Origin of the sequence: Micromonospora sp. C81 (genome assembly GCF_018070425.1) — a bacterium.
Classification (GTDB): Bacteria; Actinomycetota; Actinomycetes; order Mycobacteriales; family Micromonosporaceae; genus Micromonospora; species Micromonospora zamorensis.
Map to the genome: position 1 here is coordinate 1 of NZ_JAGPXS010000012.1, position 57,179 is coordinate 57,179.

A 57,179-nucleotide genomic window follows, 5' to 3' on the forward strand; every position below is an offset into this window, starting at 1 on the left:
CCGCGCCGCGCCCGACGCTGTGGTGTACCGCGTCCGACCTGACAGAGGACAGTGACCATGGACGACACCATCCTGGAGATGCGCCGCATCACCAAGACCTTCCCCGGCGTGACCGCGCTGGAGGACGTCACCCTCGCGGTGCGTCGCGGGGAGATCCACGCCATCTGCGGGGAGAACGGCGCCGGCAAGTCCACCCTGATGAAGGTGCTGTCCGGCGTCCACCCGTCCGGCTCGTACGACGGTGAGATCCTCTTCGACGGCAAACCGATGCAGTTCCGGGGCATTCGCGACAGCGAGGCCAACGGCATCGTCATCATCCACCAGGAGCTCGCCCTGGTGCCGTACCTGTCGATCGCGGAGAACATCTTCCTCGGCAACGAGCGGCGTGGCCGCAGCGGGCTCATCGACTGGAACTTCGCCAACGCCGAAGCGGCGAAGCTGCTGGCGTCCGTCGGGCTGCACGAGAACCCGGTCACCCCGGTCATCCAGCTCGGCGTCGGGAAGCAGCAGCTGGTGGAGATCGCCAAGGCGCTGTCGAAGAAGGTGCGCCTGCTCATCCTCGACGAGCCGACGGCCGCACTCAACGACATCGACTCGGCGCACCTGCTCGACCTGTTGCGGGCCCTCAAGGAGCAGGGCATCACCTGCATCATGATCTCGCACAAGCTCAACGAGATCACCGCCATCGCCGACTCGACCACCGTCATCCGGGACGGGCGCGCCGTGGAGACCCTGGACATGAAGTCCGACGAGGTGACCCAGCAGCGCATCATCCGGGGGATGGTCGGGCGCGACCTGGACAGCTTCTACCCCGACCGAGAGTCGTCCCCCGGCGAGGAGGTCCTCCGGATCGAGGACTGGACGGTGCGGCACCCGGTCCAGGACCGGAAGGTCGTCGAGGGCGTCGGCCTGTCCGTCCGCGCCGGCGAGGTCGTCGGCATCGCAGGTCTGATGGGCGCCGGGCGGACCGAGCTGGCGATGAGCGTGTTCGGTCGCTCGTACGGCCGTGACATCAGTGGCCGGCTGTTCGTGCGCGGGCGCGAGGTGCACGCGCGTACCGTCGCCGAGGCGATCGACAACGGCATCGCGTACGTCACCGAGGACCGCAAGCGGTACGGCCTCAACCTCATCGACGACGTCCGCCGTAATGTCTCCGCCGCCGCGTTGGACCGGTTGTCCAGGCTGGGCTGGGTGAACGGCAACGAGGAGATCAAGGTTGCCGAGGCGAGCCGCAAGGAGATGAACATCCGGACGCCGAGCGTCATGGCGGTGGTGGGCAAGCTCTCCGGCGGCAACCAGCAGAAGGTCGTGCTGTCGAAGTGGCTGTTCACCGACCCGGACGTGCTGATCCTCGACGAACCCACCCGAGGGATCGACGTCGGCGCCAAGTTCGAGATCTACACGATCATCAACCGGCTGGTGGCCGCCGGTAAGGCGGTGATCGTCATCTCCTCCGAGCTGCCGGAGCTGCTCGGGATGTGCGACCGCATCTACACCCTCGCCGCCGGCCGGATCACCGGTGAGATGCCGGTGGCCGAGGCGACTCAGGAGAGCCTCATGGAGCTGATGACCAAGGACAAGGAGCTCGTCGGATGACCAGCATCAAGACCCCTTCGACGGAGCGCCCGACGCCCCCGGACAGCACGCCCGCCGCCGCCCTGCACAGCGGGACGAGCGACCTGCGGGCGCTGGTGTTGAACAACCTGCGGCAGAGCGGGATCTACGTCGCGCTGGTCGTCATCGTCGGGCTCTTCGCGATCCTGACCGACGGGGTGCTGCTGAGCCCGGGCAACATCACCAACATCGTTCTCCAGTACTCGTACATCCTGGTGCTGGCGATCGGGATGGTCATCCTGATCATCGGCGGGCACATCGACCTGTCGGTCGGGTCGGTCGTCGCGCTGACCGGAGCGGTGTCCGCCGTCCTGGTGATCCAACAGGGCTACCCCTGGTGGGTGGGCGTCCTCGCCGCGCTCGCCGTCGGTGTCGCGGTCGGTGCCTGGCACGGCTTCTGGGTGGCGTACGCCGGCATCCCGGCGTTCATCGTGACCCTGGCCGGCATGCTGCTGTTCCGGGGCCTCACCCTGCGGGTGCTCGACAACATCTCGCTGTCGCCGTTCCCGTCGGAATACCAGCAGGTCGCGGCGGGCTTCCTCAACGGCCTGCTCGGCGGCAACGGTTTTGACGCCTTCACGCTGCTGATCGGTGCCGTCGCGGTGGCCGGTTACGCGGTGAGCGGCTTCCGCACCCGCGTGGCGCGGATCCGCTACCAGCAACCCGTCGAGTCGTTCCCGCTGTTCGTCGCCCGGGTCGTCGTGGTCGGCGCGGTCATCATGTACTTCGCCTGGCAGCTGGCGCACGCCCGTGGCCTGCCGATCGTGCTGATCATCCTCGCGGTCCTCGTGCTGGTCTACGGCCTGCTCACCCGGCGTACCGTCTTCGGCCGCCAGGTGTACGCGATCGGCGGCAACCTGTCGGCGGCGGCGCTGTCCGGCGTGAAGGTCCGGACCGTCAACTTCTGGATGTTCGTCAACATGGGCTTCCTGGCCGCGGTGGCCGGCGTCATCTACTCGTCGCGGTCGAACGGCGCCCAGCCCGCCGCCGGCAACATGTTCGAGCTGGACGCGATCGCCGCGGCCTTCATCGGCGGTGCGGCGGTCACTGGTGGTGTCGGCACCGTCGTGGGCGCGATGGTCGGTGGTCTGATCATGGCGGTGATGAGCAACGGCATGCAGCTGATGGGTATCGACCAGTCGACCCAGTCGGTGGTGAAGGGTCTCGTCCTGCTCGTCGCCGTCGCCTTCGACGTTTACAACAAGCGTCGGGCCGGCACGGCCCGCTGACGTCGCAACAGCACGACCGTGGCCCCTGCCCGCCTCCGCGGGCAGGGGCCACGCGTCAATGGGTGGTCCGTAGTCACCGTGCCCGCCTCGGCCCCGCGCCGGCGCCCGGCACGCTGGTTGAGGGCTTCCCGCGCCGATGCCTGAGCCGCCCCGCGGGGTGCACCCCATCTGTCGGTGGTCCTGTAGAGCTGCCCCATACCCGGGGCAGCTCGACAGGAGCCGGACACACCCAGGGCCTGCCAGGGAAGCGACACCGAAGCGCCGCAGGGTCGGGCGCGTGACGATCCCGCTGCGCCGCGGACGACGCAGCGGGATCACGCGGTCAGTGGCAGTTGCCGGTGCCGCTGTCGTTGTAGGTCTGCCCGGCCACCGGCACGAACTGCCAGTCGTAGCTGCCGGAGTGCAGGGTGAACTTCAGGACACCCCACGCCGAGCTGTTGCGCGCCTCGCTGTTGGGCTGGATGGTGCCGAAGCCGTAGTGGCTCGCACCGCCCATTCCGGCGACGAAGCTGCGCATGCCCCGGCTGGCGTCCGCGCCGCCGGAGGGGTTCATCGGCGCGAACCGTTCGTACACGTGGTTGTGCCCCCACACCACGACGTCGGCGTTGTGGTCGTAGAGCGCCTGGTACAGCGGACGCGTCGACGTCGACGGCGCGTGGTTGGAGCTGGACGTGAACAGCGGGTGGTGCCAGTACGCGAGCGTGCACGGCTTGCTGCTGGCGGCCAGGTCCGCGCGCAGCCACTGCTCCTGGGTCGAGCCGGCCGACATGCTGATGTTCGAGTTGAGCGACACGATGTGCCAGTTGCCGAGGTCGAACGAGTAGTAGCCGCGGCCGCTCGGGCCGGCGGACGTACCGAAGTAGTTGTAGTAGCCGGTCGCTCCCGACGTGTTGTAGTCGTGGTTGCCCGGCGACGGGCGGGTGCGCGTCTTGTGTCGACCCCAGGTGGGCTCGTAGTAGCTGCTGAACTGAGACGCGGTGCCGCTGTCGTAGACGTTGTCGCCGGTGGTGAAGACCGTCCCCGGGATGTTGTCGAGCAGCGTCGCGGTGGCGCTGTCGCCGGAACCCGAGTCGGCGATGTCGCCGGCGCCGACGAACACCGGGTCCCCGGACGGGGGTGGCGTGGTCCCGGTGGTGACCACCAGCTGCGGGGCGTCGGCCCCGCTCTCGCGGGTGTCGTAGTAGGCGCCGTCGCCGCTGGAGGAGGTCGCACCGAAGCTGTACGTGCCGTTGCCGGTGACCGCCGCCGTGACGTCGACCTCGTACCAGGTGTTGCCGCTGACCGCGCCGACCGTGCCGAGCGTGGCCCCGTCGATGGTCGGCTGGTTGTTCCAGGTGGTGCCGGTCTCGGACCACGTCGTGTTGGACATACGGCGGAACGTGCCACCGGCGTCGCTGCCGCTGTTGCCACTGATCGTGCGCAGTCGCAGCTTGGCGCCGGTCACCGTGCCGCTGACGCCGCTCACCGTGAAGCGCAGGAACGAGCGCCGCACCGGCGAGTTGTCGACCACGATCTGCGTTGACGTGCCGTAGTTGGTGGAGGCCGTGTCGCTCTGGACGTAGGTGTCGGCGACCGGCGTGAACGTCACGCTGGCCGCCGACGCCGCGACCGAGCCGGTGAGGACGACGGCGGCGCTGGCGACGACGAGCACCGCGGCCGTTGCCAGCGTCAGCGGTGGGCGGGCGAATCGAATGTCCATCCAGGACCCCTTCTCTGCGGGTGGAGAGCGCAAGGAATGTAGGAAGGCCGATGAACCGACGCACTGCCGCCAGATGAACAGTACGCTCAAACAGCGAAACTTCTCGATGTTTGTCACCTGTTCATCCGTCGCATGTCTGCGTGACGCCCACCGTCCCTTGCGGCCCCTCCGACCCGGTCGCCACGATGGCTGACCGTCAGTCGTCGACCCGAGGAGATGCTCGTGTACCTGTCGACCGTCTCCCGGCCGGCCGCCGAGGAACCCGGACCCGGACCCGGACCCGGACCACGGCGCCGGCGGTTCGCGTTGGTCAGCGGCAACGTCGTCGCACTGGGCACGGTCAGCCTGATCACCGACATCTCGGCCGAGATGGTGGCCGCCGTCCTGCCCCTCTATCTGGTGCTGGGCCTGCAACTCAGCCCGGTGGCCTTCGGCGTGCTCGACGGCGTCCACACCGGCGCCACCGCCCTGCTGCGGGTCGTCGGTGGCTTCGCCGCCGACCGGTTCCGGCGGCGCAAGCTGATCGCCGGCATCGGCTACACGCTCTCGGCGGTCGCGAAGCTCGGTCTGCTGCTCGCCGGCCGGTCGATACCGGCGATCGGCGCCGTCATCGCCGTCGACCGGCTCGGTAAGGGTTTACGCAGCGCGCCGCGCGACGCGCTGATCACGCTCTCCAGCCCACCCGAGGCGCTGGGTCGGGCGTTCGGGGTGCACCGGGCGATGGACAGCTTCGGGGCGTTCCTCGGACCGCTCGCCGCGTTCGCGGTCCTGCTGGTCGTCGGGCAGTCCTACGACGCGGTCTTCGTCACCAGCTTCTGCATCGCCGCCCTGGCCGTGGTCGTGCTCGTGCTCTTCGTCCGCGAGCGTCCGGCCGGTGAGCCGACGGAGCAGCCGAGCGACCGGACCGAGCAGCCGAGCGACCCGACGGTCTCCGTGCGCGAGGCGTTCGGTCTGCTGCGCGGCGGGCCCGCCCGCCGACTGGTGCTGGCCGCGGCGATGCTCGGGTTGGCCACCATCGGCGACGGCTTCGTCTATCTGTTGCTGCAACGCCGGGAAGACCTCGGTCTGCGCTGGTTTCCACTGCTCGCGGTGGGGACCAGCCTGGCCTACCTGCTGCTCGCCGCCCCGCTCGGCGTACTCGCCGACCGGATCGGCCGCCTGCCCGTGGTGATCGGCGGCTACGCCGCCCTCGGCGCGACGTACCTGCTGCTGGCCGGTCCAGTCGACGGTTGGCCCCTGATCGCGCTGACGCTGGCCCTGTACGGCGCGTTCTACGCGGCCACCGACGGCGTGCTCATCGCGCTCGCCGGCCCGGTGCTGCCGGCGCGGCTGCGGACCACAGGTATCGCGCTCGTGCAGACCGGGCAGGCACTGGCGTACCTCGTCTCCTCCGTCCTGTTCGGTCTCGCCTGGCAGGCGTGGGGACCGGAGAACGCGATCCGCGCGGCGGCCGTCGCCGTCGCCGGGGTCCTGGTCGGCACGCTCCTCCTGCTGGCCTCCCCGTCCCGCCTGATCACCCGGAAGGTGCCCCGATGACCGTGATGTCGACCCGAGCCAAGATCGGTGTGGTGGTCGCCTCGGCCGTGCTGCTGGGCAGTGTGGCGGCCGGCTATGTGGCCATGGCGGCGGAACCTGCCCCACCGCCGCCTCCCGCCGCCGGCGACCAGGCGGTCACCCTGACACCCGGCCCGCGCCTGTTGGCGATCACCGACCGGTACGTGTCCACCGTCGCGACGGCCGACCCCGCCGGATCGCGTACGGTCTCCGGCCTGGAATGCCTCCGGGTGTACGCCGCCGCCGGCACCGGTGTCTGCCTGAAGCCGGAGACCGCGTGGTCGTACCGGATGGTCGTGCTCGACGCGGCGCTGCGCGAGACGCGGGCGATCAGCGTGCCGGGCCTGCCGAACCGGGCCCGGGTCTCGGCTTCCGGCCGGATGGTCTCCTGGACGACGTTCGTCGGTGGCGACTCCTACACCTCCAGTGGCTTCTCCACCCGCACCGGCATCCTCGACACCACCACCGGCGCCACGGTGGCCTCGCTCGAGGAGTTCGCGATCACCCGGGACGGCCGGAGCTACCGCCACCCGGACGTCAACTACTGGGGTGTCACCTTCACCGCCGACGACAACCGCTTCTACGCGACCATGTCGACCGGGGGCAGGAGGTATCTCGTGCGGGGTGACCTCGCGGCCCGTACGGTCGAGACGCTGAAGGAGAACGTTGAGTGCCCGTCGCTGTCACCGGACGGCACCCGGCTCGCGTTCAAGGAGGCGATCGACGCCGACCCGGCGAAGGGTTGGCGTCTCTCGGTCCTCGACCTGGCGACCATGCGGGTCACCGCGACGGCCGAGACGACAAGCGTCGACGACCAGGCGGCCTGGCTCGACGACACCACGCTGGCCTACACGTTGCGGCAGAGCGACGGCCGCCCGGACGTGTGGAGCGTCCCGGCCGACGGGTCAGGGGCACCGAAGCTAGTGATCCCCGGGGCCGAGTCGCCGTCCCCACTCACCTGACGGAACGTGCTGCACCGACGACAACGACGGCAACGCGTTCAACCAGGTTCAGACGGCGTGGTCAGGCTCGCCGCTGGCGCTGGCCACTCCGTCGTCTCCGCCGAGGGACGACGGGGCGGCCACGGCACGCAGAGTGATCGACTCATCGTTGTGGTCGACCTCGAACAACGTCCCGGCCGGGAAGGCCGCCGACGTCTCGGGCGGCAACTGGATCGTCCCGTCACCGGCCACCACGGCGAAGTCCCGGCCGTTACGCCCCTCGGCGCCGACCCGGCCGTCGCGGATGGTGACCGCTCGGCCGAGTTGGGCGCCCACCTCGCCGTCGTGGGTCACCACGACCACTGTGGTGCCCCGCTCCGCGTTGACCGTGGCCAGCGCCGCGAGCACCTCGTCGCGACCGGCCACGTCGAGCTGACTGGTCGGCTCGTCGACCAGGAGCAGGCCGGGCCCGGCGGCGAGCCCCTGCGCCAGAGCGGCCCGCTGGCGCTGCCCCGGGGTCAGGTCGCTCACCCGCCGTGTGGCGGCACCGGCGAGACCGACCAGGTCCAGGATCGCCTCCGGTGGGTCGAGCCGGCGTCCGGCGAGGCGCGCTGCGGGTCGCTGTGCCAGCCAGATGTTGCGGGACAGCGACAGGTACGGCAGCAGGTTGCGTTCGGCGCCCTGGAGCACAGTGCCGACGGTGGCCCCGCGCAGGGCGGCCAGGCCCTTGGACGAGAGTCGGGACAACTCGTGGTCGCCGACGTAGACCCGCCCGGCGGAGGGTTGCATGAGCCCACCGAGGATGGCCACCAACGTGGACTTGCCGGAGCCGGACGGACCCACCAGCGCCAGCATCTCGCCGGCTGCGATGTTGAGGTCCACGCCGGAGAGCGCGACGACGTCACCGGTGGCGGTGGGGTAGATGTGGATCAGCCGGTGGCAGGTGACGGCGACACCCCCGGCCGGCTGTGCGGCGGTCATCGGCTCGTCCTGCCGCGCGGCGGTCATCGACCGCTCCGGCGGCGCACCGAGGCGGCGACGATCCGACCGAGCACGACAGCCGTGAGGGCGAACAGGATGACGGCCGGCACCGCGAACAACAGCAGCCGGCCGACGTCCGGCCAGTCGGGTAACGGGACCGGTGAGCGGCCGTCACTGAACAGACGCTGCCCGCCCCGGGTGAGGAGCCAGATCACCAGGGTGACGAGAGCACCCGACCCCACCGCGAACACGACCGGCCACCCGTAGCCGCCACGCACGGCGCGTGGTGGCAACCCCTGCCGCCGGAGCGCCACCAGCATGGCCACCCGGGTGCGTTGCTCGGCGGAGGCCGTCGCCACCATGCCGGCCGCCCCGATCAGCACCCCGGCCAGCGCGGCGAACACGTTGAAGCGCAGCGCCAACGCCGCTCCCTGCCGATCGAAATCCTCTCGTACCTGGGTGATCGTCTTCTCACCTCGCACGACCAGGCCCTGTGCGCGAAGCCGGTCGAGGACGTCGGCGGGAGCCGAGGGCGCCAACCAGACCTCCTCGTTGCCGTTCTGACTGGCGACGGCGAGTCGGTCCGCGTACTCCAGGTCGACGATCAGACCGGAGCCACCGAGCCGCGGCAGGCGGTCGGCCAGGCCTCGCACCGACCCGTTGGTCGGCGTCCCGTCGACACCGTCGTACGGATGAGACCCGCCGAGCCCTGTCCCCTTCGACCGGGTCAGGTAGACGGGCAGCGGGAACGGCGCATCGGCGACACCGACGCCGGCCGGCCTTGCCCGTCGGTTTTCCGAGATCTCGAGGACCAGCGCCGCCTTCGTTCCGCTCGCGGCGCCGAGAGACGTCTCAACCGGATCGAGCAGCCGCCACCGTCGCGGATCGGCGAGCTGTGCGCCGGTCAGCACGACAGTCTCGCCTCCGCCGTCGGCTTCGGCGGTGCGCAGCTCCTCGAACTGGACCGTGAGCTGCCGGACCACCACGGGAGCGTCAATCTCGATCTTGACCAGCCGGCATCCCTGCGCGCACTCGGGCACCTGGAGGACGTAATCCTTGCGGCCGGGCCGGATGTCGTCGCGGGAGGGGAGCACCACCCGGGTCCCGTTCCTTCCGGAGATCGTGATCGCCAGGCGGACCCGATTTCCGGCGAAGGCCTCAGCGCCGAAGTCGGCGGAGAGCGCCATGATGAGCTGTCGACCCCGCAGCTGCACGGGTGCCCCCGGTGCGGGCGGGTGGATGTCTCGGGCGATGTCCGCCAGGGACACGCCGTAGGACGGATGCGGCGCGGCCACCGTCGCCAGCCGGTCGGAGTCCACGGCCAACAGCGGCGTGCCGGCCACGTCAGGCGAACCCGACACCACGGCGGCCATCGCGAATGTGCCCTCGGGATCGACCGCCCGCACGGCTGTCAACAGGTGTGAACGGGAGGTCGCGTCGACCTCGACGACGCGGGGCGCACCGACCTCGACCGCCGCCCGGTCGCGGTAGGCAGCCGAGGCGACCTCACTCGTCGCGACGGTGAAGGCGAGCATTGCGACGACAACGGTGAGCAGGGCGATCAGGGGTCGGAACCGCGGTTGCCGGGCCACCTGCACCAGGGCGAGGCCGACCGCCGTCCGGCCGCGCAGGAGCAGCTGCGCACCCACCGCGGCTCCGGCGATCATCGCGACCCGCGCCAGCAGCACACCTGCGGCGAGCGCTCCGGCGACCGGCGCCACCAGCGCGAGGCCGCTGGGCGAGCCGCCGGAGCGTAACTGCACCACGGCGGCTACAGCGATGGACACCGCGACGACGTCACCGATGGTCGCCCGCCATCCTCGTACCCGTGCCGGCACCCGGCGCAGCAGGTCGACGACCGGCGCGGACATCATCCGAGCCTGGGCCAGCAGCACCGCGGCGAGTGCGCCGACGGCGCCGATGGTGGCGAATCCGATCGTGGTCGCGTCCACCGCGACGTCGGCGTGGGCCGGGAGGGTGTGCGCGGCGAGCAGTTTGGCAGCGGCCAGACCGGCCAGGCAGCCGAGGGGAATCGCGACCAGCACGGGCACGGTGTGCTCGCCGATCGCCAGCGCCCACAGTCGTCGGCGCTGCACCCCACGGAGCAGGAGCAGGCCCTGCTCCGGTCGCCGCTGGTCGGCCGCCGACGCAACAGCGACGAAGAGGACCAGCCAGCAGAGCAGGACGAGCAGCCCCGCGCCCAGCGTCACGCCGTCGGCCAGTTGCCCGCGTTGCAGCGTGACGCGGTCCAACAGACTGGGCAGGGTGGTGCCGGCGCCGAAACCCTCACGCTCCCCGTCGCGCTGCAGCACCGCGATCGCCGCCTGCAGGTCCTCTATCGATCGGTTGTCCAGCAACTGCTCGGTGGCGTAGAGATCGGCCGTCGACCGGAAAAGGATCACCTGCTCGTCGACGAGGGGCGAGGACTCGGCGCTGAAGATGGCGTCCTCGGCGCTGCCCGGAATCGACGTGCTGGTCGAGTCCGCCGGGGGTGGCCGGATGAACTCCTCGCCAAGCCAGAAGGGGTCCTTCACGTCCAGCGGCTGGTAGATGCCGGTCACCCGCACCGGCGCCGCGCCGAACGTGAACTGATCCCCGACGGCGACACCGAGCCGCGACGCGGTGTGCGTGCTGACCATGACCTCGGGGAGCTGACCCCTCGATGTGGCCCGGGGGCATGCGCCGGTCATGGTGACGCGTTCGCAGACCCCCGCCCGATAGGTCAGGTTCGAGGTCACCGTGCCGGCACGACCGGTGGCGACACCGCCACTCTGGGCGCCCAGGACGACGTCGAAACCGGCCGGCGTCAACTGCCGGACCTTGCCGGCGAACACCGTCCTGGTGGGATCGCCGGGCATCCCCGGATATTCGACGGGATCGGCGAGTCGCATCCGAAGCTCGTTCGGCTGCGCGGTGGACAGTTCGTAGCGCCACAGGGCCTGCCCGGCCGCGGCGACGTAGGTCGGTGCGGCCGCTGCGGCGGCGCTGGCGAGCACCGCGAGCAGCAGCACGGCCATGGCCTGTGCACGGCGGGCCGCGATCGCGCCCCAGATGACGGTCAGCATCAACGCCGACGGTATTGACTCCGCCGCCGGCCCGCTGCCCCGTGCGGGTGGACTGAGACCTGCCGGTTATTCGGGGCCTCAGTCGCGCAGGATCTCCGCCCGACCCTCGACGAGGTGCAGCTCCGCTTCGCAGGCGGCGGCCACCTCCGGGTCGTGGGTGGCGAACACGACGGCGGCACCCCGGCGTGCCTCGTCGTGCAGCAGATCCAGAACCCGCTGCCGATTGCCCGCGTCCAGTTCGCTGGTCACCTCGTCGGCCAGCAGCACGCCGCCGCGCAGCGCCAGACCGCGAGCGATGGCCGTGCGCTGCTGCTGACCGCCGGACAGCTCCTCGACCAACTGGTCGGCCTGGCCGGCGAGACCCAGCCGATCCAACATCGCTGCGGTCTGCTGGCGGGCCTCCGGCGCTGCCACACCGCTGGCGACCAGTGCCACCTGGAGGTTTTCGGTCGCGGTCAGGATCGGGGCCAGACCGTTGTCCTGCGGGACGAGGACGATCCGCTGCGCAACCGCGTGATCACGGTCGCGGAGCGCCTGCCCGTCGACAGTCACTGTGCCGTCTCGTGGGCGCAGCAGCCCGGCCATCGCGTTGAGCAGGGTGGTCTTGCCGGCACCCGACGAACCGGTCAACGCCAGCACCCGACCCGGACGGACCGTCACCGACACGTCCCGGAGGACGGCCGGCGCGTCGCCGTAGCCGACCAATACCCGTTGAAGAGTCAACATCTGCGCTCGCCCCCTCCGGTATCGGCGTTCCGCACAGTGCCACGCCCGACCGGATCGCGCAATCCTCGTCCACGGGCCGTGCAGTGCGCCAAACCGGCCCGCACGGGCGCGAATCCAGGGATGTAGAAAACCTTCGATGGGTGCGTTGACTTCGACGATTTGCTACATAACAATCAGCGTCAATATCGACGGTTGTCTCTCGGTTGTCATCCGGAAGGAGGGCACCCGTGGCGGAAACCGGCGGCCCGAAAACCCATCCGAGAGTGAGGCCACGATGAGACACGGTCGACGACTGGTCGGCGGCACAGCCGCGGCCCTGTTGATGGTCACGAGCCTGATCGGGGCGGCGCCCAGCGCCTCGGCTGCGGCTGTCACCCCCGCGCTCACCGCCGCGGTGACCGCCAAGCTGCTCGGCTCCTCCCAGCTGTCCACGGCCGACGCGCGACCGGAAACCCGGATCACCGTCAGCCGCACCAGCGGCCGCTGGGCGTTCGGCACCGCTGTCGCTCTCGCGCCCCGACAGGAGGACGCCCACCCGACCGGGTCGATCTTCCTCGCCCGGTCCGAGTCCGCCGGGTGGCGGATCGCCTTCGACGGCGAGGCCGCCTTCGGCGAACTGGCCGCCGAGTCGCCCCTCATGACGGGTCAGGAGAGGAGCGTGCTTACCACCACGCCGGCCCCGATGTACGCGGGCGGCGACTACCGGACCGGGATGGCCCTGCCGTTCGGCGTCGGCCAGACGTGGACGCTCACCAGCGGCCCGCACGGCTGGGGCGGAAGCGAGTCGCCGTACAGCTCGGTCGACCTGGCCGGCGGCGACCAGGTGGTCCGCGCGGCCCGGGCCGGAACGGCGTACACGATGTGCCAGGGGTGGATCCGGGTCATCCACGACCGGGGCTACTCGACCGACTACTACCACCTGTGGAACAGCATCTCCGTCAACGGCGCAGGTGTCGGCCAGGGTGCGGTCCTCGGCAACACCGGCACCGACGTGACGTGCGGCGGCGCGGCCTACGGCCGGCACGTCCACTTCGGACTTCGGCAGAACAGCGCGTACGTCCCGATCGCCGGCCACGACATCGGCAAGTGGGTGCTGGCCAACGGCGCCGCCGCCTACCAAGGCGGGGCGCGGCACGGGTCGGCCTGGGCCGGTGCCGGAGCGGGCCTCTACAACTACGGCGCGCTCGGCTTCAACCAGGGGGTGGTCGACGCGAACGGCGGCGGGGTGCTCACCCGACGGGCCGGGCCGGGAACCGGCTACGGCTCGCTCGGCTCGGTCGCCGACGGCGCCACCGTCACCATCTCCTGCTCCGCCAACGGCACCTCCCACACCGGGCGGTACGGCACCACGGCGCTCTGGAACCGGTTGAGCGACGGCAGTTGGGTTTCCGACGCCTACCTGTCGACCGGTGTGAACGGTCCGATCAACGGCTGGTGCTGACGAGTTCGACCACCGAGGTTGGCGGCTGACCGGCCGCCAACCTCAGTCACCGCAAGGAGAGCTGATGCCCGTTCGAAGCTTCCACCGAGGCCGGTTCCTGCTCGCCCTGACCACCGCCCTGACCGGAGTCGTCGCGGTCGCGTCACCGGCCGTCGCGGATCCCGCTGGCACGCCAGTGACGGCCGCCCCACTGGCCGTCGCGTTCGACACCGCCGCCACCCGGTACGACGTTCCGCGCGACCTCCTGGTGGCGCTGGGCTACGCCGAGTCGCGGCTGGAGATGCACGCCAGCACACCGAGCGCGGCGGGCGGCCACGGGCTGATGCACCTGGCGAGCAACCCCGGGGTGCGCACCCTGGACGAGGCTGCCACGCTCACCCGGCTCAGCCCGGCCGCGCTGCGTACCGAACCCACAGCGAACGTGCTCGGGGCGGCTGCCGTCCTGCGCTCGTACGCCGATCAGGCGGGCCTCACCGCCGCCGCGCGCGACGACGTGAACGGTTGGTTCGGGCCGGTCGCCCGGTACGGCGGCGCCAGCGAGCCGTCGGTCGCGCGGCTCTACGCGGACACCGTCTACGACCTGCTGCGTGCCGGTTTCACCGGGCGCGGCGAGGCGGTGGCCGGGCGGCCGGTAGCGCCCCGGCGAGGTGGCCTGGAGCGGGCCGCCGTGCTCGGCGGGATCGGCACCCTCAGCACCGACTACGGGCCGGCCGCGTGGGCGCCGGCCAGCACGAGCAACTACACAGTGGCCAGTCGACCGGGCAGCCACCCGGTCACCCGCATCGTCATCCACATGACGCAGGGCTCGTACGCCGGCGCTGTCAGCTGGTTCCAGAACCCGGCGGCAAAGGCCAGCGCGCACTACACCTTCCGCTCGTCCGACGGGGCCGTCACCCAGTCGGTGCGGGAGAAGGACATCGCCTGGCACGCCGGCAACTGGACCTACAACACCGAGTCGATCGGCATCGAGCACGAGGGGTTCGTCGACAACCCCGCCTGGTTCACCGACGCGATGTACCGCGCCTCGGCCGCGCTCACCCGGAGCCTCACCACGAAGTACGGCATAACCAGGGACCGGGCGCACATCATCGCCCACCGTGAGGTGCCCGGCGCCACCCACACCGACCCGGGCCCGAACTGGAACTGGACCTACTACATGCAGTTGGTGAACGGGGTCACCGGCATCGGCTCCGGCACGGTGAACACCGAGGCGTCCAGCCTCAACGTGCGCTCCGGCCCCGGTGCCAGCTATCCGGTCGTCGGCTCGGTCGCCGACGGCGCCACCGTCTCCGTCTACTGCCAGGCTGTCGGTAGCACGGTCACCGGCCCGTACGGCACGACCGCCGTCTGGAACCGGATCGGCACCAACCGCTACGTCTCCGACGCCTTCGTGCTGACCGGCTACGACGGGTACATCCCGAACGTGCCGCGCTGCTGAGGGCACACCTACGACCGCGACCGCTCAGGCGGCCGCCGACGAGCCGAAGAGCAGGTCCAGCTGGGCGTCCAGCGCGTCCAGCGCCTGCTCGGCGGTGTACTGCCCGCCCAGCAGATAGAGGCCCAGCCCCTCCATCAGCGCGAGCAGGCCGGCCGCCTCGGCGGCGTCTCCGGTGGGTAGGACGCTGGCGATGAAACCGGTCAGCTGCATGGTGTCGGCGCGCAGACCGGTCGCGGACGCCGGTCGTACCGCTGTGTAGGCGAGGAATGCCAGCGCCACCCGCCCGTCGTCACGGGTCCGGTCGTCGAGCGGCAACAGCGCGGCGATCATCGTGCGCAGCAGCAGCCGGGGGGCGGGGTTCTCGCCCAGGCGCGCCAGGGCCTCGGTGACCCGGATCTGGCCGCGTTCGCGGACCACCGCCATCGCGAACGCCATCATCTCGTCCTTGGTCCGGAAGTAGTGCTGGACCATGCCCGCGGACACGCCGGCCTCGGCAGCAACGTGACGGAGGCTGACGGCCTCCAGGCCCTGATCCGCGGCGACCCGCATCAGCGCGTCCGCGATGAGGGTGCGTCGCTCCTGGTGATCGACCTTCTTGGGCATGGCCTCGATCGTTTCACAATGGGTGACCCGGACACCCCGCCGGCGCGGCGGCGGTCACCGGCTGACGGTGGTGCTCGCGGGGGCGCCGCGCGCGCTCCGCAGGAGGCCGTCCGGGTCGTCGGCGTACAGCCGCAGCTCGTCCACGGGCGTGGACCCGGTCTTCGCCAGGTCGACGGTCAACGGCCGGCGCAGCAGGACGTCGATGCTCGTCTGGCTGCCGACGGAGACGGACACCACCCGACGGTCGCCTTCCTGCTCGACCTGCACCGACCTGCTCGACGGCAGCGAGCGGTGACGCTTGCGCAGGGCCTCGACGTCGGTCCACGGGATGAAGATGTCGATGCCCGAGCTGAGCCGCACCCGCAGACCCCGGTCGCCCACGATGTGCGGGTGGATCGTCATGCTGGCGAACAGCCCGATCATCCAGAGCAGACCCCAGATGCCGAGGCCGAGCACGATCCAACGGGCGGGCCGCCACGGCACCACGTGGGTGACGACGACATCGAAGATGGGGATCTCCACGACCGACAGGCCGATGAAGATGCCCAGGATCGGCTTGACCACGCCGAGGTAGCCGAACGGCTCGTCGCCGCGCTCCAGCGGCAGGGGGCGGCGCCGGGCCCAGACGTACAGGCTGCGCCAGGTCGCGGCCTCGGCCTGGGCCGCCCGGCGCAGCAGCGGGCCCACCCGCGCCCTGGTCGGTGCCGTCGTGTCGGTCATGGTCGTCCTTCTCGGTAGGTGCCGACGGTCAGTGGACCGTGATGGTGCCGGCGCCACCGTCCACGGTGACGAGCTGTCCCGTGGAGATCGTCCGGGTGGCGTCCGGTACGCAGATGACGGCGGGAATGCCGTACTCGCGGGCCACCGTCGGTCCGTGCGCCATGATCGCGCCGGTCTCGGTGACCAGCGCCGCGGCGGTGAGGAAGAGCGGGGTCCAGCCGGGGTCCGTGGTCGCGGCCACCAGGACGTCGCCCGGCTCGATGTGGGCGGTGCCCGGATCGTGGACGACCCGGGCCGGGCCGGTCACCCGGCCCGCCGACGCGCCCACGCCGGCGAGCGTCCCGTCGCCGGCGGGCCGCGCCGGCAGCACGGTCTCCACGTCCGTGCCGTCGGAGAGCAGCGCCACCGGCACCGTCCTGCGACGCAACTCCCGGCGGTGCACCGCCCGTCGGGCGGTCACGGTCCCGCGCGGATCCACACCCTGGTGTACGGCGGCGTGCACCTCGTCGAGGGTCAGGAACATGATGTCGTCGGGCTGGTCCAGCAATCCCGAGCCGTGCAGGTCGGCGCCGATGAGCAGCAGTTGGCGGCGCGTCTCGCGCAGCGGGTACAGCCCGGCGAACTTGCCGGCCTCGCGCAGGCCGGCCAACGACCGCGCCCGGCGCAGCAGGAAGCCGGCGATGCGGCCCCGCACCGGGCGCCGACGGCGGGCTCGCGCGACCAGTGCCGTCAGCGACGCCTCCGCTGTGGCGGCGGCCCGCTGGAAGCGCTGGTCGGGCCCCTGCCGCGGATCGGTAACCCGCAGGTAGTTGGCGACCGCGGCGAACACCGGCGTGGGGTCCTCCGCCCAGCGCGGCACGCCGAGGTCGACTTCGGCGACGCCCCGGTGACCGTAGACGTCGAGGAAGGTGGTCATGCCGATGTCGGGCAGCGTTCCGCGCAGGTGGCGCGTGGCCAGCTCGGCCGGCGGGGTGTCGAGGAGGAGCTGACGGTGGTCGCCCGCGCCCTGGGCGAGCCGCCACAGGGCCAGGTCCATCTCGATGGTGACGTTGTGCGGCATGCCGCCCAGCACGGTGTGGATCTCGTGCGGGCCGGCGACGCCCTTGAGCAGCGCGGTCGGCAGCGCGGCGGCGAGCATCCCCGCCACGATCGGCCACATGATGGCGTCGGCGCTGTCGTCGGAGTCCTGCGCCTGCACGAAGCGCAACCGGTCGGCGGCGGTCCGCAGATCGGCGGGGGCGGCTGACCGTACCCTCATCTGCTCGATCGCCTCGAACATGCGGATCCGTGCTGCCTCCGGGCGGGCCAGAGCCCGCAGGATCCCCACCACCGCGCGGCCGGCCGTCCGCAGCGACGCGGCACCCTGTGCCCCACCGCGCCGGGCCCCGCCGCTGGTCGGGGCGAACCGGGGGTCCGCCAGCACGTGCTGCATCACCGCCTGGGCGCGCGGCCCGAAGTCGACCGCCAGGAGCTTCACCAGTCGCCTGCGGGACGACCTGTCTCGCGCCAGGTCGCTCAGGTCGCCGTAGAGCCGGCCACCGATGTCGACGATGTCGACCCGCACGCCGAGCGCGGCGAGCATCGCGGCGATCTGCGTCCGCAGTGTCGACATGCCCATCGGGGTGACCGGTTGCAGCATGCCCTGGACGTGACCGAACTCCAGGTAGACCCGGGGGAGAGGCTCCCCGGTCCGTGGTGGGAGGGGGAACAGGCTGGTGATCGGCCGGGACTGCAGCAGCCACAGGACGTCGTCGGCGTCGATCGCCCACTCCACGTCCTGGGGGGAGCCGAAGTGGGCCTGCAACCGCTCGCCAGTGGCCCGCAGCTCGGCCAGGTGGGCGGACGTCAGGCATCCCGTGTCGTCGTCTCGTGGGACGCCGTCGAGGACGTAGTGGTCGACGGTCGCTGCGCCGTCCACCACGGTCGTCCCGAGGCCGGCAGCGGCGTCGACCGCCATCTCGTCGCGACGCCCGGTCAGCGGGTTCGCGGTGAACAGCACCCCCGCCACCGTGGGCGTGATCATGCGTTGCACGACGACGGCCATCCGCACCGTCTGATGAACGATCTGGCGGGCGTCGCGGTAGGCGGTCGCCCGGTCGCTGTGCAGCGAATCCCAGCAGGTCTCGATGGCGGCGATCAGCTCGGTGGTGCCCGTGACGTTGAGGACGGTGTCCTGCTGCCCGGCGAAGCTGGCGTCGGGCAGGTCCTCCGCGGTGGCGCTGGAGCGCACCGCCACCGGGCCCGCCCCGAGCCGCTCGTAGGCGGCGACGACCTCGGCCGTCGGGATGACGCCGAGTCGGTGGGCCTCGGTGGTGACGCAGAAGCCCTCGGGGACCCGTTCACCGCGCCGGATCAGCTCACCCAACCCGGCGGCCTTGCCCCCGACCAGGTCGAGCATCTGGGTGGTCGCCTCGGACAACGCGATCACGTGCATGGGGCCCACTCTCGTTGCAATACGACTGCATTGCATCTGACCGTACCCCCTTCACGATGCGACTGCAATGTCTCCTTCGGTCGGGCGGCCGGGAGCGGAAGCGTTGCCGGCGTCTGCCATGCTCGGGCCGGTGACGACCGGCCGCCCCGACACAGCCCGCACCCACCGCCGCCCTCGAAACCGCACTGTCCGGGTTCTCCTTGCGCTCGTCGCGGTGGCGGCCGTTCTCGGCGTCGCGCTGGTCGTGGTGCCGATGCTGCGACCGGCGGGTCCGCGCCCGCTCTTCCAGATGCCGGTCAGCTGCGGCGAGACGTGGCAACTGGGCACCTACCCCGGCCACGACGACTACGACGTCGACCTGTTCCCCACCGAGGGCGAGGCGTGGGGGCGGCCGGTGCTCGCGTCGTACGCCGGCACCGTCACGGTGGCGGGCATCAACGGCTCGCTCGGTGGCCGTACCCCGGACAATCCCGACGGCCCACGGGGGCGGGGTGGCGGTTACTGGGTGAAGATCGACCACGGCGGCAAGTGGGAGACGCAGTACCTGCACATGCTCGAACCACCGCTGGTCGAGGTCGGTCAGAAGGTCGCCCAGGGTGAGCAGATCGGGCGGCTCGGCAGCACCGGCAACTCCGGCGCGCCGCACCTGCACTATGAGCAGCGACGCGGCTGGGACAAGGTGGAGACCCACTTCGACGGGGTGCCGTCGACCGTCACCACCGACGACCGCGAATACACGGTCAAGCGGACGAGCAACAACTGCCCTGCGGCCGTCTCCTGAGGACGGCAGTTTGCCCCGGTGTGCCTGGGGGCACTGATTCGGGAGACATTCAGACGCGGGAAGGGAGCCGGCCATGGCCAAGGGTGACGTCGATACCTACCAAGAGGACGGGCAGTGGAAGAACAAGCCGGAGGGCAACGAGCGGGCCAGCAGCACGCATGACGTGAAGGCCGACGCGCAGGCGCAGGGCCGCGAGATGGCCGCCGACCGTGGCGTCGAACACGTGATCAAGAAGCAGGACGGCACGATCGGGGAGAAGAACACCTACCCCCGCAGTCGTGACCCCCGTGACATCGAGGGCTGACACAGCTCGCTTTTCGTCCACTGACCTCCTCGGCATCGCCGAGGAGGTCAGTTGGCTTTCACGGCCTGTTGGTCGCCGCTGGGTCGTCCGGCCATCTCCGTCGTACGGGAAATATGGGCGTTTTGGGGGGATATAGTCCAGAACGGGACTGGAGTGAAAGCTGGGAGTGGGCATGTCGTTTTGGGGCCGGCGTCGTCCGACCAGCACCGCGGCGCTGGTCGTCGTCGTGATCGCGGGGGTCCTCGCGTTCGCGCCGCAACCGGCGCGGGCGGCCGGGTCCGTCCTGTTCGACCAGCCGTTTCACAACAACACAGCGAACGGCCTCGGCGCTGTGGCGGTGCCAGGTGTGCCCGGCGCCTCCGCGACCAACGCCGCCTGTCTCAGCGCGGCGGGCAACTCGGCCACCGGACCCCTGCTCAGCTGCCTCACCTCCACCGACCCGCAGGGCGCGGGCAAGCTGCGCCTCACCCCCGCCACCGTCACCCGCCAGGGTGGGGTGGTCGGTGCGGTGAGTGTGCCGACCTCGCAGGGGCTGCACGTCACCTTCAACACCTACCAGTACGGCGGCAACAACCCGGGCGCGGACGGCCTCGCGTTCGTGTTGGCCGCTGTCGACCCGGCCAACCCGAGACCCCCGTCCACCCTCGGGCAGCCGGGTGGGTCACTGGGCTACTCGGCAGCGTTCAACGGCGCCTCGGTGGGCCTCTCCAACGGTTACCTCGGCATCGGGCTGGACGTCTTCGGCAACTTCAGCAACAGCACCTACCAGGGGACCGGGTGCACGAACCCGCCGTACATCTCGACCACCAACGGCCGGGTCCCCGGCCAGGTCGTGGTGCGCGGACCGGGCCGCAACAGCGTCGGCTACTGCGCGATCAACAGCACCGCCACCAGCACCTCCTCGGCTGCACTGGCATTGCGGGCCGCCACCCGGGCCGCCTCGGTGGTGCCGGTCGAGGTGGTCGCCAACACCACCTCGTCCTCGTTCACCACGGACACCGGCATCACCGTTCCGGCGGGGGAGTACCGGGTCAGGTTCACCCCGGTCGGCGGGTCGGCGCGGACCCTGGCCGGCAGCCTCCCGGTTGTGTCACCGAGTCTGTACCCGTCGCCGACCTGGCTGAACGCCAGCGGCTACCCCCGGCAACTGGCCTTCGGATGGGTCGCCTCGACCGGCTCGGTCACCGACTTCCACGAGGTCGACAACGCCCGGACGGTCAGCTTCAACCCGGTACCGGACCTGAACGTGTCACAGACCAGCGCGGTCGGGGCCAACCCGCAGCCCGGTGACCCGGTCACCTACTCGATCACCGCAGGCGTCGACGCCGGGGCCACCGAGACGTCGCCGATCACTGTCACCCAGACCATGCCCACCGGTGTCGTACCGCGCGGCGCGTACGGCTCCGGCTGGGTCTGCGGCGCCCCGTCCGGACAGACCATCAGCTGCACCAACAGCAACGGCCCGTTCGCCGGTGACACCTCGCTGCCGCCGATCACGGTCGCGGCAACCGTCACCGGCACAGCGGTGACGCCGTCGCTGATCCAGACCACGACGGTGGCGACCTCGTCCTCGATCGACGCGAACCCGGGTCTCTCCACAGTCACCACACCCGTCGCGCCGGCCACCGCACCCGCTGGCGTCACCGTCACCCCGGACCAGAGCTCGGTCTCCGGGGGAATCGCGGTCACAGTGGGCGGCAGCAACCTCACCGGAGCGACAGCGATCACCATCGGTACGGCCGCCGAACAGCAGGCCGGCACGTCGGTGCTGCTGTTGCCGTGTACCTCCGGCCCGGCCGCCGGCTGCTTCACAGTGAACCCGGGCGGCACCCTCGGCATCTCATCCATGCCCGCCCGGTCCAGCCCGGCGACGGTCACGGTCAGCGTCGTCACCCGAGGCTCGGCGGGATCGGCGAGTTACGTCTACGCGTCCGCGCCGGGCACCCCGGCCACACCGACCGCGGCAGCAGGCGTCACCAGCGCCACAGTGAACTGGACTGCGCCGTCGGACAACGGCAGCCCGATCACCGGCTACCTGATCACCCCGATCCGCGACGGTGTCGTCCAACCGACCCTCTCCTTCGACGCCTCCACCACCAGCCGCACGTTGACGGGACTGACCGCTGGCGCCTCGTACGCCTTCCGGGTGGCGGCGGTGAACGCGTACGGCACCAGCACGGCCAGCCCGCCCTCGGCGGCCGTGGTCCCGTACACCCTGCCGGGAGCACCGACGATCACCTCGGCCACGGCGGGGACCAACGCCGCCACGCTGACCTGGACCGCCCCGGCCAACGGCGGCTCGCCGATCACCGGCTACACAGTGACGCCCTACCTCGGCGACGTGGCGCAGACACCCCAGGCCTTCACCGGGACCGCCACGACCCGGATCGTCACCGGGCTGACCGCTGGCACCACGTACACCTTCCGGGTGGCCGCGACCAACGCCGCCGGGACCGGTCCACAGTCGGCCTCCTCCGGGTCGGTCACGGTCAACGCGGCACCGACGTTGACCTTTGCACCGCCGCCGCCCGGCAGGGCGTACGACCCGTACCAGTACCAGCTGACGGTGACCGGCGGGACGGGTCCCTTCGCCTGGGCGGTGAGCGCCGGGAGCCTGCCCGCCGGGCTGACCCTCGACCCGGTCACCGGTCTGCTCGCCGGTACGCCCACCGTGTCCGGAACATTTCCGTTCACCGTCCGGGTGACCGACTCGTTCGACCAGTCGGCGACCCGAGGAGTCGAATTGGTCATCAGCCCGCTCGGTGGGCTCTCCATCAGCGTCCCGGCGATCTCCCCGCTCGGCACCGCCAGCGCGGGCACGACCGGCGTCTCGGGCCAACTCGGCCCGGTGACCGTGACCGACGATCGCGGGCCGTTCTCCGGAAACTGGGTCAGCGTCGTCTCCAGCACGAGCTTCACCACGGGCTCCGGCTCGGCCGGCGAGACGATCCCGAACAGCAGCATCACGTACGCCTCCGGTGCCGCCCTGACCACCACCGGCGTCGGCACCTTCGTCCCGCAGGCCGGCGCGGTGCTGGACACCACGCGTACGGCCGCCAGGTGGTCCGGCCAGACCGGCGGCCCGAACTCCGTCACCTGGAACCCGACCCTCTGGGTGACGCTCCCGCCGGGGGTGGTGGTCGGCGACTACGCGGCGGCCGTGACGCACTCGGTCATCTAGGGTCCGCGGCGCCGGGGCCGGGTTCTGAGAAACATCACTGCCCGGCCGTTCCTCGGGAAACGGCCGGGCAGTCTGTGTGGACCGGAGGTCAGGCGAGCCGGGTGCGTTGTCGGCGGACGAGATACCAGCCGGCAAGGGTGACGAGCACCAACAGGGCGATCCCGCCGACCGCGTAGACCAACCAGTTCGGCCCGGCGGAGTTCGCGACCACCATCGGCACCGCGACGGGCAGGCTGATCTTCCCGGTCGCCGTGCGTTCGACGATGCCGCTGGCCAGCTTCGCGCGCACGTCCCAGGTCCCCGCGGGCAGTGCCTGGTTGACCTCGATCTGGACCTGGCCGCTCTGGCCGGGCAGGATCGTCACGCCGTTGGTCACCTTGAACGGGCCGGCCTGGACCGCCGCCCTGGTCAGCGACAGGGTGCCGGTCATGTCCAGCGCGCGCTCGCCGGTGTTGGTGACCTTCGCGGTGATCACCGGAAACTCGCCGGGTCCGGGTTCCGCGGCCAGCCCGTCGATGCGGAAGTCCGTCGGCGGCTCGCCACCCGGACCGATGTCGAGGTAGACCCGGATGCCCACCCGGTGGATCTGGGTGATGTTGCCGGTGCGCTCCTTCGCGCTGGTGACTTGGGCCCAGATCGCCCCGTACCGCTCACCCTTCGACGCCTTCCTCGGCACGGCGATCTCGACCTCGACCGGCCGTCGCTCGCCCGGGTCCAGCTCGATCCCGGAGGTCTTCAGCCGGATCCAACCGCTGAGTTCGTTGCCCGCGCGTCCCTCGGGAACGGTGAAGGCGTTGTTCTCGACCGATGCCGCCCCGGAATAGAAATCGATCTTCTGTGACTCGCCGGAGGTGTTCTCCACCTCGACCCGACGGTTGATCGTCGCCCCGGGCTTCAGGTGATCCACGATGTAGACCTGGGCCCGGGGATCCTGCACCCTGCTGGCGGGGATGTCCAGCATGCGGATGCTGATGGCGGCGTCCTCGGCGGGCTCCTGTCGCTGCTCCCGCACGGCAGCGGCTGGTGCCGCCGAAACCCCGAGCGCCACGAGGGCGACCGAGGCCAGCAGCACCAGCCGGCCGAGCGGGTCAGAACACCGAATGTGTCACCGTCCCCGTGTAGACACCTTGGACGGTGCCGACGGGCACGTTCACCACCAGTGTGGGGTTCCAGGTGGCGAAGTTGTTTCCCGTGCCGCCGGTGTGGCTCATCGCCGTCCGGGGGACGTTGACGATCGCCTGCTGGGCGGCGGTGGGCTGACCCGGCGTGAAGGTGCCGCCGCCGGCGGTCGCCGTGGCGGGGCCGGACCAGTACAGGACGTTGATGTTGGGGATCGTCTCCCCGGAGCTGCCGCCGCCGGTGACGAAGTCGGTGGAGGTGACGTTGGCGGTCCAGTTGGGGGTGAGCGCTCCACGCTGGTCCAGCACGGTGACCGGGCCGAGTTGACCGGAGATGGTCGTGCCCTCCACCCCGTTGCCGATGTTCGCGGTCGCCGGCACCGTGATCGAGAGACCACCGGCGGCGTCGACGGTGAGGGTCACGACCGTGTCGCCCGTCGTGTCCGCGGCGGCCGGCCCGGCGAGCGCGACGACGGCGGCAACGCCGGCCAAGCCCGCGAGAAACTTTCTACGCATCAAGTCTCCTTGTGTCCTGAATAACCCATGGGAAGCAGTTCGAGCGTAACTACGCAAATGCCCCATTAGGGGCTGAATGACGCAGGGTCACTCCGGCAGGCGGAGTCGATGCCCGAGCGGGTCATCTGGGGGTGGACGATCCACCGCTCTCAGCGAGAGTCGGGGTATCCGAACGTTCCGGATACCCCGACTTCTCGGTGAGCGACGGCTCGTGTGCGCCTCGCGGATCTCCGTCAGGCCGGGACCACGTAGGGGAAGGAGGCGGCACGGGCCGACTTGGTGACCTCCGGGGTGAGCCCGGAGGTGGTGCCGGTGTTGAGGATCAGGGAGAACATCACCTCGGGCGCGTTGTCCGCCATGGTGCGCCCGTTGCGGATCGCGAAGCCGAAGTTCGCGGCCGTGCCGACCTTGTACGACAGCATGTCGGGGTAGAGCTGTCGGGCGACGCTCCAGCCGTACGCCTGGGGGTCCGGTGCGGTGCCGTTCGCCGCGACGACACCCGCGACGGCGTTGGCGATCTCCTCGCCGTCCTCGGTGAGGTCTTGACTGGGGTGGCGGAAGTTGGCGGGATTCGAGAAGTCGGTGTCGTGCGGCCAGAAGATCGGCCACATCATGGGGTGGCCGGCGCGGTTGATCTGGCGCCAGCCACCGGCATCGGTGGCCAGCAGCGTGCGACACCACACGCCGATCTCGGTGCCGTCGCGCAGCAACGGCTCGTCATGGGAGACCTCAAGGACTATCGACTCCACTGTCGTGCCCGCGAAGCTGTTCTTGGCCTGGTCGACGCGCCACGCTGAGCGGTCCACCATCGACCCGTCCTTCACCGCGCCGTTGATGGTGGAGAGTTCGTCGAGATCGATGAAGAACGGGTCGGTGATCCGCCCGGCCCAGATCCGGACGTTGCCGCCGGTCGTCACCTCGCCGGTGCGCCCCTCCGCGATGGGAGTGCCCATCGCGGCGTCGTCGCGGGCGTCCGCCCCGGTCAGCTCGTACAGCTGGAAGGTCTGCCTGTTGTCACCGTCGAGCTCGCCGAAGGCGAACCGGTAGGTCAGATCCTCCATCTCGGCGCCGTTGACATGGATCTTGATCTCGTAACGGCCCTCGGCGTGGAAGCCGCGCTTGATGTCGGCCTTGGTCACCGAGCTGTTGACGTCCATCACGAACACCGTGGCGCGGTTGCCGTCGAAGACGTACAGGTCGTCGATGTAGAGCTGGCCGCCCTGGGCGGCGAGGGGGGTGTCGAGGTGGTGCGACATGAGTTCACTCCCGGAGCGGCCGAATATCTGGATTAATCCGAACATAGCGGGCAGGAGACAACCTGCCGCGCCATCGGCTGAATCCGGAGTCGCCCGGGTTGGGGGCCCGCACGGCGGTGGGCCGCCCGAAGCTGTGCTCGGACGGCCCACTCGGCGGTGCTGGTGTCGTCAGATGCGAGACCACTTCTGGTTGGCCGCGCCGAGGCAGTCCCAGAGGTGCAGCTTGCCGCCGTTGTTGGGGTTGGCTTCCCGCACGTCCACGCACTTGTTGGCGTTGAGGTTGACCAGGTCGCCGGCAGCGTTGAGGGTGAAGCGCTGCGCGGGATTGCCGTTGCACGTGACCAGGTTGACCTCGGTGCCGTTGGCGGTGCCGGCCCAGGCGGGGTCCATGCACTTGCCCATCGCGCGGATGGTCCCGTCCGAGGCGAAGGTCCAGGCCTGCGCGGCGGTGGTGTTGCAGTCCCAGATCTGGAGCTTCGCGCCGTCGACCGGGTTGGCGCTGGGGATGTCGATGCAGCGGCCGCTCTGCGCCCCGCGGATCCGGCTGGTGCCGGGAGTCGGGTTGCCGCCACCGTCGGAGGTGTAGCTGGACACCCGGACGTAGTCGACGAGCATCTGCTGCGGGAACTGCGTGGAGCCGTCCGGGTAGCCGGGCCAGTTACCGCCGACCGCCACGTTGAGGATCATGAAGAAGGGGTGGTCGAACACCCAGCGGTTGCCGCCGAGTCGGGCGGGGTCGACCCGGTGGTACTGCACCCCGTCCAGGTACCAGGTGATCACGTTCGGCTCCCAGTCGACCCGGTAGGTGTGGAAGTCGTCGGCGAGCGGTGCCCCGACGGTGCGGCTGCCGGTGATGCCGCCGCCGCCCGAGTAGCCGGGTCCGTGCACCGTGCCGTACACGGTGTTGGGCTCCCGGCCGATGTTCTCCATGATGTCGATCTCGCCGGCGTCGGGCCAGCCGCCGCCGGTGCCGAGCATCCAGAACGCGGGCCAGATGCCCTGACCGCGCGGGATCTTGATCCGCGCCTCGAACCGACCGTACGTCTGGGTGAAGGTGGCCGCCGACAGGAGTCGGGCCGACGTGTACTCACAGCGCCCGTAGTGGCACTGGTAGTTGCCGGGGTTGTCCCGGCGGGCCGTGATGACGAGGTTGCCCTGGCCGTCGTGGACGGCGTTGCTGGTGCTGTTCGTGTAGTACTGCCGCTCGTTGTTGCCCCAACCGCTGCCGCCGATGTCGAACCGCCACTTGTTCTGGTCGACAGGCGTGCCGGCGGGGGAGTTGAACTCGTCCTGCCAGCTGATCGGGCCGATGGCGGCCTCGGCCCGGTCGGGATGCGGCGGGACGACGAGCGCCGCGGCGGTCGCGACGAGGGCGGCCGCCATGAGTACGAGAGGGCGGAAACGGAGTCTGGGGCGGGCTGTGAACACGGGAGGCTCCTCAGCGAGGGGGTGGCGGAGGCTGCGTGCCGGAGAGGCGGAGAGCGCTCTCTAGAATGAAGCATGTCGATATCATGACCTTCTGTCAAGACTGTTTCCAATATGCCAACCGTCCGTTACCGCCCGATGCTGCGCAGTGATCGGTGGAGTGCCGGTGGGCGACAGGATCACCAGGTCGATCGATGTCTCCGAGGTGGACGGCAGCCGCCGCATCGAAGCAGGTCGCCACGATCGAGTACTACTCGATAGCGGTCGAATCGACCCTTCCTATTGCCGTGAGGCGTCCACCCGGGACAGGATGGCGAGGCGTGCGGGAAACCTCCCCGTAACCTGCGCGCTGCTGGTCTCTGTCACAAGGAAGTGGGAGTCAGTCATGAGCGACGCGTCGACGGCGCTGGGTGTGCGCCTCTACCCGGATCTGGTCGAGCGGGGTGGCCTGGCCCCCGCGCTCATCGAAACCGCTGCCCGTCATGGCCTCGATCTCGGCCGGGTCACCGCCCCCGAGCAGGGGCGGAGCCGGTTCACCTGCGCCGAGCTGCACTCCGAGCCGGGCGTGGTCTGCGTGAAGCTGGGATCGCAGGCCCGATACTTCATGATCGATCTGCGGGTCTCGGGCGAGGTCCTCGCGCGCGGCGACGTCATGGACCTGTTGCAGGTCGCCAAGGTGGCGGCGGCTTGGCAGGCCGGGATGACGATCGCCGAGCTCACCGCCCAGTTCCCGTTCATGGAGGAGATCAAGCACCGCCCGGCGCCCGTGGCCCAGGTCAGCTAGCGCGCCGTCGGTCAGGTCAACACCGCAGCCGGGGCGGCAGAGCAGCCTCGACGCCGACCTCACGGTTCAGCCAGGTCGACTGGACGAAGGCGACGAAGCGTTCCGCGTCGGTCGCGGTGGAGGCCAGTCCGAACGAGACGCGGACCGCGCCGCCCGTCGGCAGCCGCAACGCGGCGAGATACTGGTCGATCGTGTCGACCCGCGCCAACAACCGCCGCCGCAGCGACTCCCTCCTGATGCCGAACGCGCCCTCACCCGCGCCCGGGTTGCAGAAACAGCCGGTACGCAGGGAAAAGCCGGCCGCTGCGGCATCCCGTGCGACCAACCGCTCGTCGACCAGCGTGCCGTCCGGATGGCGGAGGTTGAAGGTCACCGTCGCGCCGCGCGCCGCACCCGTCGTCGGCCCGTACACCTGGACCAGCGGCCCACCGGTGTCGTGCCGCAGGGTGACCAGCCGCTCCAGCAACCATTCGGTGAGCAGGCCGACGCGGGTGTGCACGAGATCGACGCCGATCGAGTCGAGCCAGCGCAACCCGAACTCCACGTCCGGGATGCTCAGGAAGTTGAGCGTGCCGTCCTCGAACGCAGACTCGTCATCCATCGACCGGTGCCAGTCGCCCTGCACGCTGACCGCGCGGATCGTGCCGCCGGCGAACCACGGCCGGCGCAGCCGGGCCAGCGCGTCGCGCCGGGCCAGCAGCGCGCCGACCCCGGTGGGATAGCCGAAGAGCTTGTACCAGCTCAGACACACGAAATCCGGCCGGACGACGCTGAGGTCCAACCGGTTCGTCGGCGCGAAGGCGGCGGCGTCGAGCAGCACGTCGTACCCGTGCTGGTGGGCCAACTCCACCCAGCTCAGCGGGTGCTGCACGCCGGAGAAGTTGCTCTGCGCCGGATAGGCGAACAACCCCCGGCGGCCCGGACGACCCCACCGTCCGGCCAGCCCGCGCGGACCGGCGTCGAGCACCCTGGTCAGATCCGATTCGGCGACCCGCAGCTCCGGCCCGCTCAGCGGTACGTAACGCACGGCCCCGCCGGCTGCCCGGGCGTACTCCCGGATGCCGTTGACCGAGTTGTGGTTGTCCCAGGTCAGCACCAGCGGCGAGGCCCGGCCGAAGTCGTACGCCTCGCCGACCAGCCGGCAGGCGCCGCTGGCGTTCGGGGTGAAGACGACCGCGTACTCGGCCGGGTCGGCGTGGAAGAAGTCGAGCACCGCGCGTCGGGCCGAGTCCACCAGGGAACCTGCCGCCGCGCTGGTGGGGTTCTCCGAGTGGGGATTGCTGTACAGCCCGGCGAGCAGCCGATCGTGGTGTTGGCGTACCTGGGCCTGTGCCGCCACCCCGGCCCCGGCGTAGTCGAGATACACCTGCCCGTCCGTGTCCAGGTGGCGGTACTCGGTGGCGCGCAGCTCGTCGATCCGCCCGGTGGCGGCATATCCCGGCAAGGCGGTCGGGGAGGTGCGCGGCGGCTCAGGTCGTTCCACGGGAGTCCCGTCGTGCCAGCACCGCCCAGGTGGCGCACAGGAAGAGCAGCACGAAACCGCCGAGCACCAGCCAGTTGACCCACACCGGCCGGGAGAAGCTGTCACCGTACGTGGCGAGCAGCGGCGGGCCGAGCGGGGAACCACCGTTACGCCAGAGCTGCTCCACCCCGGCGGTGTGCCCAAGGGCCTCGAACGCCCACCGGTTCGACATCGCGTGGCTGAGCCACTGACCGCCGGTCGCCATGGCGGGCACCGGCAGGATCGCGCCGACGAACAGCACCTGCGGGAAGCAGAGCATCGGCAGCATGAGCGTCGCCTGGGCCGCGTCGGAGACGGCCGCGGAGCACAGCAGGCCGAGGGCGAGCGCCGCCGCCGAGGAGAGCAGCAGGGTCGCGTACAGGGCGGCGAAGTCCCGGCCGTCGACCGGTGGCAGCCGGTCGATGCCGCGCAACACCCCGAGCAGAGCCAGGTCCACCAGGGCCAGCAGCGGAAGCAGCACCGCGACCTTCCCCATCAGGTACGGCACCAGCCGGACGCCCGCCAGCCGCTCGCGGCGCAGGATCGGCAACTCGGTGCAGATCTGCAGCAGCCCGTAGGTCAGCCCGAAGAAGAAGCCGCCGAACGCGATCCAGAACAGGATCATCACGGTCACCGTCGGGCTCGGCCGGATCGGGTCGAACGCACCTGGCCGGAACAGCAGCGCGAACATGCCGAGCACCATCAGCGGCGAGCCGAGCAGGATCGCCAGGGTCAGCCGGTTGCGGACGACGATCTCCGCGTTGCGCGTGGTGAGGACGGCCCACTGACGCAACCGGCCGACCCGTCGGGGCGCTGGCGCGGAAACGTCGCAGTGGTCGGTCGCGCGGGCCGGCGGGCCGGCGTCGCGCTGAGCGGCGAAACGGTCGGGCCATGCGGCCGGGTCGGTTTCCTCGTCGAGGCGCAGGTGCACCTCCGCGAGGGACCGCAGGCCGAAGAACTCCCGGGCGGCGGAAGGTGTGCCGGTGAACGCCAGGCGGCCCTGGCGGGTCAGCACCACGACCCGGTCGCAGTGGTCCACGTCGGTGATCTGGTGGGTGGTGAGCACGACTGTGGTCCCCACGTCGGCGAGGGTGCGCAGCACCCGGAGCAACTCCACGGCGATCGCCGGGTCCAGCCCGGAGGTGGGCTCGTCCAGGAAGAACACCCCGGGCCGGTCGAGCAGCTCGACGGCGATGCTGGCGCGCTTGCGCTCACCGCCGCTGAGCCTGCCCACCGGCACCGCGGCCCGCTCGGCGAGCCGCAGTTCGGCCAGCACCTCGGCCACCCGGTCGCTGATCTCGGTCGGCCCGGTCCCGGATGGGAGGCGTAGCCGGGCCGCGTACCGCAGGGTCCGGGCCAGTGGCAGCTCGCGGTGGATGATGTCGTCCTGGGGCACGAAGCCGATCGCGTGGACCGCGTCGGCCCCGGCGTGTGCCACGGTGCCCGTCGTCGGCCGCCGAACCCGGGCGAGCGTCTCCAACAGGGTGGTCTTGCCGGCGCCGCTCGCGCCGATGACGGCGACGACCTCGCCGGGCTGGATGGTCAGCGAGATGTCGTCGAGGATGCGGCGGCCGCGTGGGACGGTGCGGCCCAGACCGGTGGCCGTGATGCCGACGCCGGTACGCGGGGGAGACGTGGTCTGCTCGGTCGTCATGTCGGGTGCCCGATCCGGTCGGTGGGTGGTCCGCCTGAATATCGTGCCTCGCCGATGCTACGTCCGGTGTGGACCGTGCCGGCCCCGCCAGCTCAGCCCGCGCTCCTTCGTCCTCGCGCCGGTGGGGCACCGGTCGCCGTCACGTCGGCGTCGGGGTCTCGGCTCGGCTAGGTCGCCGAGATCTCGGCGAAGAACTGCCGCAGGGCGTCGGCGACGAGAGCTGGTGCCGTCATCGTCGCGAAGTGTGACTGGCCCGGCCAGACGACGTGGCGCGCGGCCGGAATCGTGGCCGCGAGGGTGTGCGTCGTCGTGGGCATCGGCTCCCACGTGTCGGCGCCGGACAGCACGAGAGTCGGCACGGTGATCGAGGACCACCGGGCGATGTCCGTGCTGTCCCCGGCGAGGGCCTCGAGATCGTGCAGCCAACCGATCGCCGACCGCCGCGCCTCGACCGGGTCGGGCGTCCGGTCGCCGGCCGCGGCGGCGAAGGCGGCGACGACCTCAGCCGGAACCCGTGTCACGCCGTTCAACGCCGCTGCCATCGCCCCGGCGTCGTCGCGCTCGAAGGCGGCACGGTACGCGTCGAGCAGGGGTGCGACCTCCGCTCCGGCCGCGAAGAGCGGCGGCTCGAAGACGGCCAGCGAGCGTACGTCGCGCGGATCGGCCGAGGCGGTGTGCAACGCCACTGTCGCGCCGTAGGACGCCCCGACGAGATGGACCGGCTTGCCGGACGGCTGGCGGGCCGCCGCAATGACGGCGGTCAGGTCGGCGGTCTCCTCCGCGAAGGACTTGGGGCCGGGCGGGACGTCGCTGGGACCGTAGCCGCGCCGGGCCGGCATCCACACCTCGTGGTCGTGGGCCAGGTCGTCCGCGACAGTGGCCCAGGAGTGCAGCCCGCCGCCCGAGCCGTGCACGAGGACGACGGGGTCGCCGGCACCCAGACGCCGGACCACCAGGCGGGTCCCGTCGGCCGACTCGACATGGTGATCGTGACTGGTCACTGCTGCTCCCGCGTTCCGGTCGGCCAGTTGCTCACTGTGGTGTGCACCGCGTCGAGGATCGAGTGCCAGGACGCGTCGACGGCGCGGGGATGCCCGAAGCCGTCCGCCGTCTCGAGACTCACGAAACCGTGCAGGGTGCTGCGGACGAATCGCAACGCGTCGGTCAGAGCGGGCTCGTCGAGCCCGTAACCGCGCAGCATCGCGTAGCTCAGCTCGATGAGGCGCAGGTGCCCCGTCGAACTCGTGCCGACCTCGGCCGGCAACGGGAGCTGGGTCGCGGCGTACTGCCCCGGGTGCGTGACGGCGAACGCGCGCCAGGCGTCGGCGAACCCGACGAGGGCCTGGTGGCCCGCCCGACCAGCCACGGCGATCGCGAGTGCGTCGGCGAACCCGGCCGCCGCGCGGACCGCGACCTGCTCGATCAACGCGTCCCGGCTGCGGACGTGCACGTACAGGGCGGCGTCCGAGACGCCGAAATGCCGGGCGACGGCCGCGACGGTCAACCGGGACAGGCCAACCGAGTCCGCCAGCTCGGCTGCGGCGGCCGAGACGCGCGCGCTGGTCAGTCCCTGCCGTGGCATAACGGTCCTTTGGCTGGCTAGGAAATAACTTAGGACTCCTAAGATAGCACCGCCGCAATCTGGTTGCCGATTGCAGCGGCATGAACGGCGCAGTCGGGGGAAGACCGGCCTTCCGCTGCCGAACAGGAGTGCCGGGATGAGAGCCGTCGTCTACACGGGCGTCCGGACCGTCGCCGTGCGGGAAGTGCCCGACGCGACGCTGGAGGCGGAGACCGACGCGGTCGTGCGGATCACCTCCGCCGCCCTCTGCGGCACCGACCTGCACATGTACGACGGACGGACCAGCGCCGAGCCCGGCCTCGTGCTGGGTCACGAACCGTTGGGTGTGGTGCAGGAGGTCGGCAGCGCGGTGCAGACCGTCCGGCCGGGCACGCGGGTGGTGATCCCCACGCACCTGTTCTGCGGGACGTGCGTGATGTGCGCGCGAGGGCTCTCGGCAGCCTGTCTGCGGGCCCGTGCCGAGGGGCCGGGCGCGGCGTACGGCTACGCCGGAATGGGTCCGTACCGGGGCGCCCAGGCCGACCTGCTGCGCGTGCCGTGGGCCGACGCCAACTGCGTACCCGTGCCCGGGGAGCCGGGGGACGCGTACGAGGACGACTTCGTGCTGCTCGCCGACGCGTTCGTCACCGGGTGGCACGCCGCGGCCACCCTCGCCGGGGTCGAGCCGGGTGACACGGTGGCCGTGTTCGGCGCCGGCACCATCGGTCTGCTGAGCGCGTACTCGGCGCTGCTGCGGGGTGCCCGGGTCGTGTACTGCGTCGACGGTGTCGACGCCCGGCTCGACAAGGCCGGCGAGATGGGCGCCGTGCCGATCGACTTCCGCCGGGGCGACCCGGTCGAGCAGATCCGCGCCGACCGGGCCCGGACCGGGCTGCCGCTCGGCGAGGAGAAGCTGGGCGGGGTGGACAAGGTCATCGACGCGGTCGGGTTCCAGGCCCGTGACCGGGAGCACCCCGAGCAGGAGCGTCCGAACCAGGTCATCGCCGACGCGGCCCGACTGGTCAATGCCGCTGGCGCGATCGCGGTCGCCGGTGTGTACCCGGACCGGGACCCACACCCCGGCCCTGGCGCGGACGGTCACGAGAACCTGGTCGCGCCGTGGGGAGCGCTGTTCAGCAAGGGAGTGGCGGTCCGGTTCGGTCGCACCCACGACCGCCGCTACACCGTCCTGCTGCGGGACCTGGTCGTTGCGGGCCGAGCGCGGCCCAGCATGATCGTCACCCACCACGGCACCCTTGACGACGCTCCCGATTTCTATCGCAGCTTCGACCGCAGAGAGAACGGCGTGATCAAGGCGGTGCTGCGCCCGAGCTGACCGGTCGGATCGCGGTCGACGGCCGCGAATCGGCCTTAATGGGCGTTAAGGCGCGGATCCCTCTCCTGGTGGTGGGCGTGTCACGGCGACCGTCGTCGATCCGGGTCATCCGCAGAGGCGTGGGTCACACCGTTCGGCGAGGATCGCCGTGGCGGCCCCGAGGAGGTGTCGGCGTCGCGGTCCGATCAAGATCTTTCGATGGTGGCGGGCGCGCGGGTGGGTCGTTGTTTGTCCGGCCGCTGTGGATCACCCCTGGTGGTGGGGCTTGTCAAGGGCGGCTGGAGCCAACGGCGGCGTCGCTGCCATTTGACAACGTTGCCACCGGCGCGCGAGGGTGCCCGGAGTGACTGCGGGGGCGGCTGTGACGGGCGAAGACAGTGTGACGTCTATATTGCCGGATTGTTACATTTTCAACAGGCCCTCGCCTTGCGGATGACCCTCTGGCCGCAATACGTTGCCGTCAACAACAAAACCAAGTGAAGGTTCAACCTTCCGGAGGCAACCGATGACGTTGGCGAGGTGGTACGAGCGATGAGCGACGTGCCCATCCTCCTTGAGATGCGCTCCATCACCAAGGAGTTCCCTGGAGTCAAGGCCCTCTCCGACGTCAACCTGGTGGTTCGCGCCGGCGAGATCCATGCCATCTGCGGCGAGAACGGTGCGGGCAAGTCCACCCTGATGAAGGTGCTCAGCGGGGTCTACCCGCACGGCACCTACGACGGCCAGATCATCTACCAGGGGTCGGAGAGCAAGTTCTCCGACATCCGGGCCAGTGAGAACGCCGGCATCGTGATCATCCACCAGGAGCTCGCGCTCATTCCCGGAATGTCGATCGCCGAGAACATCTTCCTCGGCAACGAACCGCGCAAGCGGGGCGCGATCGACTGGAAGGCCGCGAACCGGATGGCGCTGGACCTGATGGCCCGGGTCGGTCTGCAAGAGGACCCGGACACCCTGATCAAGGACATCGGGGTCGGCAAGCAGCAGCTCGTGGAGATCGCCAAGGCGTTCGCCAAGGACGTGAAGCTGCTCATCCTGGACGAGCCCACCGCGGCGCTGAACGAGGCCGACTCCAAGCACCTGCTGGACCTGCTGCGTGGGTTCCGCTCCCGCGGCATCACCTCGATCATGATCTCGCACAAGCTCAACGAGATCGAGGCGATCGCGGACCAGATCACCATCCTGCGCGACGGCCGGACCGTGGAGACCCTCGACGTCAAGGCGGACGGGGTCGACGAGGACCGGATCGTGCGGGGCATGGTCGGGCGAGAGCTGAGCAGTCGGTTCCCGGACCACACGCCGAAGATCGGCGAGGTCTTCTTCGAGGTTCGCAACTGGAACGTCCGGCACCCGATCTCCGCCGACCGGCAGGTCTGCAAGAACGAGAGCTTCGTGGTGCGCCGCGGCGAGATCGTCGGCTTCGCCGGTCTGATGGGCGCGGGCCGTACCGAACTCGCGATGAGCATCTTCGGCCGCTCGTACGGGGTGTTCGAGTCGGGCACCATCATCAAGGACGGCAAGGAGATCGTCCTGAAGTCGGTCGCGGACGCGATCGACAACGGGCTCGCGTACGTCAGCGAGGACCGCAAGGCGATCGGCCTCAACCTGCTCGACGACATCAAGGCCTCGACGGTCTCGGCCAAGCTGTCCAAGATTTCGCACCGCGGCGTCCTGAGCGAGGTCGAGGAATACCAGGCGGCCGAGTCGTACCGCAAGGAGTTGCGGACCAAGGCCCCAACGGTCGACGAGAGCGTCTCCAAGCTCTCCGGCGGCAACCAACAGAAGGTCGTCCTGGCGAAGTGGATGTTCACCGACCCGGACCTGCTGATCCTCGACGAGCCGACACGCGGCATCGACGTGGGTGCCAAGTACGAGATCTACGGCATCATCCAGCGGCTCGCCGACCAGGGGAAGGGCGTCATCGTCATCTCCTCGGAGCTGCCTGAGCTGATCGGGCTGTGCGACCGCATCTACACCGTGTTCGAAGGTGCCATCACGGGCGAGATCGCCCGGGCGGACGCCACCCCGGAAAACCTCATGAAGCAGATGACCTCGACGAAGAAGATGGCCACACGATGAGCCGATTGAAGGACCTTCAGAAGAACCTGTTCGGAGGCACCACCTCCAACGCTCGACAGTTCGGAATGATCTTCACCCTGGTGGCGATCGTCGTCCTGTTCCAGATCCTGACCGATGGCCTCACCCTGCGGTCGGACAACCTGATCGCGCTGTTCCAGCAGAATTCCTACATTCTGATCCTGGCCATCGGCATGCTCATGGTGATCGTCGCCGGGCACATCGACCTGTCGGTCGGCTCCGTCGCCGCCTTCGCGGGCATCCTGGTCGCCAAGTCGATGACCGAGTGGGACCTGCCCTGGCCCGCCGCCATCCTGTTCGGCCTCGCGATCGGCGCGGTGATCGGCGCCTGGCAGGGCTTCTGGGTGGCCTACATCGGGGTGCCGGCGTTCATCGTCACCCTGGCGGGCATGCTGCTGTTCCGCGGCGGCAACCAGTTCATCGGTAACGCGAGCACCGTCCCGGTGCCGGAGGGCTTCCGGGAGATCGGCTCCGGCTTCCTTCCGGAGTTCGGTCCGAACACCGGCTACAACAACGCCACGCTGCTGCTCGGTCTGATCGCGGCGGTGGCGGTGGTGTGGCGCGAGATCCAGGCCCGCAAGACCCGACGGGCGATGGACGCCGACCCGGCGCCGATGTGGATCTCCATCCTGCGGATGGCCATCATGGTCGGCGTGATCGCCTTCGCGGCGCTGCGCTTCGCCAGCGGTCGCGTCGGCACCAGCTTCCCGATCTCCGGCATCATCCTGCTGGTCCTGGTGATCGCGTACTCCTTCTACACCCGCAACACTGCCGGTGGCCGGCACATCTACGCGGTGGGCGGCAACTCCCGGGCGGCCGAGCTGTCCGGCGTGAAGCTCAAGCGGGTCAACTTCTTCGTCATGATGAACATGTCCGTCCTGGCCGCACTGGCCGGCATGATCTTCGTGGCCCGTTCGGCGGCCTCCGGTCCGCAGGACGGCAACGGCTGGGAGCTGGACGCCATCGCCGCGGTCTTCATCGGTGGCGCGGCAGTCGCCGGCGGTATCGGCACCATCAGCGGCTCCATCGTCGGTGGTCTCGTCATGGCCGTGCTCAACAACGGCCTCCAGCTCATGGGTGTCGGCACCGACCGCGTCCAGATCATCAAGGGCCTGGTCCTGCTGCTGGCAGTCGCGATCGACGTCTACAACAAGAGCCAGGGGCGCTTCTCGATCGTCGGGAGCCTGATGCGGCCCTTCCGCCGCGACGACTCCGCCCCACCCGCCTCACCGCCGGACGCGGAGCGCGAGCCCGCCAAGGCAGCGGTGTCCGGCTGACGGCCACCGACCTCTCCACCCGCCTCACCATCTAGAAAGGCAAGTCCTCACCATGCGTAAATTCTTCGGCACGTCGGTGGTGGCCATCAGCGCCGCCGCCATGCTGGCCCTCGCCGGCTGCGGCTCCGGCCGTGACGGCGACAGCGACTCCGGCGGCGAGGCCGCCAAGGGCTTCGCGGCGAACTCGCTGATCGGCGTGGCCCTCCCGGCCAAGACCTCGGAGAACTGGGTCCTCGCCGGTGACCTGTTCACCAACGGCCTCAAGGAGGCCGGCTTCCAGGGTGACGTGCAGTACGCCGGCGCGTCGACCACTGTCGCCGACCAGCAGGCTCAGATCACCGCCATGGTCACCAAGGGTGCCAAGGTCATCGTCATCGGCGCGACCGACGCCGCGCAGCTGTCGACCCAGGTCGCGGCGGCCCACCAGGCCGGCGTGAAGGTCATCGCCTACGACCGGCTGATCACCAACACCCCGGACCTCGACTACTACGTCGCGTTCGACAACTTCAAGGTCGGCCAGCTCCAGGGCCAGGCCCTGCTGGAAGGCATGAAGGCCAAGAAGCCGAACGGCCCGTACAACATCGAGCTGTTCTCCGGCTCGCCGGACGACAACAACGCCGGTGTCTTCTTCAACGGCGCGATGGACGTGCTCAAGCCGGAGATCGACAAGGGCAACGTGGTCGTCGCCTCGGGTCAGAAGGACGTCAAGCAGACCGCCATCCAGGGCTGGAAGGCCGAGGGTGCGCAGGCCCGCATGGACCAGCTGCTGACCTCGACCTACGGCAACAAGGAGCTGGACGGCGTCCTCTCCCCGAACGACACGCTGGCCCGCGCCATCCTGACCTCGGTCAAGGGTGCTGGCAAGCCGACCCCGGTCGTCACCGGTCAGGACTCCGAGGTTGAGTCGGTCAAGTCGATCGTCGCTGGCGAGCAGTACATGACGATCAACAAGGACACCCGCAACCTGGTGAAGGAGACCATCAACATGGTCAAGGCTCTCCAGGCCGGTAACGCCCCGCAGGTGAACGACACCAAGTCCTACAACAACGGCAGCAAGGTCGTCGACACGTACCTGCTCCCGCCGGTCGCCGTCACCAAGGCGAACGCGGCTGAGGCGTACGCCAGCGACCCGAAGCTCGCGCCGCTCACCAAGTAATCACCGCACGGTAGGCAGCAACGCCGATGGGTCCCGGATCTCCTCTTCCGGGACCCATCGTCGTCCTGACAGCCCCGCACCACCCGGCACCGACCCGGAAGGAGGTCTGACCGTGGCGTCACCCGTCCGGTCCAGGCCAGCCGGCGTCGGCCGCAACACCGACTCCCCGCTGCCGTCCGTCCCCGGCGCCAGCCAGGAGGAGATCCGGCGACAGAACCTCGGCGCCGTGCTGCGCTACGTCCACCTGCACGGGCCGACGTCCCGGGCCGAGCTCACCGGTCGGCTCGGCCTCAATCGCAGCACCATCGGCGCCCTCGCTGCCGATCTGGTGGCCAGCGGACTGGTCACCGAGGAGGCGCCCACCACCGCCCGCCGCGCCGGCAGGCCCTCGCTGGTGGTCAGCCCCCGCTCCGACCGGGTCTACGCACACGCCCTGAGCATCGACGCCGACCGGCTGCGCGCCGCCCGGGTCGGTCTCGGTGGGCAGATCCTCGATCTGCGAGAGATCCCTCGACCCGGTGGCATGTCGGCGATCGGCGCCGTCGGGCCTCTCGCCGACCTGGTCCGTGACATGGAACGCTCCGTGGCCCCCGACGCGTTGCTGGTCGGTGGCGCGGTCGCGGTCACCGACACCACCCGGGAACCGGACGGCAGGATCCGGATCGCCGGCGTGGACGAGACGCTCGGCACCGCGCTGGCGGCGGAGTTCCGCGCCGGCCCGGGGTTCGTGGCCGGTGACCTGGCCGACATCGCAGGTCTGGCCGAGCACGTACGGGGCGTGGCGGTGGGCATCGACGACGTCATCTACCTGCACGGCGACCGGGGCATCAGTGCCGGCATCATCGTCGGCGGTCGACTGATCATCGGCCACCGTGGCCACAGCGGCAAGGTCGGCCACATGGTCGTCAACCCGAACGGTCTGCCCTGCGGCTGCGGCTCACGCGGCTGCTGGGAGACCGAGATCTCCGAAGCCGCGTTGCTGCGGCACGCGGGCCTGGACCCGAGCGACCGTGGGGCGGTGGCCGAGGTGCTGCGCGCGGCCGCGGAAGGGGACCGGACCGCCCGGGAGGCGGTCGAGCAGGTCGCCGACTGGCTCGGCTTCGGTGTGGCCAACCTGGTCAACGTGGTCAACCCGGACGCCGTGGTGTTCGGTGGAACTCTCCGCGACATCTTCACCGCGGGTGCCGAGGTGGTACGCGATCGACTGGACACCATGCCGCTGCCGGCCTCCCGCGAGCACCTGCGGCTGCGCGCGGCGGCCCTCGGCCGCGACGCCGTCCTGATCGGCGCCGCCGAGTTGGCGTTCGACAAGCTCCTGGCCGACCCGCTCAACGTCGGTGTCGTCGGCCAGGCCGCGAGCACCGAGCCCGCGTAGCCGCGACTGCCCCGTCGGCGAACCGTCAGGGAGCCGGGACCTCCTCCACCACGCTGCTGCCGCTGCCCGGCCGGGACTCCCACGACCAGGTCTCGTGCAGCCGGACCCGACCGTCGGGCAGCACCGACACCTCCGAGACGCAGTGCCCCGAGGACGTCTGACCGTCGCTGTTGAGTTGGACGTACCGGAAGTCCAGCCGGTTGCCGGTACGGGTGCCGACCAGGTGGCCGCGTCGGATGGATCCGCCGGCGTACTCGGCCCACACCTCGCCGGCCCGTTCGTGGTACGCGAACACGGTCTGCGTGCCCACCTCGCCGGCCACCACGTCCGCCACGGCCCGGAACCGCCGACCGTCCAAGGAGATCGTCATCTGCCGAACCTAATCGAGGCAACGTTCCCGTATTCCCTACCGTATGTTGTACGGTAACGGCGGTTGGACGCCTGCGGGAGGGGAGCGCTGTGACGACGAGAGACGACGCGATAGTGGCGGAAGGGCTGCGTAAGCGATATCGGGACCGCTCCGCCCTGGACGGCTTCGACCTGCGGGTGCGGCAGGGCACGGTGTGCGGCCTGCTCGGCCCGAACGGAGCCGGCAAGACCACCTCGGTACGGATCCTGTCCACCCTGCTGCGGCTGGACGAGGGCCGCGCCGAGGTCGCCGGGTTCGACGTGACCCGCCAGCCCGACCAGGTCCGCTACCGGATCGGGCTGGTAGGGCAAAACCCCGCGCTCGACGGGGCGCTGAGCGGCCGGCAGAACCTTGTGCTCTTCGGCCGGCTGTTCCACCTCGGTCGCAGCCGGGCCCGGCAGCGGGCGGACGAACTGCTGGAGCGCTTCGGTCTCGCCGACGCGGCCGAGCAGCCGGTCAGCACGTACTCGGGGGGCATGCGCCGTCGCCTCGACCTGGCCGCCGGCATGATCCTGGCTCCCGCGGTCCTCTTCCTCGACGAACCCACCACCGGGCTGGACCCGCGTGGCCGCAACGAGGTGTGGGAGTCGGTCCGGGAGTTGGTGCGCACCGGCACCACAGTGCTGCTCACCACCCAGCACCTGGACGAGGCCGACCAGCTCGCCGACCGGATCTCGGTGGTCGAGGCCGGCCGGGTGATCGCCGAGGGCACTCCGGACGACCTCAAGACCCAGCTCGGCGGCGATCGGATCGAGGTCGTCGTCGCGGACCCGACCGACCTCGCCACCGCCGTCGCCCAGGTGCGCCGGGTGGCCGACCGCGAGCCGACGGTCGACGTGGACCGGCGGATGGTGAGCGTCCGGGTCGGTCACCAGGCCGGCGCGCTCGTCGACGTGTTGCGGGCGCTCGACGCCGGGAACGTCGCGGTGGCGGACGTCGCGCTGCGCCGTCCCACCCTGGACGACGTGTTCCTGCACCTCACCGGGCACCGGACCCGGACCGCCGAGGAGGTGGCGGCATGAGCGCGACGAGCATGCCGGCCCCGACGGTGGACCTGACACCCGGCCGGCCCGCCCTCCTGACCGACAGCGGCACCCTGATCTGGCGCGCCCTGGCCCGGTGGCGACGTGATCCCGGCCCGCTGATCGCCTCGCTCGGCTTCAACATCCTGATCGTGCTGATGTTCGCCTACCTGTTCGGTGGTGCGTTGCAGGTGCCCGGCGGCGGCAGCTACCGGGAGTTCCTGATGCCCGGCATGTACGTGATGACCATGGTGTTCGGCATCAGCCTCACCACGATCGCCGTCGCCGAGGACCTGGAGCGCGGGGTGACCGACCGGCTCCGATCGATGCCCGTCTCACCGCTGGCCCCGCTGGTGGCCCGGGCCGTGGCCGACATGCTGTTCGCCCTGGTCACCCTCGCGGTCCTGCTGTTGACCGGTCTCGCCATCGGGTGGCGGGCGCACGGCGGGGCCGGTGCCACGCTCGCGGCGGTGGGACTGATCCTGCTGCTGCGCTTCGCCCTGATCTGGGTCGGCATCTTCCTCGGCCTGGTCACCCGCGGGCAGACGGCCGTGGTGGCCGTGCAGACCCTGGAGTTTCCGCTCGGCTTCCTCTCCAACGCGTTCGTCGCACCGTCCACCATGCCCGCGTGGCTCGGTGCGGTGGCCGCCTGGAACCCGCTGTCGGCAACCGTCGGCGCGACCCGCGAGCTGTTCGGCAACCCCGGTTGGGGCGGTGACTCGTGGGCGGCGCAGCACTATCCGTGGCTGGCGGTGCTCTGGCCGGTCGTCCTGGTCGCGGTCTTCCTGCCGCTCTCGGTCGCCCGCTACCGGCGACTGGCCGGCTGACCCGCTCGACGAATGTGCCCCCGGTGGTCGACCCACCGGGGGCGCGGTCCGTTGGCGACGGGCCGGAATCCGACTGTGCTGACGGGTGCTCGTCGAGGCCCCCGCCCCCCGACGAGCACCCGTCGCCCGGCTACGCGATCCGGCGGATCCGGCGCACCGCGAGATAGAGCAGCAGCAGGGCGAGAGCGACGAAGACGCCCGTCTCGATGCCCTGGAACAGCCAGAACCGGTCCGCCGGTTGGTACAACTGCCAGTTGTACGCGCCCGGCTCAAGTCCCAGTTCCGCACCGCAGACCCGGCCCTCCGGCCCCTTGCCACCCGGTGGGCACTGGATCCGGCCGCCCTCGGCGATCATCGTGCCGTCGGGGTTCCGGACGCCCTGGGCGAGGATCCAGTCTCCCCGGCTCATCTCCGGTGGCCCTTCTCCCTCGATCGGGAAGGTCTGGGTGCGGGCGGGCTGGTAGTGCCGTCGGGCGAGGAGCTCCACCGCCGCCCGTACGCCGATGAACCCGGCGAGGGTGATGCCCATGGCGGGCAGCATCCGCTTCCAGACGGTGCCGGCGAAGACGCCCAGCGCCACGGCGAACAGCGTGTACCCGATCGGGACGATGCCCTGCAGGTCGAAGACGATCATGCCGAACCGGCCCTCGTACGCGGCCTGGGTGAGCGGGTCGACCCACCACGACATGCCCAACCCGTACACCGCCGCGAGGATCACCACGGCCGCGCTCACCAGCCCGAACTTCACCAGAGCCCAGCGGGTGCGGCCGACGCCCTGGGTCCAGACGAACCGGTGCGTGCCGTGCTCCACCTCGCGGGCGACCAGCGGGGCACCCCAGAACAGGCCGACCAGCGCCGGCAGGGTGATCAACAGCACGGCCACCAGGTTGAGGCTGCCGTACTGGTTGCCGAAACGCCGGAAGCCCGCGTCGCAGGCCTCCCGGGTCGCCGTCGCCACATTGGTGTCCGCGAGCTGGCGTGCGCAGTCCGTCAACCCGAGGTCGGCGAAGGTGTGCCGCATCGCCAGGCCGATCGGCACCAGCAGAGCGGCGAGCGCCGCGAGCCCCAGCAGGGTGTAGAACGCCTGCTTGCGGTGTTGCCGCCAGGTCAGCCAGATCATGCTGCCACTCCCCACTCGCTGTGACTGGTCTGCGTGGTGCCGTCGGCCAGGTAGGCCAGCACGACGTCCTCCAGGCTGACCTCGCGGACCGTCCAGGCCGGGTCGGTGACCGGGCCGTCGGTGCGGACCAGCAGCGTGGACTGCCGGTCGGTGTGGCTGGCCCGGACCACGGCGGCGACGCCCCCGATGACGCCGCCGTCGTGCCGAGGGCCGACCAGGTGCCGGTGCCCGGCGACCAGGTCGTCGACCGTGCCGGTGAGCTGCACCTGGGCCGAGTTGAGCACGATCAGGTAGTCGCAGACCCGTTCCAGGTCGGCCAGCAGGTGCGACGAGAGCAGGACGGTGGTGCCGGAGTCCGCCACGCTGCCCATCAACGACTGGAGGAACTCCCGCCGGGCCAGGGGGTCGAGGCTGGCCACCGGCTCGTCGAGCAGCAGCAGCAGGGGCTGCTTGGCCAGCGCGAGGGCGAGCGCCACCTGGGCCCGTTGGCCGCCGGAGAGTTTGCCGACCGGTCGGTCCGGTGGGATGCCGAGCTGCGCCAGCCGCTGGCGGGCCAACGCGGCGTCCCACCGCTTGTTCAGCTTGCCGCCGGCGATGACCAGTTCGGCGGCGGTGAAGTCCCGGTACAGCGGGGTGTCCTGGGCGACGAACCCGATGTCGGCCAGGCCCTCCGTGTCGCCGTACGGGGATCTGCCGAAGACCCGGACCGCGCCCGCATCGGGCCTGAGCAGGCCGACGGCCAGGTGCAGCAGTGTGCTCTTGCCCGCGCCGTTCGGGCCGACCAGCGCGGCGATCCGACCGGCCGGCAGGTGCAGCGAGCAGTCCCGCAACGCCCAGGTGCTGCCGTACCGCTTGCCCAGCCGGTCGGCCTCCAAGACCATGTCCATTCTCTGTCCTCTCGTTCCGCTCATGCGTGCTCCTTCCGCGGGACGTCGTCGGCGAGGGTGGCGCGCAGGGTGGTCTCCACCAGGGCGATGACGTCCTCGGCCGTGAGGCCGGCGGCCTGCGCCCGGTCCAGCCAGGCGACCAGGTCGTCGCGTAGCTCGGCCTGGTTGGGCAGGGAGGCGCCGGCCAGGGTGCGCTGGACGAACGTGCCCACCCCGGGTCGGCCGCCGACCAGACCCTCGATCTCCAATTCCCGGTACGCCTTCAGCACCGTGTTCGGGTTGATCGCCAGGGATTGTGCGACGTCCCGAACCTTCGGCAGCTGGTCGCCCGGCGTCAGCAGGCCGACCCGCAGAGCCTGTTTCACCTGCTGCACGAGCTGCATGTAGGTGTTCACCTTCGACCGGCTGTCCAGTACGAACTCGATCACTCGCGATGATCCTTCCTGTTGTCCTACGACAGTAGGACTAATAGACAGCTTCATCGGCGGCCGGGGCGCTGTCAAGGCCGGCGCGGCGTGTCCGCTCCGGTACGGCGCGTCACAGGCGATGTCCCCGCATGTCGACGGCGGTGGCACCGGCAGGCCAGAGGTTGGCACCGACGGGTCAGCCCGAGGGGAAAGGACCGGCAGCAATCCGTGTGGACGGGGAGGTGTGCGATGGTCACCAACGAGCTGACGACGTCGAGGGCGACTCCACTACAGGTGGCCCGCGCACGTGGGCGGGTACGCGGCCGGTTGATCCTGCTCGGCCCCGCGTTCGTCGCCGCCGTGGCGTACGTCGACCCGGGCAACTTCGCCACCAACTCCGCCGCCGGCGCACGCTACGGCTACCTGCTGGTCTGGGTCGTGGTCGTAGCCAACCTGATGGCGATGCTGGTGCAGACACTCACCGCGAAGCTGGGTCTGGCCACCGGGCGCAGCCTGCCCGAGCTGTGCCGGGAGCGGCTGCCCCGGCCGGTGAACCGGGTGATGTGGGTGCAGGCCGAGTTGGTCGCCATGGCCACCGACCTGGCCGAGGTGATCGGCGGCGCGGTCGCCCTGTACCTGCTCTTCGGCATCCCACTGCTGCCCGGCGGGCTCATCATCGGCACCCTCGCGTTCGCCGTGCTCGCGCTGCGGTCGCGCGGATTCCGCGCCTTCGAGATCGCCATCGCGGTGGGCCTCGGTGTGATCGTCCTGGCGTTCGCGGCGAACCTGCTCGCGGCCAACTCCGATCCGGGATCGGCAGTGGCCGGCCTGGTGCCTCGGCTCCAGGGCACCGACAGCGTGCTGCTGGCCGCCGGCATCCTCGGTGCCACCGTCATGCCGCACGTCATCTACGTGCACTCCGCGCTGACCCGCGACCGCATCCCCGCCACCGACGACACCGAGCGTCGGATCCTGTTCCGTGGCCAACGCGCCGACGTGCTGCTCGCCCTGAGCGCCGCCGGCGCGGTCAACCTCGCCATGCTGCTGATCGCCGCCGCCAGCTTCCGTGGCGGCGGCCCAGGTGGCGCGGACAGCCTGGAGGGCGTGCACGCCGGGCTCGGCCAGACCATCGGCACCGCCGCGGCGTTCGGCTTCGCCATCGCCCTGCTGGTGTCCGGGCTCGCCTCCACCAGCGTCGGCACCTACGCCGGGGAGGTGATCATGCAGGGCTTCCTGCGGCGGCGGGTCCCACTGCTGCTCCGCCGGCTCGTCACCCTGCTGCCCGCTCTGGCCGTGCTCGCCATCGGTCTCGACCCGACCCAGGCGCTGGTGCTGTCCCAGGTGATCCTGAGTTTCGGCATCCCGTTCGCGCTGATCCCGGTGGTCGCCTTCACCCGCCGACGCGACCTGATGGGCAACCTGGTCAACCACCCGCTCACCACCGCCGCCGCGTCCCTGGTGGCCGTCCTGGTGGTCGCGCTCAACGCCTTCCTGCTCTGGCAGGTCGTCGCCGGTTGACCCTGGCTGGCCGGCTTCGCCGGTTGGTCGGGCGTGGCTGGTTGAGCCGAGCCTCCGGGTGGCGACGTCCGCACGAGCGTGATGCCTGTGAGTCATCTTGATGACTCACAGGCATCACACGCGTTGGCGGCCCTGCCCCCCGGCGTGGACGGCCGGGCCGGCGGCGTGCATGGTCAGGTGCGACGGCCCTCGTCGCGGGTGGGGATTTCCTGGCGCTGTTCGAGGGCGTCGGCCGGGTTGGCGTCGGCCGGCAGCGACGTCGTCTCCTCGAGCGTGCCCGCCGGGAGCGCGCCCTGCTCGGCCAGATCCGCCTCGGACGCTTCCGGGTCGATGTCACCCGACACCCGGTCCGGCGGCCCGTAGTCGACGGCGTTCTGCCGCTGCTCTTGGGCATCCGCCTCCGGGGGCGGAAACGTGTCGCCCTGATCATCCCGGTACGTGCTCATCGGAGCCTCCTGACCGGCGGGTGTCGACATGCCGCCGGGCTGCTGCCTACCCGCCGCTGCCGCTGGCACGCCTGGGTGGAGGCGCCTCGTCAGTCAGCCGGGACTGGTCTGCGGGACCGTTCGGCGCAGCCAGCGCGGCGTTCGGCTCGCGCCCGTGCCGTTCCCTGTCCCGGGCACCCCGACGATCGTCAAGCATCAATGGATGTGTCGGGGCGTTGCTGTTCTCGGCGGACCGCACCCCTCCGAGGTCCCGGACCACCTGCGAGGAGAGGGAACACCCATGCGATGGAACGCACGACGAGCCGCTGCCGGCGGCTTCGGACTGGTCCTCGGCGCCGTGCTGGCGCTGGCACAGGTCGCGCCCGCCCAGGCCGAGTCGAACGGCGGCGTACGCGTGATGCCACTCGGTGACTCGATCACCGACGGGTACAACGTGCCCGGCGGGTACCGGATCAACCTGTGGCAGCGCCTGGCCGGTGGCGGTTACACGGTCGACTTCGTCGGCTCGGGGTTCAACGGGCCGGCCAGCCTCGGTGACCACGACCACGAGGGTCACTCGGGCTGGCGCATCGACCAGCTCGACGCCAACATCGTCACCTGGTTGCGGGCCACCGACCCACGCACCGTGCTGCTGCACATCGGCACGAACGACGTGAACCAGAACTACGACGTGGCCAACGCGCCGGCCCGCCTCTCCGGTCTCATCGACAAGATCAGGTCGACGGCCCCGGGTGCGGACATCTTCGTCGCCACCATCACGCCGGAGTCCGACCCGAACCGGGAGGCCCGGGTGCAGGCGTACAACGCGGCGATCCCCGGCATCGTGGCGCAGAAGGGCAGCAAGGTGCACCTGGTCGACATGCACGCCGCGCTCACCACCGCGGACCTCGCGGACGGCGTCCACCCCAACGCCGGCGGGTACGACAAGATGGCCGCCCGCTGGTACGACGCGCTGCGCTCGGTGCCCGACAGCCTGGTCCCGGCGGGCGGGCCGCCGGTGGGCACCCCGGTCGGCCTGGTCAATCCCACCTCCGGACGTTGCCTGGACGTCTCCGGCGCCAGCACCACCGCTGGTGCCCCCACCATCATCTGGGACTGCCACGGCAACACCAACCAGCGCTGGACCCGTACCGCCGCCGGGGAACTGCGGGTCTACGGCGACCGGTGCCTGGACGTGAACGGCGGAGCCAGCGCCGACGGCACCCGGGTGCAGATCTGGACGTGCAACGGCACCGCCGCGCAGCGCTTCACCTTCCGCACGGACGGGACGATCGTGCTCACCTCCGCCGGCAAGTGCGTGAGCGTGACCTCCGCCGGCACGGCCAACGGCACGACCACGCAGCTCCTGACGTGCAACGGCACCGGAGCGCAGCGCTGGTCCACCCGGTAACGGACGCCCGCGTCGGGTCGGTGACGGCGAACTCTCCCCGTCGCGGCCGGTCCCACGCCGTACCCGGTGGGACCGGCCCTGGGCGGCCCGTGACCGGCGCGCGGTCGCGGCCGGCGGCGGTCAGCCGACCGGGGCGGCGGACCTGGCGTCCCGGCGGGCTCCGGCGGCCAGCCCGAGCGCCAGCAGCACGCACAGCGCGCCGACCAGGAAGAGCAACGAGGCAGCCGGCTGGCCCAGCCACTCCCAGAACGGGTGCCACGCCGGGTGCGGCTCGCCGAGGTGGTGGCGCAGCAGCTGCGGGGCAGCCAGCAGCACCGGCAGCCACCACAGCACCACGGCCACCCCGGCCAGGACGTTCACCGTGCCGCGTCGACGTCGTCCCTCGGTGCGCCGGCTGGCCCAGCCGAACACCCACCAACCCGCCACCGCCCCCAGCAACGTCCCGAGCACCCCGGCGGGGACCACCAGGGGCGGTGGCGCGCGGCGCAGCTCGACCGACAGGTAGGGGGCGTCGACGGCGGTCTGCGACGAGACCGAGGCGTTCAGGATGGTGTCGCCACGCCGGGCGAGCAGTGTGGTGTCGGTGATCGCCCGCGGAGTGGCACACGTCTTGTCGGCGCAGGTCGTGCCCTCGGTCACCTGCGGGTCGTACACCTGCCAGCCGGCACCGGTCAGGCGCTGCCGGGCCACCGCGACGATCTGCTCGGTGGGCACCGGCGGCGCGCCGAGGGCTGCGGCGCTGGTGGCGCTCTCCTGGTATTCCCCGCCGTCACCCAACACCAGGGTCTTCACGGTGGTCAGACGCAGCGCGTGCCCGTAGACCACGAAGAGCGCGGGCGGAGTGTCGATCTCGCCGAGGCTGTGGCCGGGAAAGACCGTGGCCAGAACGGCGCCGGCCTCGGCCCGGTCGGGTTGCGGCCGGGAGGTCTCCCAGGCGGCCCGACTGACCAACGCGCCGGTGAAGAGGCCGCAGATGATCGCGGCGAGCGGCACCCAGGCGACGGCCGCGCCCGTGGCCGGACGGCCGAGGCGGTGCAGCGGCAGCCACCCGAACCGGCGGGCCGCGGAGGTGTCGGTCCCGGGCATGGCCACCCTCCAGATCCAGAATGAGGCGGAGCGACACTACATCCACCAGGGGTGCGGGCGCGTACCCCCGATGACCGCCGCCGGTGGCCGGGATCGGCCAGGATGGGCGGGTGGCCGGGTCGCGGCCGCGACGAGGAGGGTGGGCGATGCGGGTACGCGGGCGGTTGAGGTGGGGGCGAGGTGCCCGTGTCGGGGCGGTGCTGGCGGCCCTGCTCACCGGCGTGGTGACACCTGCCGTGCTGCTCACGCCAGGGGTGGCGGGCGCGGCGGCGGCCGGTGCGCCGGTGTGCCAGATACGCGACGACCGGCTCAAGGAGATCTCCGGGATGGTCGCCACCGACGACGGGTACGTGGTGGTCAACGACGGCGCCGACGACGAGGCCCGCCGCCGGATCTTCTTCCTCGACCAGCGCTGCGCGGTGGTCCGCACGGTGTCCTACCCGTCCCAGCCCCGCGACACCGAGGACCTGGCCATCGGCCGGGACGGCACCGTCTGGGTCGCCGACATCGGCGACAACGACCGCTCCCGCACCAGCGTCGCGGTGTGGCGGCTCGCGCCTGGGAAGGACAAGCCGGTGCTGCACCGGATGGCGTACCCGGACCGCCCGCACGACGCCGAGGCGTTGCTGCTCGACTCGGACGGCCAGCCCCTGATCGTCACCAAGGGCGGCAGCGGCACGGTCTTCCTGTACGCGCCGAGCACCGCGCTGCGGCCGGGCGCGACGACACCGCTGGCCCCGGCCGGCCAGGTGGCCCTGCCTATGACCGACACCAGCAACCCGTTCTCGTTCATCGGGCGGGGTGTGGTCACCGGCGCGGCGAACGCGCCGGACGGGCGTCGGGTGGTGCTGCGCAGCTACGCCGACGCCTTCGAGTACGACGTGCCCGACGGCGACGTGGTCAAGGCGTTGACCTCCGGCACCCCGCGGATCACCCCGTTGCCGGACGAACCCCAGGGCGAGTCGATCACCTACAGTCGCGACGGCAGGTCGTTGCTCACCGTCTCCGAATCCGCCGACCAGCCGCCGGGGACCCGCCCGACGATCCTGCGCTACCCGGCCACCGACGGGCCGGTCACCGCCGCAAACCCGACGGGGTCCGCCGCCCCGGTGTTGCCCACCGCCGTCCGTCCGATCGCCGAGGACACCATCGGCCTGGGCGGCCGGACCTGGCTGCTGATGGCTGGAGGCGGGACCCTGCTGGGCCTGCTGGCACTGGCCGGTGTGCTGCGGTGGAGGTACACCGCGCGTCCGTGAGTGGGCGGGTCGTTGCGGCAGGATGGGTGCATGTCCGTGCTGTCCACGTTGCGTCACCCGATCGTCGCCGCCCCGATGGCCGGCGGCCCGTCCACGCCGCCGCTCGCGGCAGCCGTCTCCGCGGCCGGTGGGCTGGGCTTCCTGGCCGCCGGGATGATCGACACCGGCCGTCTGGTCGCCGACGTCGCCGAGGTCCGTGCGCGCACCGACCGGCCGTTCGGCGTCAACCTCTTCCTGCCCGACCCCGGCGGCGTCGACGAGGCCGCCATCCAGGCGTACGCGCAACGGCTCGCCCCGCTGGCCGCAGAGCGCGGGGTGAGCCTGGGCGCACCGGTGGGCGGCGACGACGCGTACCCGGAAAAGCTGGCCGCGCTGCTCGCGGACCCGGTCCCGGTCGTGTCCTTCGTGTTCGGGCTGCCCGATCGGGCGGTGGTGGCCGCCCTGCGCGAGCGGGGCACCGAGGTGTGGGCCACGGTCACCCGCCCGGGCGCCGCGACGGCCGCCGCAGGCCTGGGGGTGGACGCGGTGGTGGTGCAGGGCACCGAGGCCGGTGGGCATCGTGGCGGCCTGCCGGACGACGACGACTACGCGCTGCTGCCGTTGCTCCGCCTGGTCGCCGCTGGTTGCGATCTGCCGCTGGTGGCGGCGGGCGGCATCGTCGACGGCCCCGCGGTGGCCGCCGTGCTGTCTGCCGGTGCCGCCGCCGCGCAGCTCGGCACGGCGTTCCTGCGTTGCCCGGAGGCGGGCAGCTCGCCGATGCACCGGGCGGCGGTGGCCGGTGCCGCGCCGACCGCGTTGACCCGGTCGTTCACCGGCAAGCGGGCCCGTGGCGTGACCAACGACTTCCTGCGTCAGCACGACGCGGCAGCGCCGATTGGCTACCCCCAGGTGTTGCACCTGACGCGTCCGCTGCTCGCCGCTGCCCGCCGCGACGGGGACGCGTCGATCGCCAACCTGTGGGCCGGGCAGGCGCACCCGCTGGCCCGGGACCTGCCGGCGGCCGACGTGGTCACCGAGGTGAGCGCCGGGGCGCGGGCTGCGCTCGCCGCAGTGCTGGAGCGGTCGACCCGCTGGGGATGACCAGGACGCCGGCAACCAGCTGTGGCGGGCCGGGGCGGGACGGACCGGAGACCCGTTAGAGTCTCGCCGTGATCGAGATCGGTGCGCAGGTCGAGCTGTCCCACCCACCCGACCGGGTCTGGCTCGCACTGACCGATCGGCAGCTGCTCGGCCGGTGGTTCGCCGACGCCGACACGGTGGAGGGCGTACCGGACCGGCTCCTGCTGCGCACGGCCGGGTTGCCCGGCTTCGAGGCCAACGTCGAGGTCGAGGTGACCGAGCGGCGGGAGCCGGAACTCCTCGTCCTGGCCTGCGACGAGGCCGGCCGGCTCAGCGAGCTGACCTGTGCGGTCACCGCCACCCGGCAGGGCTGTCGGCTGGAGATTCGGGAGGTCACCACGCACGGCGCGTGGTCCGCCGAACAGCACGATCCACGCGCGCAGCAACTCCGGCAGGCGCTGACCGTACGGTTGCCGGCGATCCTCGACTGGCTCGCCTTCCAGCAGGTCGATCTGCGCCGCGGCGACGGCGGGATGACGGCGGAACTGCCGTTGGTCGGCGTGTTCGGTGGGCCCTCCCGTGCCCGTCGCCGTCGCCGGCAGGTGGCCGCCGCGCTGGTCGGGGTGGTGGCCGTCGGAGGGGTGGCGGCGTGGGTGGCGCTTCCGGCCGAATCGGAGCAGCGCGCCGCGCCGCCCGCGGCCCCGTCGCCGTCGCCGTCCGCGACACCCGTCGAGGTCGCCGCCACGCCGCGGCCGACGACCTCGGTACGCCCCTCGCGAACGGCCGCGTCGCCGACCGCCCGTCCGAGCCGGAGCCCGTCGGCGAAGCCGTCGCCGACCCTCACGTCGGCGCCGCCGCCCCCACCGCCGCTGACGGCCAGCTACGACACCGACTCCAGCCGCCTGTTCGGCTACACCGGCGAAGTGGTGCTCGGCAACCGCGCCGGCACCGCCGTGGACGGCTGGGTGGTGGTGGTCAGCCTCGCCGACGGCAGCACCGTGGACGACGTCGACGGCGCGGACTGGCGACAGAACGGGCGGTCGGTCACCTTCACCGGGGCCGCTGTGCCCGCCGGTGGGTCGCAGACGTTCCGCTTCGACGTACGCGACAACCGGCCGAAGGCCCGGGAACCGGAGACCTGCACGGTGGACGGCAACCCCTGCGCCGGCCTCTGACCTAGGCTGCGGTCATGGCACTGCTGCACCGGGCCACGCTGCGCCCCACGAAGCTCGACCTGCTGGCGGCCTGGCTGCCCAGCCAACCCTGGTTCCTCGGGCCGACCGACGTCGCTGGTGAACTGGCCGGCGTCACCGGCGGTCTGACCGGCGCCGATGTGGTGAGTCGGGGCGCGTACCGCTTCGACGACCCGGCCGACGAGGTCGGCATCGAGACGATGCTGGTCGGCACCGCCGACGGGCCGGTCCACCAGGTCCCGCTCACCTACCGCTCCGCGCCCCTCGACGGTGCCGACGACTGGCTGGTCGGCACCACCGAGCACTCGGTGCTCGGCACGCGCTGGGTGTACGACGGCTGCGCGGACCCGGTCTACGCCGCCGCGCTCGCCCACGCGATCCTCGCCGGTGGTGGCCAGGCGGAGCAGTACTTCGAGGTGGACGGTCGGCGTGAGATGCGTGAGCCGACCGTGACGATCGCCGTCAGCGGCGCCGGGGACGCCGACGCGGCGCCGGTGGGCGCCGTGCGTCAGGTGGTCGACGAGGACAACACCACCATCGTCACCGACTCCGCCGACCTGGTCGTCGTCCGTCGGCCGGGCGCGGGCGACGCCACCGGGCCCACCCTGCTCGGCAGTTGGAACGGGCAGCCGACGAGCGTGCCGCTGGCGTACGCCAGAACGCGGTGAGCGTGCGGTGGGCGGCCCGACGAGTCGGACCGCCCACCGCGTTCACCACTGCGCCGGAGGCGGGGGCGGCGACACGGGTGGCCGGTCGTCGCAGGTGATGGTGTTGGGCAGCAGCCACGGGGCGAGCCAACCGCCGTCGTTGCCGCCGAGGTCGGTCAGTGTGAACTCCGAACCGGCCGGGGTGAAGTGGAACGAACCGCAGTTGTTGACGCCGACAGCGCCCACGTTGCGGGCGTCCACGTTGGCGAACGAGGCGGACCCCGCCGTACGGGCGCTGAGGACGGAGGTGCCGGTGCCGTCGACCCGGACGTCCCGGAACCGCACGTTGCTGATCGAGTAGAGGTCCTTCACCGGCCAGTCGCTGACCAGCATGATCGCGTTGTATGTGCTGTCGAGGTATGCGTCACCGGTCACCTGGACGTCAGCGTCGATGCTCCGGTCCAGGGCGAAGATCCAGATCGCGCCCAGCCCGATGTTCCAGTTCAGCTCGTACGTGCCGGCGCGGGCGGTGGTGTTGTTGGTGAACCGCAGGTGCCCGGTGAACGGCTCCGCGCCGAAGCGGGAACCCGCGTGGAGGGCGCTGCCCTCGCGGACCGGGTCGGCGACGAGGTTGTGCGAGACGGTGGTGTCCGTGCCGCCGTAGATGGCGATGCCGTTGGCCAGCGTCGGTGACTGCACGGTGTTGTGGTCGAACGTGTTGCGCGCGTTCGCCGTCTTCTCCGACCACATCGCCAGGCCGTCGTCGCCGGTGTTGCGGACGAAGTTGTGGGCCACGACGGAGTCGGTCACACCAGTGTGGAAGTTGAGCGCGTCGGCGATCTGGTCGACGATGATGTTGTTGGTGACCCGGACGTTGCGCATCGGCCCGTCGAACCACACGCCCACCTTGGTGTGGTGCAGGTAGAGCCCATCGATGGTCGAGTCGCTCATCGCGCCACCGATCGCGTTGACCTGGTCGGTGTCGATGCGTTCCCGGACGTCTCCCTCGATCGCGAAGCCGGAGAGGTGGACGTTGCGGCTGCCGCCGTCTGCGGCGTCGCGGCCGTAGAACCCGACGCCGGTGTGCACCGAGCCGTCCGGTGCGGGGGTCGGCAGGGCGACCTCACGGCCCTTGATGATGGTGTGCCAGTTGCCGGCGCCCTCGATGGTCACGTCGTCGACGGTGATGTGCCGGTTGACCTGGTAGGTGCCCGGCGGGATGTAGACCTTGAGGTGGGTGCGCCTGGCGAAGGCGATGGCCCGGTCCAGCGCGTCGGCGGAGTCCCGCCGGCCGGTGGGATCGGCCCCGAAGGCCAGCACGTTCGCCGCGAGCAGCCGGACGTGCGGCGGCGCGACCAACTCGGAGTCGAGCAGGTCGATGACGGTCCAGGCGGCGGCGCTGCCGGGCGGCGCGGTGAGCCGGATCTTGTCGCCGGCCCGGTAGGTGCGGCCGAGCAGGAGCCGCTGCTCGTCGTAGAACTGGCCGGGCCGGAACGGCGTGCTGATGCTCGGGGTCGGCGTGGTGGCCGACGGCACGCACTGGCACTCGGTGATCCACCAGTCCGGGTGCAGCAGCCCGGCCTGTGGGTCGTTGGTGAACGGGTACTGGTTGTAGAGCCACGAGTACTGCGACGTGAGCGTCATGGTGCGCACGTGCTTGCCGTTGACCGCGACCCGCAACGGCGCGGTGATCCCGCCGCCCTGCGGCGCGTCCGGGATGCTGTACCGCACGGTGATCCCGTTGGCCGCGCTGGGCAGGACGAACTCCACGTACTCGCCGGGGGTGAGCCGGACCGCCCGGCGGCCGGAGGCCTCCGCGGGCAGGGTGTAGGCGGACCGGTCGGGGCCGATGACCTCGCCGGTGGTGCGGGCGTTCTCCGCCTCCTGCTCGACGAAGTCGACGTCCGCGCCGCGCCCGGCGACCAACGCCGGGTCGAGAGCGGCCCGGGTGACGACCGGCTGGGCGCCGGCGGACGCGGGTGGACTGGCGGTGGCCACTGTGGGCCCGGCGACCAGTACGGCGAGGCCGGCCGCGAGCGCGACAGCGGTGCCGCCGGGCCGGCCGGGGCGTCCCCGCGCCGGCATGAGGCTGCGAAACATCGGTGACCCTCCTGGGTGGGTGGTGGTGGAGGTCCGCCCGGCGTTCCCCGACGCCCGACATTGATCGTCATGATGCAGCACCACACATCGCACTGCAAGACGTCTATCGAACAATGAAAATAACGGGCTATCAAGCCGCAAGAAATGGACGGTCGTCGAGTTGAGGTCTCGCGCGTCGCCTGCCCCGCCCAGCTCACGCCGGGCGTAGGCTGGCCCCCGTGGATCAAGAAGACCGGATCGCCCTTTTCCTCGACTACGAAAACCTCGCGTTGGGCGCACGCGACAACCGTGGCGGCGCGGACTTCGACTTCCGGCCCATCGCCGACGCGCTGGCCGAACGAGGCCGTGTCGTGGTCCGCCGTGCGTACGCCGACTGGTCGTACTTCGACGAGGACCGCCGGATGCTCACCCGGTCCCACGTCGAGCTGATCGAGATTCCGCAACGGATGGGCGCGTCCCGTAAGAACGCTGCGGACATCAAGATGGCCGTCGACGCGATCGAGCTGGCCTTCGAGCGCGACTACATCTCGACGTTCGTGATCTGCAGTGGCGACAGCGACTTCACCCCGCTGGTGCACAAGCTCCGCGAGCTGAACAAGCGGGTCATCGGTGTCGGGGTCGAGGGCTCCACGTCGGCACTGCTCCCACCGGCCTGCGACGAGTTCCTCTACTACGACCGGCTGGAGGGTGTGGACATCCCGCCGACCCGCAGCCGACGGGGCCGTTCCAGCCGGCCGGCCGGCACGGACCAGCGCCCGCCCGAGCCGGAGCAGGAGCTCGAACGGGAGCGCGAGCCCGAGGTGGACCGCCGACCCGCCGGCGAAGAGCCGGGACGGGACGTCGACGCACTCGCCGTGCTGGTCGCCCAGACCGTGGCCGGGTTGCAGGGCAGTGCCAACGGCGACGTCACCGCCTCCCGGCTCAAGCGCACCCTGCTGCGCAAGGACCCGACGTTCAGTGAGTCCGACTACGGCTTTCGCACCTTTGGGGAACTGCTGCGGCACCTCGCCGAGCAGACCGTGATCGAGCTGGCCGAGGGCCCCGCGAAGGGTGACCCCGAGGTCTCGCTGCCCGAACACGGCGACCGGGAGGTGGCCTTCGGGTTGCTCCGCGGTGTGGTGGCCGAGTTGGGCAGCAGCGGCAACCCGGTGGCGCTGTCCGGGTTGAAGAACCAGCTTCGGCGGGCCCGCCCCGACTTCAGCGAGAAGAAGCTCGGCTATCGCAGCTTCCTCCAGTTTTGCAAGGCCGCCGCGACCGGGGGAGTGGTCGATCTGCGTTGGAGCCCGGAAGCCGACGACTACCTGCTCACCACCCAGGGATGAGCACCACCGCCGATCACTCCCTGTGATGTTCGCATCACAGGCGAGGGCTGCTCGCCGCACTCGGCCCCTCGGGGCAGGGCGGGTCGACAAGCGCCCTGACCGGTGTACTCAGCGATATCTCATATCCACCTGATCCGCCACTCAGGGCGGGAAGGATCCGCCCTCGCGGTTCCTCCCTGTCACCAGATCGGTCGAAGTACGCCTGAATTATGGCTATCGCCCTGGTATCCACCCGCCTGCGCCGTACCCTCGACGCAAAAATTGCTATACGGTCGGCGAATGAAGGTCGAGGAGCATTGGTGGAACGGAGACACGACCCCGCGCGGGCGCCGGGACGTGTATATCCGTACTGACGGGCAGGGTTGGGAGGTCCGCGCCCAGATCGGTGGGGCGTCGGGTCGTGAGCGGGTGCAGCAGTGCCCAAGCCGGGCCTCGGCGGCCATCCTCGCCGACGCCTGGCGCGGCACCCACCCTTCCTGGCGCGAGCTAAAGCAGCGCTGATCCGGCTCCGGGCCGGGCCGGCAACGCTCCTGGGCTCCAGCCCGGCGCGCTCGCCGGCCGGCCCGGTGCTCGGTACCCAATGGTCCGGCGTTCGGCATCCAGTGGTCCGGCGTTCGGCCTGCAGTGGTCCGGCGTTCGGCATCCGGTGGTCCGGTGCTCGGGCTCCGGTGGTCCGGTGCTCGGCACCCAGCCAACCCGCCTGCGGTCGGCCGCCGACGACGT

The 57,179-nt window shown here is 71.0% G+C and carries 47 protein-coding genes; 25 read left to right on the forward strand and 22 right to left on the reverse strand.

The features are described 5' to 3' along the window. Positions 1-57 precede the first annotated feature (57 nt). Together mmsA (KBX46_RS19825) and mmsB (KBX46_RS19830) are read left to right on the forward strand one after the other, a co-directional pair. Positions 58-1,596 carry a multiple monosaccharide ABC transporter ATP-binding protein gene (gene mmsA / locus KBX46_RS19825; protein ID WP_088947126.1) on the forward strand — a complete coding sequence of 513 codons (1,539 nt, stop codon included), beginning with the start codon at positions 58-60 and terminating at the stop codon, positions 1,594-1,596. Continuing rightward, on the forward strand, positions 1,593-2,843 hold the full coding sequence (gene mmsB / locus KBX46_RS19830) for a multiple monosaccharide ABC transporter permease (RefSeq protein WP_088947127.1): 1,251 nt from the start codon (positions 1,593-1,595) through the stop codon (positions 2,841-2,843). Before mmsA (KBX46_RS19825) ends, mmsB (KBX46_RS19830) begins: the two co-directional genes overlap by 4 nt. Positions 2,844-3,165: 322 nt before the next feature. Here the strand turns inward: mmsB (KBX46_RS19830) and KBX46_RS19835 are convergent, their stop codons facing one another. Then, a complete protein-coding gene (locus tag KBX46_RS19835; protein ID WP_210793591.1) occupies positions 3,166-4,542 on the reverse strand; it encodes a DNRLRE domain-containing protein in 1,377 nt (458 codons plus the stop codon). A gap of 222 nt (positions 4,543-4,764) precedes the next feature. On the opposite strand from KBX46_RS19835, the gene KBX46_RS19840 reads away from it, so the two are divergent. Next, positions 4,765-6,078: an MFS transporter gene (locus KBX46_RS19840; protein WP_374224990.1), complete on the forward strand. Its 1,314-nt coding sequence runs from the start codon at positions 4,765-4,767 to the stop codon at positions 6,076-6,078. Further along, complete coding sequence (locus tag KBX46_RS19845) at positions 6,075-7,058, forward strand: PD40 domain-containing protein (RefSeq protein ID WP_210793593.1); 984 nt, start codon at positions 6,075-6,077, stop codon at positions 7,056-7,058. The genes KBX46_RS19840 and KBX46_RS19845 overlap by 4 nt, the downstream gene beginning before the upstream one ends. A gap of 48 nt (positions 7,059-7,106) precedes the next feature. Here KBX46_RS19845 and KBX46_RS19850 read toward each other — a convergent pair whose 3' ends face one another. From KBX46_RS19850 to KBX46_RS19860, 3 genes are all read right to left on the reverse strand, one after another. Further along, positions 7,107-8,045 carry an ABC transporter ATP-binding protein gene (locus tag KBX46_RS19850; RefSeq protein ID WP_247667846.1) on the reverse strand — a complete coding sequence of 313 codons (939 nt, stop codon included), beginning with the start codon at positions 8,043-8,045 and terminating at the stop codon, positions 7,107-7,109. Further along, positions 8,042-11,083, reverse strand: a complete 3,042-nt coding sequence (locus KBX46_RS19855) for an FtsX-like permease family protein (RefSeq protein ID WP_210793594.1) — start codon at positions 11,081-11,083, stop codon at positions 8,042-8,044. The genes KBX46_RS19850 and KBX46_RS19855 overlap by 4 nt, the downstream gene beginning before the upstream one ends. A 78-nt stretch (positions 11,084-11,161) precedes the next feature. Continuing rightward, positions 11,162-11,809 (reverse strand): ABC transporter ATP-binding protein, encoded by a 648-nt coding sequence (locus KBX46_RS19860; RefSeq protein ID WP_210793595.1) that lies wholly within the window; start codon positions 11,807-11,809, stop codon positions 11,162-11,164. A 274-nt stretch (positions 11,810-12,083) separates the two neighbouring features. Here KBX46_RS19860 and KBX46_RS19865 point away from each other — a divergent pair, with 274 nt between their 5' ends. Together KBX46_RS19865 and KBX46_RS32575 are read left to right on the forward strand one after the other, a co-directional pair. Next, positions 12,084-13,250 (forward strand): peptidoglycan DD-metalloendopeptidase family protein, encoded by a 1,167-nt coding sequence (locus KBX46_RS19865; RefSeq protein WP_247667847.1) that lies wholly within the window; start codon positions 12,084-12,086, stop codon positions 13,248-13,250. A 64-nt stretch (positions 13,251-13,314) separates the two neighbouring features. Beyond that, the gene (locus KBX46_RS32575) at positions 13,315-14,688 is read left to right on the forward strand and encodes an N-acetylmuramoyl-L-alanine amidase (RefSeq protein ID WP_247667848.1); all 1,374 of its coding nucleotides are present in this window, start codon (positions 13,315-13,317) and stop codon (positions 14,686-14,688) included. A gap of 24 nt (positions 14,689-14,712) precedes the next feature. On the opposite strand, the gene KBX46_RS19875 is transcribed toward KBX46_RS32575, so the two are convergent. Genes KBX46_RS19875 through KBX46_RS19885 form a run of 3 tightly spaced genes read right to left on the reverse strand, consistent with a single transcriptional unit; the run spans position 14,713 to position 18,445 of the window. Continuing rightward, positions 14,713-15,291 (reverse strand): TetR/AcrR family transcriptional regulator, encoded by a 579-nt coding sequence (locus tag KBX46_RS19875; RefSeq protein WP_210793596.1) that lies wholly within the window; start codon positions 15,289-15,291, stop codon positions 14,713-14,715. 54 nt (positions 15,292-15,345) lie between these two features. Next, positions 15,346-16,011, reverse strand: a complete 666-nt coding sequence (locus KBX46_RS19880) for a hypothetical protein (RefSeq protein WP_210793597.1) — start codon at positions 16,009-16,011, stop codon at positions 15,346-15,348. Between the two features lie 28 nt (positions 16,012-16,039). Further along, a complete protein-coding gene (locus KBX46_RS19885) occupies positions 16,040-18,445 on the reverse strand; it encodes a PEP/pyruvate-binding domain-containing protein (protein ID WP_210793598.1) in 2,406 nt (801 codons plus the stop codon). Positions 18,446-18,563: 118 nt separating this feature from the next. Here KBX46_RS19885 and KBX46_RS19890 point away from each other — a divergent pair, with 118 nt between their 5' ends. The 3 genes from KBX46_RS19890 to KBX46_RS19900 all read left to right on the forward strand — a co-directional run bounded on the left by KBX46_RS19890 (position 18,564) and on the right by KBX46_RS19900 (position 22,711). After that, entirely contained in the window at positions 18,564-19,226 is a 663-nt protein-coding gene (locus tag KBX46_RS19890) for a M23 family metallopeptidase (protein ID WP_210793705.1), read from the forward strand. A 73-nt stretch (positions 19,227-19,299) separates the two neighbouring features. After that, positions 19,300-19,530: a DUF2188 domain-containing protein gene (locus tag KBX46_RS19895; protein WP_088947139.1), complete on the forward strand. Its 231-nt coding sequence runs from the start codon at positions 19,300-19,302 to the stop codon at positions 19,528-19,530. 172 nt (positions 19,531-19,702) lie between these two features. Then, positions 19,703-22,711, forward strand: coding sequence for a fibronectin type III domain-containing protein (locus tag KBX46_RS19900; RefSeq protein ID WP_210793599.1), 3,009 nt, complete (start codon positions 19,703-19,705; stop codon positions 22,709-22,711). 88 nt (positions 22,712-22,799) lie between these two features. Here the strand turns inward: KBX46_RS19900 and KBX46_RS19905 are convergent, their stop codons facing one another. The 4 genes from KBX46_RS19905 to KBX46_RS19920 form a co-directional block, all read right to left on the reverse strand. Next, positions 22,800-23,783: a hypothetical protein gene (locus KBX46_RS19905; RefSeq protein WP_210793600.1), complete on the reverse strand. Its 984-nt coding sequence runs from the start codon at positions 23,781-23,783 to the stop codon at positions 22,800-22,802. A 16-nt stretch (positions 23,784-23,799) separates the two neighbouring features. Beyond that, positions 23,800-24,345 (reverse strand): hypothetical protein, encoded by a 546-nt coding sequence (locus tag KBX46_RS19910; RefSeq protein WP_210793601.1) that lies wholly within the window; start codon positions 24,343-24,345, stop codon positions 23,800-23,802. Between the two features lie 233 nt (positions 24,346-24,578). After that, positions 24,579-25,601, reverse strand: a complete 1,023-nt coding sequence (locus KBX46_RS19915; protein WP_210793602.1) for a DUF4331 family protein — start codon at positions 25,599-25,601, stop codon at positions 24,579-24,581. A 168-nt stretch (positions 25,602-25,769) separates the two neighbouring features. After that, positions 25,770-27,029 (reverse strand): family 16 glycosylhydrolase, encoded by a 1,260-nt coding sequence (locus tag KBX46_RS19920; RefSeq protein ID WP_308159625.1) that lies wholly within the window; start codon positions 27,027-27,029, stop codon positions 25,770-25,772. Positions 27,030-27,411: 382 nt separating this feature from the next. Between KBX46_RS19920 and KBX46_RS19925 the strand changes: the two genes are divergently transcribed. After that, a complete protein-coding gene (locus KBX46_RS19925) occupies positions 27,412-27,810 on the forward strand; it encodes a hypothetical protein (protein ID WP_210793603.1) in 399 nt (132 codons plus the stop codon). Between the two features lie 16 nt (positions 27,811-27,826). Here KBX46_RS19925 and KBX46_RS19930 read toward each other — a convergent pair whose 3' ends face one another. From KBX46_RS19930 to KBX46_RS19945, 4 genes are all read right to left on the reverse strand, one after another. Beyond that, entirely contained in the window at positions 27,827-29,293 is a 1,467-nt protein-coding gene (locus KBX46_RS19930) for an aminotransferase class V-fold PLP-dependent enzyme (protein ID WP_210793604.1), read from the reverse strand. Next, positions 29,280-30,965, reverse strand: a complete 1,686-nt coding sequence (locus KBX46_RS19935) for an ATP-binding cassette domain-containing protein (RefSeq protein ID WP_210793605.1) — start codon at positions 30,963-30,965, stop codon at positions 29,280-29,282. The genes KBX46_RS19930 and KBX46_RS19935 overlap by 14 nt, the downstream gene beginning before the upstream one ends. Positions 30,966-31,132: 167 nt before the next feature. Beyond that, positions 31,133-31,966, reverse strand: coding sequence for an alpha/beta fold hydrolase (locus KBX46_RS19940; RefSeq protein WP_210793606.1), 834 nt, complete (start codon positions 31,964-31,966; stop codon positions 31,133-31,135). Further along, positions 31,963-32,547, reverse strand: coding sequence for a TetR/AcrR family transcriptional regulator (locus KBX46_RS19945; protein WP_210793607.1), 585 nt, complete (start codon positions 32,545-32,547; stop codon positions 31,963-31,965). The genes KBX46_RS19940 and KBX46_RS19945 overlap by 4 nt, the downstream gene beginning before the upstream one ends. 136 nt (positions 32,548-32,683) lie before the next feature. Here KBX46_RS19945 and KBX46_RS19950 point away from each other — a divergent pair, with 136 nt between their 5' ends. From KBX46_RS19950 to KBX46_RS19970, 5 genes are all read left to right on the forward strand, one after another. Beyond that, the gene (locus KBX46_RS19950; protein ID WP_210793608.1) at positions 32,684-33,862 is read left to right on the forward strand and encodes a glutathione-independent formaldehyde dehydrogenase; all 1,179 of its coding nucleotides are present in this window, start codon (positions 32,684-32,686) and stop codon (positions 33,860-33,862) included. Between the two features lie 531 nt (positions 33,863-34,393). Beyond that, positions 34,394-35,941 (forward strand): multiple monosaccharide ABC transporter ATP-binding protein, encoded by a 1,548-nt coding sequence (gene mmsA / locus KBX46_RS19955; protein WP_210793609.1) that lies wholly within the window; start codon positions 34,394-34,396, stop codon positions 35,939-35,941. Continuing rightward, positions 35,938-37,236 carry a multiple monosaccharide ABC transporter permease gene (gene mmsB / locus KBX46_RS19960; RefSeq protein WP_210793610.1) on the forward strand — a complete coding sequence of 433 codons (1,299 nt, stop codon included), beginning with the start codon at positions 35,938-35,940 and terminating at the stop codon, positions 37,234-37,236. The genes mmsA (KBX46_RS19955) and mmsB (KBX46_RS19960) overlap by 4 nt, the downstream gene beginning before the upstream one ends. 52 nt (positions 37,237-37,288) lie before the next feature. Further along, entirely contained in the window at positions 37,289-38,392 is a 1,104-nt protein-coding gene (locus tag KBX46_RS19965; protein ID WP_210793611.1) for a sugar-binding protein, read from the forward strand. A 169-nt stretch (positions 38,393-38,561) separates the two neighbouring features. Next, entirely contained in the window at positions 38,562-39,767 is a 1,206-nt protein-coding gene (locus tag KBX46_RS19970; RefSeq protein WP_247667863.1) for an ROK family transcriptional regulator, read from the forward strand. A 25-nt stretch (positions 39,768-39,792) separates the two neighbouring features. Here the strand turns inward: KBX46_RS19970 and KBX46_RS19975 are convergent, their stop codons facing one another. Beyond that, positions 39,793-40,137, reverse strand: a complete 345-nt coding sequence (locus KBX46_RS19975; protein ID WP_210793613.1) for a hypothetical protein — start codon at positions 40,135-40,137, stop codon at positions 39,793-39,795. Between the two features lie 89 nt (positions 40,138-40,226). Here KBX46_RS19975 and KBX46_RS19980 point away from each other — a divergent pair, with 89 nt between their 5' ends. Then, entirely contained in the window at positions 40,227-41,198 is a 972-nt protein-coding gene (locus tag KBX46_RS19980; RefSeq protein WP_210793614.1) for an ATP-binding cassette domain-containing protein, read from the forward strand. Further along, positions 41,195-42,025, forward strand: coding sequence for an ABC transporter permease (locus tag KBX46_RS19985; RefSeq protein WP_210793615.1), 831 nt, complete (start codon positions 41,195-41,197; stop codon positions 42,023-42,025). The genes KBX46_RS19980 and KBX46_RS19985 overlap by 4 nt, the downstream gene beginning before the upstream one ends. Positions 42,026-42,155: 130 nt before the next feature. On the opposite strand, the gene KBX46_RS19990 is transcribed toward KBX46_RS19985, so the two are convergent. From KBX46_RS19990 to KBX46_RS20000, 3 genes are read right to left on the reverse strand one after another with little or no spacing between them, the layout of a single operon-like run. Further along, entirely contained in the window at positions 42,156-43,145 is a 990-nt protein-coding gene (locus tag KBX46_RS19990) for an ABC transporter permease (protein WP_210793616.1), read from the reverse strand. Next, a complete protein-coding gene (locus tag KBX46_RS19995; RefSeq protein WP_210793617.1) occupies positions 43,142-44,032 on the reverse strand; it encodes an ABC transporter ATP-binding protein in 891 nt (296 codons plus the stop codon). Before KBX46_RS19995 ends, KBX46_RS19990 begins: the two co-directional genes overlap by 4 nt. Before the next feature lie 20 nt (positions 44,033-44,052). Next, positions 44,053-44,460, reverse strand: coding sequence for a GntR family transcriptional regulator (locus tag KBX46_RS20000; protein WP_088947160.1), 408 nt, complete (start codon positions 44,458-44,460; stop codon positions 44,053-44,055). 228 nt (positions 44,461-44,688) lie between these two features. Here KBX46_RS20000 and KBX46_RS20005 point away from each other — a divergent pair, with 228 nt between their 5' ends. Next, positions 44,689-45,957, forward strand: a complete 1,269-nt coding sequence (locus tag KBX46_RS20005; RefSeq protein ID WP_210793618.1) for an Nramp family divalent metal transporter — start codon at positions 44,689-44,691, stop codon at positions 45,955-45,957. Positions 45,958-46,130: 173 nt separating this feature from the next. Here the strand turns inward: KBX46_RS20005 and KBX46_RS20010 are convergent, their stop codons facing one another. After that, positions 46,131-46,403: a hypothetical protein gene (locus KBX46_RS20010; RefSeq protein ID WP_210793619.1), complete on the reverse strand. Its 273-nt coding sequence runs from the start codon at positions 46,401-46,403 to the stop codon at positions 46,131-46,133. Between the two features lie 280 nt (positions 46,404-46,683). Here KBX46_RS20010 and KBX46_RS20015 point away from each other — a divergent pair, with 280 nt between their 5' ends. Then, positions 46,684-47,793, forward strand: coding sequence for a ricin-type beta-trefoil lectin domain protein (locus tag KBX46_RS20015; protein ID WP_099851868.1), 1,110 nt, complete (start codon positions 46,684-46,686; stop codon positions 47,791-47,793). 120 nt (positions 47,794-47,913) lie between these two features. On the opposite strand, the gene KBX46_RS20020 is transcribed toward KBX46_RS20015, so the two are convergent. After that, entirely contained in the window at positions 47,914-48,879 is a 966-nt protein-coding gene (locus tag KBX46_RS20020; protein WP_210793620.1) for a hypothetical protein, read from the reverse strand. 146 nt (positions 48,880-49,025) lie between these two features. On the opposite strand from KBX46_RS20020, the gene KBX46_RS20025 reads away from it, so the two are divergent. From KBX46_RS20025 to KBX46_RS20040, 4 genes are all read left to right on the forward strand, one after another. After that, a complete protein-coding gene (locus tag KBX46_RS20025; RefSeq protein ID WP_247667850.1) occupies positions 49,026-50,135 on the forward strand; it encodes a hypothetical protein in 1,110 nt (369 codons plus the stop codon). Between the two features lie 30 nt (positions 50,136-50,165). Then, the gene (locus KBX46_RS20030) at positions 50,166-51,215 is read left to right on the forward strand and encodes a nitronate monooxygenase family protein (protein WP_210793621.1); all 1,050 of its coding nucleotides are present in this window, start codon (positions 50,166-50,168) and stop codon (positions 51,213-51,215) included. A gap of 68 nt (positions 51,216-51,283) precedes the next feature. Further along, positions 51,284-52,369, forward strand: a complete 1,086-nt coding sequence (locus KBX46_RS20035) for a cellulose binding domain-containing protein (protein WP_210793622.1) — start codon at positions 51,284-51,286, stop codon at positions 52,367-52,369. Between the two features lie 14 nt (positions 52,370-52,383). Then, a complete protein-coding gene (locus KBX46_RS20040; RefSeq protein WP_210793623.1) occupies positions 52,384-53,055 on the forward strand; it encodes a hypothetical protein in 672 nt (223 codons plus the stop codon). 42 nt (positions 53,056-53,097) lie between these two features. Here the strand turns inward: KBX46_RS20040 and KBX46_RS20045 are convergent, their stop codons facing one another. Next, on the reverse strand, positions 53,098-55,134 hold the full coding sequence (locus tag KBX46_RS20045; protein ID WP_210793624.1) for a glycosyl hydrolase family 28-related protein: 2,037 nt from the start codon (positions 55,132-55,134) through the stop codon (positions 53,098-53,100). 218 nt (positions 55,135-55,352) lie between these two features. Between KBX46_RS20045 and KBX46_RS20050 the strand changes: the two genes are divergently transcribed. Beyond that, the gene (locus KBX46_RS20050) at positions 55,353-56,456 is read left to right on the forward strand and encodes a PIN domain-containing protein (RefSeq protein ID WP_088947169.1); all 1,104 of its coding nucleotides are present in this window, start codon (positions 55,353-55,355) and stop codon (positions 56,454-56,456) included. Positions 56,457-56,735: 279 nt separating this feature from the next. Then, positions 56,736-56,957 (forward strand): hypothetical protein, encoded by a 222-nt coding sequence (locus KBX46_RS20055; RefSeq protein WP_030335934.1) that lies wholly within the window; start codon positions 56,736-56,738, stop codon positions 56,955-56,957. The last annotated feature ends 222 nt before the right edge of the window (positions 56,958-57,179 follow it).

Coding starts and splice junctions, on each gene's coding strand:
- mmsA (WP_088947126.1), top strand. CDS start 58: ATGGACGACACCATCCTGGAGATGCGCCGCATCACCAAGACCTTCCCC.
- mmsB (WP_088947127.1), top strand. CDS start 1,593: ATGACCAGCATCAAGACCCCTTCGACGGAGCGCCCGACGCCCCCGGAC.
- KBX46_RS19835 (WP_210793591.1), bottom strand. CDS start 4,542: ATGGACATTCGATTCGCCCGCCCACCGCTGACGCTGGCAACGGCCGCG.
- KBX46_RS19845 (WP_210793593.1), top strand. CDS start 6,075: ATGACCGTGATGTCGACCCGAGCCAAGATCGGTGTGGTGGTCGCCTCG.
- KBX46_RS19850 (WP_247667846.1), bottom strand. CDS start 8,045: ATGACCGCCGCGCGGCAGGACGAGCCGATGACCGCCGCACAGCCGGCC.
- KBX46_RS19855 (WP_210793594.1), bottom strand. CDS start 11,083: ATGCTGACCGTCATCTGGGGCGCGATCGCGGCCCGCCGTGCACAGGCC.
- KBX46_RS19860 (WP_210793595.1), bottom strand. CDS start 11,809: ATGTTGACTCTTCAACGGGTATTGGTCGGCTACGGCGACGCGCCGGCC.
- KBX46_RS19865 (WP_247667847.1), top strand. CDS start 12,084: ATGAGACACGGTCGACGACTGGTCGGCGGCACAGCCGCGGCCCTGTTG.
- KBX46_RS32575 (WP_247667848.1), top strand. CDS start 13,315: ATGCCCGTTCGAAGCTTCCACCGAGGCCGGTTCCTGCTCGCCCTGACC.
- KBX46_RS19875 (WP_210793596.1), bottom strand. CDS start 15,291: ATGCCCAAGAAGGTCGATCACCAGGAGCGACGCACCCTCATCGCGGAC.
- KBX46_RS19880 (WP_210793597.1), bottom strand. CDS start 16,011: ATGACCGACACGACGGCACCGACCAGGGCGCGGGTGGGCCCGCTGCTG.
- KBX46_RS19885 (WP_210793598.1), bottom strand. CDS start 18,445: ATGCACGTGATCGCGTTGTCCGAGGCGACCACCCAGATGCTCGACCTG.
- KBX46_RS19890 (WP_210793705.1), top strand. CDS start 18,564: ATGCTCGGGCCGGTGACGACCGGCCGCCCCGACACAGCCCGCACCCAC.
- KBX46_RS19895 (WP_088947139.1), top strand. CDS start 19,300: ATGGCCAAGGGTGACGTCGATACCTACCAAGAGGACGGGCAGTGGAAG.
- KBX46_RS19900 (WP_210793599.1), top strand. CDS start 19,703: ATGTCGTTTTGGGGCCGGCGTCGTCCGACCAGCACCGCGGCGCTGGTC.
- KBX46_RS19910 (WP_210793601.1), bottom strand. CDS start 24,345: ATGCGTAGAAAGTTTCTCGCGGGCTTGGCCGGCGTTGCCGCCGTCGTC.
- KBX46_RS19915 (WP_210793602.1), bottom strand. CDS start 25,601: ATGTCGCACCACCTCGACACCCCCCTCGCCGCCCAGGGCGGCCAGCTC.
- KBX46_RS19925 (WP_210793603.1), top strand. CDS start 27,412: ATGAGCGACGCGTCGACGGCGCTGGGTGTGCGCCTCTACCCGGATCTG.
- KBX46_RS19935 (WP_210793605.1), bottom strand. CDS start 30,965: ATGACGACCGAGCAGACCACGTCTCCCCCGCGTACCGGCGTCGGCATC.
- KBX46_RS19945 (WP_210793607.1), bottom strand. CDS start 32,547: ATGCCACGGCAGGGACTGACCAGCGCGCGCGTCTCGGCCGCCGCAGCC.
- KBX46_RS19950 (WP_210793608.1), top strand. CDS start 32,684: ATGAGAGCCGTCGTCTACACGGGCGTCCGGACCGTCGCCGTGCGGGAA.
- mmsA (WP_210793609.1), top strand. CDS start 34,394: ATGAGCGACGTGCCCATCCTCCTTGAGATGCGCTCCATCACCAAGGAG.
- mmsB (WP_210793610.1), top strand. CDS start 35,938: ATGAGCCGATTGAAGGACCTTCAGAAGAACCTGTTCGGAGGCACCACC.
- KBX46_RS19965 (WP_210793611.1), top strand. CDS start 37,289: ATGCGTAAATTCTTCGGCACGTCGGTGGTGGCCATCAGCGCCGCCGCC.
- KBX46_RS19975 (WP_210793613.1), bottom strand. CDS start 40,137: ATGACGATCTCCTTGGACGGTCGGCGGTTCCGGGCCGTGGCGGACGTG.
- KBX46_RS19985 (WP_210793615.1), top strand. CDS start 41,195: ATGAGCGCGACGAGCATGCCGGCCCCGACGGTGGACCTGACACCCGGC.
- KBX46_RS19990 (WP_210793616.1), bottom strand. CDS start 43,145: ATGATCTGGCTGACCTGGCGGCAACACCGCAAGCAGGCGTTCTACACC.
- KBX46_RS19995 (WP_210793617.1), bottom strand. CDS start 44,032: ATGGACATGGTCTTGGAGGCCGACCGGCTGGGCAAGCGGTACGGCAGC.
- KBX46_RS20005 (WP_210793618.1), top strand. CDS start 44,689: ATGGTCACCAACGAGCTGACGACGTCGAGGGCGACTCCACTACAGGTG.
- KBX46_RS20010 (WP_210793619.1), bottom strand. CDS start 46,403: ATGAGCACGTACCGGGATGATCAGGGCGACACGTTTCCGCCCCCGGAG.
- KBX46_RS20015 (WP_099851868.1), top strand. CDS start 46,684: ATGCGATGGAACGCACGACGAGCCGCTGCCGGCGGCTTCGGACTGGTC.
- KBX46_RS20020 (WP_210793620.1), bottom strand. CDS start 48,879: ATGCCCGGGACCGACACCTCCGCGGCCCGCCGGTTCGGGTGGCTGCCG.
- KBX46_RS20025 (WP_247667850.1), top strand. CDS start 49,026: ATGCGGGTACGCGGGCGGTTGAGGTGGGGGCGAGGTGCCCGTGTCGGG.
- KBX46_RS20030 (WP_210793621.1), top strand. CDS start 50,166: ATGTCCGTGCTGTCCACGTTGCGTCACCCGATCGTCGCCGCCCCGATG.
- KBX46_RS20040 (WP_210793623.1), top strand. CDS start 52,384: ATGGCACTGCTGCACCGGGCCACGCTGCGCCCCACGAAGCTCGACCTG.
- KBX46_RS20045 (WP_210793624.1), bottom strand. CDS start 55,134: ATGTTTCGCAGCCTCATGCCGGCGCGGGGACGCCCCGGCCGGCCCGGC.
- KBX46_RS20055 (WP_030335934.1), top strand. CDS start 56,736: ATGAAGGTCGAGGAGCATTGGTGGAACGGAGACACGACCCCGCGCGGG.